Genomic DNA, 55401 nt, shown 5'->3' with positions numbered 1-55401 from the left:
GGCACCGTTCGTCGCCGTCTGCGGCCACCAGATCGGCGTCGACCAGTACACCGGCGGCAAGTGGACGAGCGTCCGCGACGGCCTCAACGACAAGCCGGTCAACCTGCTCGCCCCGGTGAGCTGACCCCGCCTACCCCGGGCTCCCGGCCGGCCCCGCCCCCGCCGGCCGGCGCCCCGCCGACTCCGTCGGATGGCTCAGTGCGGACTGATGAAGATCCTCGGCTTGGGCCGGTTGTCCCAGTCCGCTGCACGGATCGCCTTCAGTGCCGCGCGCCGTCGCTGCGTGTCCGCCGAGCATCCGGTGCGCGCGGCGCTGCGGGACCTGCTGCGTCGGCGGGCCACGGTGACGTCGACCGACGCGGCTCGCGAACTGGGCGGCAGCACCGGCCTTTACTCCTTCCACCCGCGCCAGCTCGCGACGTGGCCTGATCGAGCCCGCGCCAACGGAGCACGGCCGGCGGCGGCCCTGGCGGCTGGCCACCACGACCGCCGAGTCGACCAACGGGGACGACCTCGGCGAGCTGGCCGGCGGACTGGAGGACGAGGCCTACCAGCGTTGGCTGTCTCGTCGCGCGCAGGCGCCCAGCCGGTGGCGCAGGGACGAGGCGTTCAGCCAGGTCGTCCACCTCACGCCGGAGGAGCTGACCGCGATGCCCGCGGNCATCAGCGATCTGATCGCCGCCTACCGCGACCGTGAGATTCAACCGGGATCACGACCAGCGGGCACCGCGCCCGTCGCGGTTATCGCGCGACTGTCCCCCTGCTCGAGGGCTTCTCACCGCATCGCTGATCAACCGGTTCCCGCCGCCGCCTCNCCGCCCGGCTGCCGCGCCGCCCGGCTGCCGCGCCGCGACCTCACCGACATCACCGTTAGCGGACTGTCCTCGCGGGGCGGAGTGGGAGCCGGTTCCGCGGAATCTGCATGACCGTGTCACGTGCTCGCGGCGGCGGCGGCAGCGATCGCGGAGCGTGGCGGCGACGGGTCGGTGTTCGGGGTGGATGCGTGGGAGNGCGACCACCGTGGTCCCTGTGGCCGGTTTGGCGTCCGCTATGTCCATAGCAAATATGTCCATAGCAAAGAACCACGGGACGCCGGCCCCCCGCACACCCCCGCTCTCACCCCCCTCGACCGTCACCGTCAGTAATTAGGCGGCTGGGGCTCTGCCCGGGCTCCGGCGAACAGCCGCGCGGGCGGGGGGACCGGGACGCGGTTCCGCGGAACACCACGGCCGATGCCTGCGGTCCGATGATCGATGACGGACCCTGGCACGGTGATCACGATGACGACGGTTCCGCCCGTCGACAAGGCCAGCTCATGCTGGGATACGTCCCGGTGGCGGGGCCGCGGGCCTGGGGTCGGGGTGGCGAGACCACGGCCGGCCGGGATGTGCGGGTGGGGTGCGCCGTGTCAGCGCTGGACGCCGACGGACTGCCACACCCGGAGCAGGACTTCCTCATCGGGGGCGTCGAGCGACCACTGCCACGGCTTGGCGAAGACGAAGACCTGGGCCTCGTGATGGGTCGGGTCGCTGCCGTCGAGCATCGTGATGGTCACACTCTTGTCGCCGGTGAGGACGAAGAAGACCTCGCGGTACTGCCCGAGGTGGACGTCGAGGACGACGGCGTCGGGGCCGTAGCGGTGGACGTCGACCGTCCGGGTGCGCGGCGCTGCGGGACCCGGGGCGGGATCGGCGGGGGGTGGCGCCCCGTCCTGCCTCATGCCCGCGCCTGCCTCATGCCCGCGCCATCAGAGGAAACGGCGGTTCGCCGTGTCCGCGGGAACGGTGATGCCGAGTTCCTCCAGCAGTGGACGGGTGTCGGCGATGTACTGCTGGCGGAGCTGGGCGTTGTTGAGCTTGCGCAGGCCCCAGCGGACGTAGGCGTCGCTGAACTCCGAGTCCGACCGGCCGAACATGTCCAGNGCGGCCGGCCACCAGATCTTTATCTTCTCGTTGGCCTCCGCCAGCCCGGCCGGATCGGCGCACACGCGACGCAGGTTCGACATGCCGAACGTCGCGTGGAACACCTCGTCCTTGTGCAGGCGTTCCGCCACGTTCAACAGGGGCTCGTAGGGCACGTCCTCCCACGTCTCCCCGATGTAGCAGCCCACCCGGTCGCCCAGGGCGTTGAAGTACGCCATGTCGCAGAACGTGTCGATGGGCAGGTGGAACAGGTACTGCTTGATCGGCTGCTCGATCCTGCCGACGCCCAGGCCCGCCAGGATCCGCGCCGTGATGACGCCGTGCTCGACCTCCTGCTGCATGAGCTTCGCGAAGGTCGTCTTCAGTCGCTCCTCGGGAGCGAGCGTCATGCAGCGTTCCCACAGGTGGTTCAGCAGCTCGGTGTAGTACCGGTTCGTCGAGTTCTCCAGGTGGTGCACGAGCATGCGCACCAGCAGGTCGGAGAACTCGCTCGGGATGTCGGTGTCGTTCTCCCGGTACACCCGACGCTCGCCCACCATCGCATCTGCCATGACCTCATCGTAGGAAGGTCCACCATTATTGTCAACTCATGAGTCGAATGAAATCGGCATTGCTTGTCGGAGGGATAAATCGGATACGGAGGTCTTCGGGTAGGCGGCCAAGGGGCCTGGCCGGTCGGGCAGCCGGGCCGGTCGGGCAGCCGGGCCGGTCGGGCAGCCGGGTCGGGCTGGCGGGCGGGTCGGGCTGGCGGGCGGGAGCAGGCTGGTCGTTCAGGGGGCGGTGGGGTCGTCGAGTCGCAGCGCGCGGCCGACGACCTCCTTCATGATCTCGCTGCTGCCGCCGAAGATCCGGGTGATGCGCACGTCGCGGTACATCCGGGCGATCGGGTACTCCTCCATCCAGCCGTAGCCGCCGTGGAGCTGGACCCCGGCGTCGACCGCGTCGAACTCCAGCTCCGTGGCGAGCAGCTTGGCCGCGGCGGCGTCCTGCGGGGTGAGCGTGCCGGCGATCCTGGCCTGGACGCAGCCGTCCACGAGGGCCTGGACGGCGAGCGTGCGGGCATGCAGGGCCGCCAGGACGAACCGGGTGTTCTGGAAGCTGCCGATCGTGGTGCCGAACGCCGTGCGGCTGCGGACGTACTGCCTGGTCAGCTCCTGGGCCCGGCGGGCGCTGGCGACGCTGCCGACGGCGATGGACAGCCGCTCGGCCGCCAGGTTGCGCATCAGGTAGTGCAGCCCGCGGTGCTCCTCGCCGAGCAGGTTGGCCGCCGGCACCCGGGCGTCGTTGAAGAACAGCTCGGCGGTGTCCTGCGCGCGCAGGCCGACCTTGTCGAGCTTGCGTCCCCGCTCGAAGCCGGGGGTGGCGCGCTCCACCGCGAGCAGGCTGAGCGAGCCCCGCCCGGCCCCCGGGTCGGTCTTGACCGCCACGACCACGAGGTCGGCGAGCAGGCCGTTGCTGATGAAGGTCTTGGCGCCGTTGACGACGAAGTGGTCGCCATCGCGGATGGCGGTCGTGCGGATGCCGCGCAGGTCGCTGCCGGCGCCGGGCTCGCTCATCGCGATGGCGGTGACGGTCTCGCCGGAGCAGTAGCCGGGCAGCCAGCGCGCCTTCTGCGCGTCGGTGGTCAGGCCCACCAGGTAGGGGGCGAGCAGCTCGTTGTGCAGCGACAGTCCGAGTCCGGTGATGCCGCCGAACGCCAGCTCCTCGGTGACGATCACGTCGAAGCGGGGGTCGCTCAGCCCGGCGCCGCCGTACTGCTCGGGCACCGTGAGCCCGAGCAGGCCCATCTCACCGGCCCGACGCCAGGCGGAGCGGTCGACGACGCCGGCCCGCTCCCACTCCTCGTGATGCGGCTGGCATTCCTTGGTGACGAAGGTCCGCACGAGCTCGCGGAACTCCTCGTGTTCGGCCTCGAAAAGCGTGCGTTGCATGACGGCGACTCCTGGCTGTGCTCGGCGGGGCCTGGTTGCTTGTCGCGGGCCTGGTTGCTCGTCCCGGGAGTGGTTGCCTGTGGCGGGCTGGTGGTTCCTTGCGGAGGGCTGGTCAGCCGGCGGCTGCGCCGCCCGCGGCGGCGAAGGCGGGTGCGGCGTCCGGACGGGAGCGCAGGGCACCCCAGGCGGCGGCCATGGCGGCGGCCTCGGCGGGGGAGGCGCCGTGCACCAGCACCTCGTCGGCGCCGGCCGCGCGGTAGGCCGCCGCCCGCCGCGCGCACGCGGCACTGGACCCGATCGCCGCGCCGGTGTCGAACCATTCCGCGGGGATCAGCTCGGCGGAGTCGACCAGCCGGTCGCGGGTGACGGCGGTGTCCGCGATGCCGCGTCCGGTCAGGGTGGGATGGGCGCGCAGCCGGTCGAGCACCGCCGGATCCCAACCGTTGCGTTCGACCAGCAGCTCCCCGAGGCCGCGGACCTGGAAGTAGCTGACCGCCCGCGCCCGCACCGCGAGGTCAGCCCGGTCGGGCGGCAGGTCGGGCGCGGCGACGAAGGTGGTGATGACCCGGACCGACGCGGGGTCGCGTCCGGCCCGCTCCGCGGCGCCGCGCACCGCCGCCACCGAGGCGGCCACCGCGTCGACCGTGAGGAACGGGTGCAGGATGACCCCGTCGAACGCCCGCCCGGCGAGGTCGAGCCCGCGTGGGCCGATGGTGCCGAGGACGACCGGCGGCGCGCCGTCCGGGGGCAGGTCGGAGAAGCGCATCCCGCGGAACGACCCCGCCGTGCCCTCCTCCCGGATCGCCTCGCCTGTCCACAGCCGCCGCAGCACGCCCACCAGGTGCTCCAGCCCGCGCAGCGTCGGCGGCGGGACGCCGAGCGACGGCGCCAGCGCCCCCAGCCCTCGGCCGAGCCCGAGGACGAACCGGCCGCCGCTCAGCGTGTGCGCGGTCGCCGCCAGCGCGGCGATGGTGAGGGGATGCCGGGTGCCCTGATGGATCACTGCGGTCCCGACGCGGCAGCGGTCGGTCGTCGCGGCGAGCGCCCCGCAGACCACCCCGGCCTCCTTGAGGTCGAGCCGCTCGCTGACGTAGACCGCGCCGAAGCCGGCCCGCTCGGCGTCGCGCGCCTCCCGCAGGGCCCGGGCGGGATCGCTCGCCCGCCCCGGTAACACGTAGACGCTGAGGTCGTCGTGCACGCTGAGGTCGTCGTGCACGCTGAGGTCGTCGTGCACGCCGTTGTTGTGGTCTGCGGATGTCATGAGGGGATTCCCCCGCCTTCGGTCGCATCGGTCGATGGGGAGGCGGACTGAGGGGCCGACAGCTCACCGGGGGCCTGTGGCTCGTGGGGGGCCTGAAGCTCGTCGGGAAACAGGGCGTCGGTGTGACCGACGTAGCCCAGCGCGAGGAACAGGTACATCTGGGCCGTCTCCAGCGCCCGCTCGATCGCCGGCGACAGGGCTGCCTCCCGCTCCCGGGCCAGGTCGGCGTGTACCGCGAGCAGGNGGGCGCGCTGCCGCTCGACGTCGGCGCCCAGGCCCGACCCCAACCCCGACCCCAACCCCGACCCCAACCCCGGCCCCGGCCCCGTGCCTGGTCCCGGTGGCGGGAGTGGGTCGAGATCCGTGCGAGTCCGCGTTCCCTGTGCCACGCCGCCCTGTGCCACGCCGGCCATAGTTCAGCGCCCTTCCCGGGTGGTGGCGGCTCGTGCGCCCGGCTCGCGGGCGTCGAAGATCCGTCTGGTCTTCAGCTCGTAGCGCGGCAGCGTCCCGGCGTGGACGACCTCGGTCTCCAGCCGGACCCCGAGGTGGTCGCGCAGGTGGGCCGACAGCCGCGTGGCCAGGTCGGCCAGCGCGCCGACCCCCGTCGCGGCCTCGGCCCNGACCAGCATCCGGTCCATGCCGTCGCGGCGGGACAGGTGCAGCTCGTAGTGGTGCGTCAGCCCCGGGACCTCGCTGATCAGGTTCTCCACCGCGGTCGGGTACACGTTGACCCCGCGGATTGTGATCATGAAGTCGGACCGGCCGAGCACGACCCCGGGGAAGTGCTTCCACGTCCACCCGCAGCCGTGGTCGGGACGGGCGTCGATGCGGACGAGGTCGTGCGTCCGGTACTTGATGAACGGCTGCACAAGATGGGTGTAGCTGGTGATGACGTGCTCGCCGACCTCACCGGCGTCGGTGACCGGCTCGCCCGAGGCGGGGTCCACCGAGTACGAGTGGCAGACGTCCTCGATCGCGTGTACCCCGCCGGCCCACACGTCGCACGACTGGCCGATGAACAGCGCCTCCCCGATGCCGTAGGCGTCGTGGATCCGCTCGGCGCCCCAGGCCTCGGCGAGCCGTTCACGGATGCGCGGCACCGACAGCCCCGCCTCGCCGCCGCCGGCCAGGATGCGCACCCCGGCGCGGCGCAGGTCCAGCCCCGCCCGCTCGGCGATCTCGGCCAGGTGTAGCAGGTAGGTGGGGGTGCCGCAGACGATGGCGGGGCGGCGTTCGAGGATGTGGCGGACCCGCTGCTCCCCGGTGGCACCGCCGCCGGAGACGATGGTCAGGCCGAGGTTGCGCGCCCCCCAGTAGTACGTCCACAGTCCGACCCACATGCCGAAGTCGAAGCAGAAGTAGATCGAGTCGCGCGGCCGGGCGCCCTGGCTCCACAGGCCGTAGCAGAGCTGGGTGCCCNCCTTGTGCATCTCGAACTGGCTGAACGCCTCGTGCAGGAACCGGCCGGTGGTGCCCGTCGTGTGGAAGTACTGCTGCCAGTGCTCCGGGCCGAGCGCCAGACCGCCGAACCCCGACTCCGAACTCTCCTGGTCGCGGACGTAGTCGGGCTTGTCGGTGAACGGCAGCCGGTGATGGTAGTCGTCCCAGGTGCGGATGTCGGCGGGCTTCACCCCCGCCGCGTCGTAGATCCGCCGGTGCAGCGGGGAGTGGTCGTAGGCCCAGCCGACCAGGTGGCGGATCCGGGCGAGGTGCAGCGCGTCGAGCCGTTCCCGATCGGCGGTCTGCGTCGCCCGGTTCCAGAACCGCTGGTCGACGGCCTGGCCTAACGCCCCTGCCATTGCGCGGTCCGCTTCTCGATGAACGCGGCGGCGCCCTCGCGGTGGTCCTCGGTGGTCTTGAGCACGCTCTGGCCGAGCCGTTCCAGCCGGCGGCCGGTCTCACCGTCGACGTCCGCACAGGTGTTGAGCACGAGCTTGGCCATGCCGAGGGCGAGCGGCGCCATCGCGGCGAGCCGGTCGGCCATGGCCNGGGCGGCGTCAAGCGCCGTGCCGGCCGGGACGACCTCGGTGACCAGGCCGAGCTGCAACGCGGCGGCGGGACGCAGGGTGCCGCCGAGCATGACCAGCTCCTTGGCCCGGCCCCGGCCCACGTAGGTGACGAGCCGCGAACAGCCCCCGGACCCGGGGATGAGGCCGACCTTCGCCTCCGGCATGACGAACCGGGCGTTGTCGCCGGCCACCCGGAAGTCGCAGGACAGTGCCAGCTCGAACCCACCGCCCGCGGCCACCCCGTCGACGGCGGCGATCACCGGGATCTCCATCGCCTCGATCGTGTCGAAGACGTCGTGGATGCGCCGGGCGTGCGCGCGGAACCCGCGGGTGCCGAGCGCCGTGAGGTCGCCCATGCCGCCGACGTCCTCGCCGGCGGAGAACGCGCGCCCACCCGCGCCGGTGATGATCAGGACGCGCACCCCCGGATCGAGCGCGGTGTCCTCGACGGCGTCGCGCAGCTCCTGGCGCATCGCCGCGTTCCAGGAGTTCATCCGGTCCGGCCGGTTCAGCGTGAGCACCCGCACGCCGCGGGGCTCGTCGTCCAGGATGATGTACTCGTGCCCCATCAGCGCGTCCCCGCGGCCTCGGGCGCCGTCGCCGGCTGCCCTGTCTCTGGGTTCACCGTCTCTGGGTTCACCGTCTCTGGGTTCACCGTCTCCAGGCGGACCGTCGCCGCCACCGTGCCGTCGGCCTTGCGCACCTCGACGCCGTCGGCGGTGGGCACCACCGTCAGCTCGTCGCCGGGGAAGACCGGCGCGGACAGCCGGGCTTTCGCGGACCGCAGGGCCTGGGGGCCGAGCTGCTCGACCACGGCGTCCAGCGCCAGCGTCACGGTGAGCGGGCCGTGCGCGATCACCGACGGCAGGCCGGAGGCGCGGGCGAACTCGTCGTCGACGTGGACGGGATTGAAGTCGCCCACCGCGCCGGCGTAGCGGGCGATCTGCACGCGGGTCACGGGGCCGCGCGTGCGCTCGCCGAGGGTCACGTTCTCGCCGAGGGTCACGTTCTCGCCGGGGGGCACATTCTCGCCGGGGGTGAGAGTCGCGCTGTCATCCTGGGTCACTTGCTGCTCCCACGCTCGATGAAGGTGACGGTCTGGCGCTGCACGAGGTCGCCGGCCGCGTCGGTGAACTCGGCGGCGAGCAGGCCGAACTGGTTGGCGCCCTTGCGGAAGACGTCCTCCACGGTGACCCGCACGTGCACCCGCTCGCCGGGGGCGAAGGGCCGGCGCCAGTCGTAGTCGATGCCGGCGAGCAGCGCGCGGGACAGGTCGAGGTCGAGGCCGTCGACCGCGGTCGACTCGCCGCCGACCGCCGCGCCGAAGTAGGGCACGAGGGTGGCCGTCGCCGTCCCCGCGGGGCTGCCGACGGCCCGGGCCAGTGCGGCGAGCACATCGGGGGAGACCGTGAGGTCGTCCTCCACCAGGGTTCTGCCCTTGGCGCTTTCGTCCATCTCGACCTCCGTCGGGACTGTCCGCGGCCCGTGGGCGCGGCGAGGGTACGTGGCTGGTCCGCGGGCCGCGGGCCGCGGTGGTCAGGGGGAGCCGCCCGCCGGTGAGGCGGTTCGCGGGGGATTTTTGAGCCGTGGCGCGGGTCACGTCGGGACTGAGCCGACCGTCCCCCATCGCGGGGCTCGCAGTCAAGAGTTTATTTGACCGACGCGATGGTTGACTAAAATGCCGTGGTGATCCTACGGTCGGGTCGGCACCGCGCTCGGAAGNGGTTCCGGCACAGGAGGGATCGGCGATGAGCGAGGGCTCGGCGATGAGCATCGTGCGGGAGTCGGGCCGGCGGTCGTCGGGCGGTGCCGTGGCGGCGGACGCGCCCGCCGGGCGAAGCCCGTTCGACNTGACTGGCCACGTCAGCGTGGTGACCGGCGGCAACGGCGGGATCGGCCTGGGCATCGCGGGCGGGCTCGCCGCGGCCGGCGCCCACGTCTGCGTCTGGGGGACCAACGCGGCCAAGAACGCCGCCGCCGTCGAGCGCATCGGCGCGGCGGGCGGGCTGGCCACCGGCCATCGCTGCGACGTCGGCGACGAGGACCAGGTGGTCGCGACGATGGCCGAGGTCGCCGCGACCTTCGGCCGGCTCGACTCCTGCTTCGTCAACGCCGGTGTCGCGTCCCAGTTCCACCCGCTGCTGGAGACGTCGCTCGCCGAGTTCCGCGAGGTGACACGGGTCGACCTCGACGGGGCGTTCGTGACCCTGCGGGAGGCGGCCCGGGCGATGGTGCGCTTCGGCAACGGGGGGAGCCTCGTCGCCACGTCCAGCCTCGCGGTCCTGCAGGGGCAGGCCCGCGCCTACTCCTACGGCGCCAGCAAGGCCGGGCTGACCGCGATGATCCGGGCGGCCGCGGTGGAGCTGGCACGCCACGACATCCGGGCGAACGCCATCCTGCCCGGCTGGACGGACTCGCCCATGACCCACCAGGGGCTGCACGACGAACGGTTCACCGAGCGGGTGCTGCCGCGCATGCCCGTGCGCCGCTGGGGCCGCCCGGAGGACTTCGCCGGCATCGCCGTCTACCTGGCCTCGCCCGCGTCCGTCTTCCACACCGGCGACAGCATCCTGCTCGACGGCGGCTACGCCGCCTTCTGACCGCGACCCCGCGAACCGACCGCGACCCCGCGAACCGACCGCGACCCTGCAGGCCGACCGCGATTCCGCAAGCCGACCGCGGCCCGAACCGACCGCCTACCCACGAACTGACCCGACCTGCGAAGGAGATCGAGGCGTGACTCCTCTGACGCCTGAAGGGGTCAGCTTCTCAGGAAGCTGTCGCTACCTGAAGGGCAAGCCCTGCCCTGAGGATGTTGACCGCCGCGTTCTCGCCGGCGTGCGCGGAGTGGCCGCACTGCACGCACAGGAACGTGGCCTGCGTCGGCCGGTTCTCCTTCGCGACGTGCCCACACTCGGCACATCGCTGGGAGGTGTGACGGGCNTTCACCTCGACAACCGTCCGTCCGGCGCTTTCAGCCTTGGCGCGCAGCACGTCGAGGAACACCCCCCACCCGGCGTCGTGGATCGACTTGTTCAGTCCGGACTTGGCGGCCTGCCCGTTGGGCAGGAACTGGCCCGGCCGGTCAGGGTCGGGCTTGGGCTGCGCCCGGCGGNCCATGCCCTTGATGTTCAGCTTCTCGACGGCGATCAGGTCGTGATCGCGGACGAGTTCGAGCGCGGTCTTATGCGCGAGGTCGGCCCGCTGCCGGGCGACCGCCCGGTGCTGGCGGGCAACACGGGCCACGGCCTTGCGGCGCCGCCTCGAGCCGCGTTTCTTCCGGGACAGGTCTCGCTGCGCGGCGGCGAGTCGGTCAGCGGACCGCTGGAGGAAGCGCGGGTTGCCGAAATGCCGGCCGTCGGCCGTGGTCGCCAGCGACGCGACACCCATGTCGATGCCGACGACAGCACCGGTCGGTTCGAGCGGGACGGCGGGCACGTCGTCGCAGGACAGCGCGAGGTACCAGCGGTTACCCTCGCGTGTGACGGACAGGGTCTTGACCGTGCCGAGTACGGGCCGGTGCTGGTGGACCTTGACGTGTCCGATGCCCTGGAGGCGGATGAACGTCTGGCTCGGGTGCTCGGGCTGCNAGTCCCAGCGGCAGCCGTCGCCGTCGACGGGCCATGTGACCGTGTCGAAGTGTCCGGCGCCTTGGAAACGCGGGTAGCCGGGCGTCTCGCCCGCCTTGACTCGGCGGAAGAACGCGGCGAACGCGAGGTTCAGCCGGCGCAGCGTGGCCTGCTGCGAGGAGAACGACCATCGGNCATGGTCCGTGTCGTACGCCCGAATGTCCTTCAACTGGGCCGACTGGTCGCCGTAGCGGACTGTTGTTCGGGACGGGTGCCGGTAGGCGTCGCGCCGTTCTTGGAGCGCGGCGTTGTACAGCGCACGGTGGTCGCCGAGCATCGCGTTCAACGAGGCGACCTGCCGCCCGCTCGGGCGCAGCAGGAACTTGTACGTCCGTCTCACCGGGCCACGCCCTTGCGCCACGGCCGCTCGTCCTGCGTGTCGATGTACCGCCGCACCGTCTCGGCCGACACCGCGCCGACGGTGGCGACGAAGTACGACCGGGACCAGAGCGTCGGCAGCCGGGAGCGTAGGTGCGCAAACTCGTCGCGTAGCGCGTGGGACGTGAAGCCCTTGAGCTGGTTGGCGATGTACGACGGGGAGTGCTTCGGATGAGCTTTCACGAACAGGTGTACATGGTCGGGCTCGATCTCCAGCGCGACAACCGTCCAGTCATGCTCGGCGCACTTCTCGCGCAGCAGGATGTCAAGCCGGTCGCGGACCGGGCCGGTCAGGACGGGCCGGCGGTATTTGGGGCACCAGACGACGTGGTAGCCGAGGTCGTAGACCCCGCCCGCGCCTGTCGTCACCTGCCGCCCCATACAACTGGTTATACCAGCGCGACCGGTATAACCATCGCGGTCCGTACCGGATTCCCCTGTCGCCTGAAGGCGACAGTCCCCTCTGGAGGTAACTGATGGACATCTCAGGCAGCATCGCTCTGGTGACCGGCGGCGCGTCCGGACTCGGCCTCGCCACGGCGCGGCGCCTGCTGGCGGCCGGGGCGAGGGTCGTGCTGCTCGACCTGCCCAGCTCGGCCGGGGACGCCGTGGCCAAGGAGCTCGGTGACGACGCCCGGTTCGTCGCGGCGGACGTCACCCAGCCCGAGGAGGTCGGTGCCGCCCTCGACGCCGCCGTCGCCCTCGGCCCGCTGCGGGTCGTGGTCAACTGCGCCGGCACCGGCAACGCGATCCGGGTGCTGGGGCGGGGCGGCGTGTTCCCGCTCGAGGCCTTCGCGAAGGTGATCCACGTCAACCTCATCGGGACGTTCAACGTCATCCGGCTCGCCGCCGAGCGGATCGCCACGGTCGAGCCGGTCGACGGCGACCGCGGCGTCATCGTCAACACCGCCTCCGTCGCCGCGTTCGAGGGGCAGATCGGGCAGGCCGCCTACTCGGCGTCCAAGGGTGGCGTCGCCGCCATGACGCTGCCCATCGCTCGGGACCTCGCCGACCGGGCGATCCGGGTGGTCACCATCGCGCCGGGCCTGTTCGAGACACCGATGCTCGGCGGGCTGTCCGAGCAGGCCCGGGAGTCGCTGGGGCGGCAGGTTCCGCATCCGAGCCGGCTGGGCAACCCGGACGAGTACGCGGCCCTGGTCGAGCACATCGTGGCCAACCCGATGCTCAACGGCGAGGTGATCCGCCTCGACGGCGCGATCCGCATGGCGCCCCGCTGACCAGGCCAGGCGGCTAGGATTCGCCCTGACGGGCAGGTGAACGGGCGTTCGGTCAGCTCGCCGGCGATCCGTCTTCCACGGGGAATTCGGGCGCCGGCCGGGAGGGTGCGGCGCTCCGGTGGGCAGGGCGCCCGGCCGTCGTCGTTGTCGACGAGGTGAAGCCGCGAGCGCTCGCCCTGGGCCAGAGGAGAGTTTTCATGCGCGCTTCGGTCTTCCGGGCCGGCAGGCCGCACGTCGGCCGGCNGCTCGCCACGACGGGTGCCTGCTGATGGCGGCCGCGGTGGAGGGTCGGCTCGTGGACGGCCGGCCCGTCATCGAGCAGCGCGGGCTGTACTACGACGAGCTGGCCGAGGGGGTCGTGTACCGGCACCGCCCGGGCCGCACGGTGGGCGAGGCCGACAACACCCTCTTCACGACCCTGACGATGAACATGCAGGCCCTGCACCTCGACGAGGCCTGGAGCGCGACGCAGCCGTTCGGGCAGCGGCTGGTCAACAGCCTGTTCACGTTGTCGACCCTGGTGGGGTTGTCGGTGGCACAACTGACGCNGGGCACGACGGTGGCGAACCTCGGCTTCGGCGCGGTGCGCTTCCCCGCGCCGGTGTTCGTGGGGGACACCCTCTACGCGGAGACGGTCGTGCGCAGCCGGCGCCTGTCGAGCAGCCGGCCGGACACGGGCGTCGTCGAGTTCGAGCACACCGCGCGCAACCAGGAGGGCGTCGTGGTCGCCACGGCGACCCGCTCGGCGCTGATGCTCCTGCGCCCGGCGGCAACGGACTCGGGCGCGGCCGAGCGGGACGGGGTGCGCTCGGATGTCGGCTGAGGCCACGGGCACGGCTGGGCTCGCGGGCACGGCTGGGCTCGCGGACACGGCTGGGCTCGCGGGCACGACCCTGCTGTTCTGTCCCGCCGACCGCCCGGACCGCTTCGCCCGGGCGGCGGACGCCGCGGACCTCGTCATCCTCGACCTGGAGGACGGCGTGGCACCCCCGGCGCGGCCCGCGGCCCGGGAGGCGCTGGTGGCGGCCCTGCCCGGCCTCGACCCGGCCCGCACCGTCGTGCGGGTCAGCCCNGTCGGCACCCCGGACTTCGCCGCGGACCTCGCGGCGCTGGACGGAACGGGCGTGCGCCTGGTCATGCTGGCGAAGGCGGAGTCGGCGGCGCAGGTCGAGCAGCTCGCCGGCTTCACGGTCATCGCGCTGTGCGAGACGGCCCGCGGGGTGCTCGCGGCGCCAGAGCTGGCCGCGGCGGCGAACGTCGTCGGCCTGATGTGGGGCGCGGAGGACCTCGTCGCCGGGCTGGGCGGCCGGTCGAGCCGGTTCGACGACGGGCGCTACCGCGACGTCGCCCGGTACGCCCGCGCGGCCGTCCTGCTCGCCGCCGGCGCCCACGGCCGCCAGGCGATCGACGCCGTCTACCTGGACATCGCCGACCTGGACGGGATGGCCGCCGAGGCGCGGGACGCCGCGGCCAGCGGCTTTGGTCTCAAGGCCTGCATCCACCCGACGCAGGTCCCGGTGGTCCGGGCGGCGTTCGCGCCGTCGGCGGACGAGGTGGCCTGGGCGCGCCGCGTACTGGCGGCGGCGCATGAGGCGGGCGTCGGCGTGTTCGCCTTCGAGGGCCGGATGGTCGACGCGCCGGTCCTGCGCCATGCCGAGCACCTGCTGCGCGCCGCAGAGAGCGTCCCGGGGCGGTAGACGGGCAGGTCCGCTGCCGCCTGCCGCCGTCGAAAGCCGTTCACTTTTCGTCGTCCTCTGACTACAGAATCGTGCCGAGGGCTGTGCACGGTTTTCGGGCGAAAAACCGTACCGAAACCTCGGCACGATCTGGCCGCCATCTGGCCGGGAATCGGGAATCGGGAATCGGNATGCGGACGTCGGACTGGTGGGCGGGACGACAGGCGGCGGTGACGACAAGGGGTGTGCGCGGCCCGGTGGCCATCAACCTCCAGCAACTCCGCGGCCGGCAGCAGGATCTGGCTGCTGGAGAGGGACTGGGGCGATGATCAGGCGCCGCCCGCGCCTCCGCCCGGGCCGAGGAAGTCCGCGGCCAGGGCGCCCCAGCTCGCGAGCTGCGCGCCGGTCTCGGCGACCTGGAGCTGGGCTCCGTCGATGAGGGCGGCGAGCCGCTCGGCGGTGGAGACGGGATGCCCCGGGTCGCCGGCCCAGGGCAGGATCAGGACGGGAATGTCGATGGTGGCCAGGGCCTGCTCGGAGGGAAGGTCGGAGTCGGCGGCGCCGCGCAGAACCGACGGGAAGAGCTTCTCGCTGACGTCGGGTGCCGGTGGGTAGTTGGGCAGGTCGGCGAAGACCGGCGGTACGGGCGCGCTGGCGGCGAGCTCGGCGAACAGTGCCGGGCCGCGCGTCTCCACGAGGTCGGCGCCCCGCCGGTAGAGGTCGGCCTGGGCCGCCCGTGTCGCCCATGCGGTCGGCGGTGCGGTCAGCACGAGCCGGTCGAAGCGGCCCGGCGCGGCCACGGCGGCGTGCAGCAGCGTGCCGGTGCCCATCGACGAACCGATCCCGGCCACCGGCGACGGCCCGGCAAGCTGGTCGAGCAGCGCGAGCAGGTCCTCGGCGAGCTGCGGCCAGGTGTACTGCGCCGGAACCGGGTCGCCGGTGGACTGCCCGTGGCCCCGGGCGTCGTAGCGCACCAGGCGCCGGCCCGCGGCGACGACGGGTGACCAGTCGAACAGGCCCGACGCCGCCTCCGACGCGCGGCTCTGGGTGACGCCGTGGGCGTAGACGGCGAGGGGACCCGTGCCGGCGTCGGTGTAGGCGAGCTCGGCGCCCCGGACGTGCGCGCGGCTCTCCGTCGGGTCGGAGGGGGCGCTCGGCCCCGCGGTGCTGGTTCCGCTCATGTCACCATCCTGCCGCGCGTCGGGGCGAGACGCGCGTCCGGGCGGCAGCGGACCGTCACCGGCAGGTCAGGGGCGGGCGCCTCCGATGACGGCGAGCTGGCCGACGATGTGCTCGGCGATCGCCAGCGACGACGTGGCGGCCGGGGACGGGGCGTTGCGCACCACGGTGACCCGCCCGCTGGTGCGGATCACGAAGTCGTCGACGAGCTCGCCCGTGCGGCGCACGGCCTGCGCCCGCACTCCGGCCGGCGCCCGGGTGAGGTCGCCGGCCCGCACCTCCGGAAGGTAGCGGCGCACCGCGGCGGCGAAGCGGCGCCGGGACAGCGAGCCGACCATCTCCGCCAGGCCGTTGCGCCAGTGCTCGTGGGCCAGCCGGCGCATCCCCGGCCAGGTCAGCACCTGGGCGAGGTCGCGCGGGTTGACGTCGCGCCAGCGGTAACCCTCCAGGGCGAGGGCGAGGACGGCGTTCGGGCCGACGTGGACGCCGCCGGTCAGGTCGCGGGTCAGGTGCACCCCGAGGAACGGGTAACGCGGGTCCGGCACCGGGTAGACCAGGCCGCGCACCCGGTCGCGCAGCCCCGCCCGCAGGTGGTAGTACTCGCCGCGGAACGGGATGATCCGCACGTCGCCGGGGTCGTCGACCATCGCCGCCAGCGCATCGCTGGACAGCCCGCCGCAGGCGACGAGCCGGTCGACGCGCAGGGTCTGCCCGCCGGCGGTGACGGCGACCCGGTCGCCTTCGTCGCGGATGGCGGTGACCGGGCTGGACAACAGCACCCGGNCGCCCCGCGCGGCGAGGTCCGCCGCCAGTGCCTCGCACACCGCCCGGTAGTCGATGACCGCGGTGTGCGGGGAGTGCAGCGCGGCGATCCCGCTGATGTGCGGCTCGATCTCGGCCATCCCGGCGCGGTCGAGCCGCACCAGGTCGGGTACCCGGTTGCGCCGGGCGCGGTCCTCGATGACCGCGAGCTGTTCGAGCTCGGCGTCGTTCGTGGCGACGACGAGCTTGCCGAGCTCCTGGAAGTCGATGCCGTGCTGCTGGCTGAACTCCCGCAGCAGGGCGCCGCCGCGGGTGCACAGCGTCGCCTTGAGGGAGCCGGGCTGGTAGTACAGCCCGGCGTGGATGACGCCGCTGTTGTGCCCGGTCTGGTGGGCCGCGAGCCGCGGTTCCTTCTCGACGACGACGACCTCGGCGCCGGGGTGGCGCAGCGCGAGCTCGCGGGCCACGGCCAGCCCGATGATGCCGCCCCCCACGACCCCGAACGTCGTCCGCCTGACCGTCCCCGGCCCGCCCGACGCCGTGACGCCTGCCGCCGTGACGCCCGACGCCGGCCTGCCCGACGCCGGCCTGCCCGCGGCCGTGCTCGGCGCCGTGGCGCCGCGATCCTCCGACACGCTCATCCGGCGAGCCACCCTCCATCGACGTTGATCAGTTGCCCGGTGATGTACGCCGATGCCTCGGCGAGCAGGAACACGACGGCGCCGGCGAGGTCCGCGGGCTCACCGAGGCGGCCCATGGGGATGNGTCCGGCGACCCAGGCGGCGCGCTCGGCGTCGGCGAACAGGTCCTCGGTCAGCGCGGTGCGGATGTAGCCGGGGGCGACGCAGTTGACCCGGGCGCCGCTCGCCGCCCACTCCACCGCGAGCGCGCGCACGACGCCGAGGACGCCGGCCTTGCTGGCGGCGTAGGCGGCGACGTCGCGCAGCCCGATCGAGCTCGCCAACGACCCGATGAACACATGACTGCCGGACTCGCCCCGGGCCGCCTGCGCCCGGTGCACCGCGGTGCTCAGGAAGAACGGCGCGCTCAGGTTGACCGTCAGGATGCGCTGCCAGGCGTCGGCGGGAAAGTCCGCCGCCGGCGCCCGGTGCTGGATCCCGGCGGCGTGCACGACGCCGTGCAGCGGCCCGGCCAGCCGTTGCGCGCCGGCGACGAGGTCGTCGGCGGTGTCGGGCGCGGCGAGGTCCCAGGGCAGCACGTGGACGCGGCCCGGGTCGGCCAGCGCCGCCGTCTCGGCGAGCTCGCCCGCCGTGCGGGCCACCGCGACGACCGTGGCACCGGCCCCCGCCACGCCCAGCGCCATGGCCCGCCCCAGGCCCCGTCCGGCGCCGGTGACCAGCACCGTTCGCCCCGCCAGCGCCCCCGTCACCGGGGCGGGCGTCACCGGCGACGGCGTCACCGGCGACGGCGTCACCGGCGACGGCGATGCCGGCGACGGCGATGCCGGCGATGCCGGCGCGCCGGCCATCGCCGCGGGGACGGCCGGAGTACCGCGACCGCCCTGCGGACCGGGATCGTGGGGGACGGCGGTCATCCGCGGAACCGGATGGCGGTGGTCTTGGCCCGGCGGTAGAAGTGCAGCGCCTCGAGGCCCTGCTCCTTGAACGGCGAGCCGGACTCGCGGAAGCCGCCGAAGGGATGGTGCACGTCCCAGCCGGAGGTGGGCAGGTTCACCGCGACCTGGCCGGCGTCGGCCCGGTCGAGGAACAGGTGGGCGGCGCTCAGGTCCCGGGTGAACAGCGCCGCCGACAGCCCGTAGACCGAGTCGTTGACGGCGTCGACCGCCTCGTCGAAGCCGTCGACGGTGCGCACCGCGAGGACGGGGCCGAAGACCTCGTCGCGCCAGATCGACATCGCCGGGGTCACGTCGCCGAGGATCGTGGGTTCGACGAAGCAGCCGTGGCTCAGCCCGGTGTCCGCCGGGGTGCCGCCGCCGGCGAGCAGCGTCGCGCCCTCGGCGCGGGCCTGGCGGACGTGGTCGAGCACCGAGTCGCGCTGCGCGGTGTTCACCACCGGGCCCATGGTGGTGTCCGCCTCGAGGCCTGGTCCCAGCCGCAGCGCGGCGACGCGGCGGCCCAGCGCGGCGAGCAGATCGTCGCGGACCGCGCCGTCGACGACGAGCCGGCTCGTCGCGGTGCAGCGCTGCCCGGCCTGGGCGAAGGCGGCGGCGGCGATCGTGTCGGCGGCGAGGTCGAGGTCGGCGTCGGCCAGCACCGCGGTGGCGTTCTTCCCGCCCATCTCGGTCTGGACCCGCAGGTTGCGCCCGGCGACGGTGCGCATGATGGCCAGCCCGACCTCGTTGCTGCCGGTGAAGGTGACGGCGGCGAGGCGGCGGTCGGCGAGCAGCGGCCCGGAGATGTCGCGGCCGCGGCCGGTCACCACGGACAGCGCGTTCGCGGGCAGGCCCGCGTCGAGCAGCGCGTGGGCGAGGTGCAGGCTCACCAGCGGGGTGTCGGTGGCGGGCTTGAGTACCACCGCGTTGCCGGCGCTGAGCGCCGGGGCCAGCTTGCGGGCCGGGGTCAGCAGCGGGTCGTTCCACGGGGTGATGGCCAGCACGATCCCGACGGGTTCATACCGCACGGCGGTGCTGGTGTCCGGCCGGCCGTCGGGCAGCTCGTAGCCGTGGGGCGCACGGGCCAGGCTGCCGTAGTACTCGAAGAAGTCGGCGGCCTTGGCGACCTCGCCGGTGGCCTCGGCGAGGGTCTTGCCCATCTCCAGGACGAGGTCGTGGGCGATGTCGGCNGCCCGGTCGCGCAGCAGCCCGGCGGCGCGCAGCAGCACCGTGCCGCGCTCGAGGGCCCCGGCGGCGCGCCAGGCGCGGGCGCCGGCCTCGGCCGCGTCGTACGTCCGCGCGATGTCGGCGCCATCCAGGGCGGGCACCCGGGCGACGATGTGGCGCAGGTCCGCGGGGTCGAGCACGGGGATCCAGGCGCCGTGCGCGCCAGCGTCCCAGGCGCCGGCGACGAGGACGGGACGATCGTTGGTCGTGGTCACGCGGCCACTCCATCCGAGGTGGGGTTCGGGTCGGGGTCCGGGGTGAGGTCGAGCTCCCATGCGTCGGCGACGCTGCCGCGGTGCATCGTGGTGAGCAGGCGGTGCACCGGCGCCGTCGCCATCGGGACCGGGTTCGTGGGGCGTGGGAAGTCGCGGACGGTCTCCGCGGCCATCTGCGCCAGCAGGTCGGCCCGGATGCCGACGGCGTCGAGCGAGCGGGGTAGGCCGAGTCGCTGCGCGAGGGCGTCGACCCGTTCCGCCGCCGCCCGCAGCCGCGTGCTCCCGCCGGCGGTGACGGTCCGCGCGATGTGCGCGGCGAGGGCCTCGGGCACATCNCGGTCGTAGGCCAGGCAGTAGGGCAGGGCCAGCGCGCAGCTCGTCCCGTGCGGCATCGGGGCGTGCCGGGCGATGACGTAGGCCAGGCTGTGCCCGAGCACGACGCCCGCGTTGAGCGCCAGCCCGGCCAGGTGCGAGGCGTAGAGCACGCGACCCCGGGCGGCCCGGTCGCCGTCGAGCGCGGCGGACTCGAGGCTGGCGGTGAGGATCCGCACCGCCTCGGTGGCCACCGCCAGGGTCAGCGCGGTGCGGGTGGTCGACAGCATCGACTCCACGCCGTGGGCGATCGCGTCCATGCCGGTGGAGGNGACCACCGCCGCGGGGAGGTCGGCCACCAGGTCGGCGTCGAGAACGGCGACGAGCGGGACGAACTGGGCGCAGCTCACGATCCGTTTCGCACCGTCGATCGTGATCATCGAGATGCGGGTCGCCTCCGAGCCGGTGCCGGTGGTCGTCGGCACGAGCAGCAGCGGCGCGACCGGCACCGGCGGCTCGACGACGCCGACCCAGTCGGCGATCCCGCCCGTGTTCGTCGCGAGCAGGGCGACGGACTTGGCGAGGTCGAGCGCGCTGCCGCCGCCGACGCCGACGACGGCCGTGACCGCCTGGGCGCGGGCGATGTCGGCGGCGCGGGCGACGACGGTGTCGGTGGGCTCGCCGGCGACGTCGTCGAACACCGTCACCCCGAAGCCGGCGTCCGCCAGGCCGCCGACCACGGTGCCGAGCAGCCCTGCCTCGGACACGACCCGGTCGGCGACGACGAGCACCCGCCCCGGGGCCACCCCCCAGGAGCGCAGGGCCGCCCCCGCCGTGGCGGCGGACCCCGCCCCGGTCAGCACCTGCCGGGGGGCGAGGAAGGCCGGTGCGCCGGTGCCGGCGAGATCTAGCAGCACGTTGTCCTCCGATGATCGTCAGGTGGCGTCACAGGGCGGCCACGACCTCGGCGCCGAAGCGCCGGACGCTGTCCATGGCCGCGGCGAACCCGCCGCCGGGCAGCACGACGCCGGCCCAGGTCACCCCGACGTCGCGCAGGCGGGCCAGCTCGTCGAGGCGTTGCGCCGGCGACCACCCGTTTGCGAGCACGCCGGCCGGCGTGGGGGCGAGGATGTCGATCTCGGCCAGCGTGCGTCCGTGGGTGTGCAGGCGGCGTTCGAGCTCGCGGATGCGGGCGGCGAGTTCCGCGGTGGAGGTGATCGACGCCGTGCGCGCGCTGCGGGCGAGCTGCGGGGAGCCGACGAGCGCGGCCCAGCCCTGGCCGAACCGGGCCACCCGGTCGAGCGCGAGCCCGCTGTTGCCGCCGAGCCACAGCGGGGGGTGCGGACGCTGCACCGGCCGGGGCAGCATGGCCTGCCCGGTGGCGTGGAAGTGCCGGCCGGCGTGCTCGACGACGTCCTGCGTCCACGCCTTGCGCATGACCTCCACCGCCTCGTCGAACAGCTCGTTGCGCTCGTCGGCGTCCACGCCGAGGGCGGCGAACTCGGAGCGCAGGTAGCCGGTGCCCAGTGCGAAGATCGCCCGCCCGCCGGAGAGCACGTCGACGGTGGTCATCGACCGGGCCTGCAGCAGGGGATTGCGGTACGGGACGACCGTCAGGTGCGTCATCAGCCGGATCCGTCGGGTGACGGCCGCGCAGAAGGTGAGCGCCGCGAACGGGTCGAACGTCTCGTGCCCGCCCGCCGCCAGCCACTTCGCGCTGGGCGCCGGGTGGTCGGTGAACGCCAGCGCGCCGAAGCCGACCTCCTCCAGCGTCCGCGCGAACGTCGCCACGTTGTCCGGGTCCAGCCACCCGGCGTCCGGGTCGCTGCGGACGTTGTACTCGGCCATGAAGCGCATCAGGGCCGGCCCGCGGGCGTGGTCTCTGTGGTCTCGGTGGGCTCGCTGGTCTCGGTGGGCTCGGTGGGCTCGCCCATGTCGAAGTCGTACTGGAGTGGGATGATCCGCTCGTAGGGCAGCAGCGCGAGCGTCTCGTGGGCGCCACCGTGGGCGGGGAAGCGGCCGGTGAGGCGCTGGCGGTCGCGGACCGCGGTGAGCCCGGCGAGGACCTCGGCCGCGGGCTGCGCGCACAGCAGGACGTGCAGCACCAGGTCCTGCTCGCCGGTCTCCACCGGTTCGAGCTGCAGGGTTCCCAGCAGGCCGGGCAGCTCATACAGGTCGTCGCGCTGGGTGNGCTCCCACCAGTCCAGTGCCGCCGGGCGGCCGCCAGGGCCGGCCCGGCCGATGCTGACGACGACGCCCTGGTGGGCCAGGTGCGGGACCGCGTCGGCCGCGACGTCGATCGACGGGCGGGTGTGCGCCGCGGTCAGCCGCCACCAGCTCGTGAAGACCGGGCGGCCGTGCCTCCAGAAGCGCCCCGCCCGGGTGATCGCGCGGTCGGTGTCGCGCCAGCCGGNGAACGCCTGCTCGGACATGAAGTCGAGCGGGCCGCCGAACAGGTACATGGTCGCGTAGGGCGGGTGGCCGTGGGTGAGCTCGCCCGCCAGCGCCCCGGGCGTGGCCCGGGTGGCGGGGGTCGCCACGTAACGCCGGCCGGCGACGACGTCGGCCTTGGCCACGTGCTCGGGCAGGTGATCCAGGTCGTACCAGCGGTTGTACTCCTGGGTGTACCGCGCCGGGATGTCCAGCAGCGCGAGTGCGAGACCCGTGATCTTCACATCGTCCCTCTGACCCGGCATCCGCCGGCTCGCTCAATATCCCTACATCAGCTTACGGAGCTCATTCATCTAACTTTATTGCTGGGATGCTGTCCACCGATGCCGCGGCGGGGACGCCGTAGGGGGAGGGATGCCCGGGCGCGGACCGGCGCCTCGCCGTGTGGCCCGCTGGTCCCGGCGCCGCCCGGTCTGGCTCGGTGCGGCCTGGCTTGGCCTGTCCCGGCACGGGAGGCCTGCGGGCCGGGGGACTTGGCGGGTCGGGCGCGGCTCCCGGCCGGGCCGGGTGGGACCCGGTGCCTGGGTGGGACCCGGTGCCTGGGTGGGACCCGGTGTCTGGTGGGACCTGATGTCTGGTGGGACCTGGTGTCTGGCGTGGCCAGACTCGGGCATCGATGACGGAGAGTCGGCTCGAGCGTGTAATTCTGTGATTCTTCTAACCGTTTGATCGCGCCGACCTTCCGGGGTGGCGCGGCCGCAGGCCCTAGAATGAGCCGGGGGGAATCGCGCGTCGACCGGCGCGGCTCGGGCGGGCGGCGCGGGAGTGTCGCGAGCCGCTCGGGTCCCCGGACCGGCCCCGGGGTGGCCGGCCCCCCGGGGCCGGGAGCCGGAGGGCGGCGACGCGGGCCGGTGCGGATGGGTTCCGCTGCGGTTGGTGCTGACGTTAAAGATGTAGAATCCACAATTCCGCTAGACGATTTTGGCCCAGGTCGGCTCCCGGACGCCGCGGCTGCGCCCCGCTCGTGGGCAGGCGCCGGGGGAGCCGCAGAGACGAGGGATGACGGCTGTGACGACCGCCGGTATACGCGTACCCAAGGCGGCTGAGCTCGTGGCTGCGACGATTCGCCGCCAGATCATCACCGGCGAGCTCCTCGAGGACCACCTCCTGCCCTCGGAGTCGGCCCTCATGGAACAGTTCCACGTCAGCCGTCCGACGCTGCGCGAGGCGTTTCGCATCCTGGAGTCGGAATCGCTGATCACCGTGCGGCGCGGCGTGCACGGCGGGGCCCGGGTGCAGATCCCCAACGGCGACGTCGCCGCCCGCTACGTCGGCTACGTGCTGGAGTACCGCGGGACCACGATGGCGGACGTCTACCGGGCCCGGGCGGAGGTGGAGGCCCCGCTGGCGCGGCTGGTCGCGGCCTCGGCGACGCCGGAGAACATCGCCCGGCTCGAGGAGTGCCTCGCCAGGGCCGAGGCGCACCTGGACGAGCCGTCGGCGTTCATCGTGCACGACGAGGAGTTCCACCGGCTGATGGCGGAGCTCGCCGACAACCAGACCCTCGCCGTGATGCTCGACATGATGTACCACATCGTCGGCACCGCCCGCCGGCGCTACGCGCTGAACGTGGACCAGGGGCAGACCCGCAAGGAGACCGTGGAGGTGCACCGCAGCCACGTGCGCCTGGTCGACCTGATCAAGAGGGGGCGGCCGGACCTCGTCCACCGGCTGTGGCAGCGGCACCTCGACGAGGCCACCCGCCACTACCTGGAAGGCCCGCTGGCCACCACCGTCGTGGAGATGATGAGCTGAGCCGCGCCCCCTCGGCGGTGGGCCCGGTCCGCGGCGGGCGGACCGGGCCGACGCCGAGGGTCAGGCGGTACCCGGGGCCGGGGAGCCGGGGTCGGGTTCCACGGTGCCGAGGTAGGCGGCCTCGAGCTGCTGCGGGTCCCGGGCGAGCGCGGCCGCGTCCCCGCTGAGCGTGACGTCACCGTGGACCAGCACGATCGCCCGGTCGGCGACCTCCAGCGCCAGGTGCACGTGCTGCTCGACGAGCACGACGACGGCGCCGGTGTCGTCGGCGATGCGCCGCACGACCGGCAGCAGCTCCTCGACGATCACCGGGGCCAGGCCCATGCTCATCTCGTCGACGAGCAGGATCCGCGGGTTCTGCACCAGGGCGCGGGCCACGGCGAGCATCTGCTGCTCCCCGCCGGACAGGGCGCCGGCGTTGACCGACAGGCGCCGCTTCAGGGCCGGGAACACCTCCAGCGCCTCGCCGACGGTCGGGCCGCCCCGGCGGCGGGCGATCGTGAGGTTCTCCCGGACCGACAGCCCGGTGAACAGCGCCCGGTCGTCGGAGACCAGCACCATCCCCGCCCGGCTGGTCGCGGCCGGGCGGGCGTTCGGCAGCGGCTGCCCGTCGACGAACACCTCCCCGCCCAGGCGCGGCAGCAGACCGGCGAGGGTCGTCATCAGCGTCGTCTTGCCGGCCCCGTTGGGACCGAGGACGGCGAGCACCGAGCCCCGGTCGAGGTCGAGGTCGAGGCCGCGGACCACCGGCACCCGGCCGTGGCCGCAGACTAGGCCGCGGGTGCGCAGCACCGCGGTTCCGCCGGCCGCGTCCGGGTCGGGCCCGGCCGGGTCGGGGCCGAGGGAATCCAGGGTCGTCGTCATGCCGGCACGTCCTCCGCGTGGGTGCTGCCCAGGTAGGCCGCCGCGACGCGGCGGTCGGAGCGGATCTCGGCAGGTGATCCCGACGCGATGACCGAACCGAAGTTGATCACCTCGATGCGGTCGCACAGGCCGAGGACCAGGCTCATGTCGTGGTCGATGAGCAGGATGGTGACGCCGCTGTCGCGGATGTCGCGCAGCCGTTCGCCGAGCCACTGGCTCTCGGTCGTGTCCAGGCCGCCGGCGGGCTCGTCGAGCAGCAGGACCCGCGGGTTGCCGGCCAGGGCCCGCGCGATGGAGATGAGCTGGCGCTGGCCCTGGGACAGCTCGCCGGCGGGCCGGTCGCGCACTCCCGCGAGCCCCAGCAGCGCCAGGGTGTCCTCGACGTCGCGGTGCGCGCCGCCGCCCCGCCCGCGTAGGGCGGTGGTGCCGACGCTGACGTTCTCCGCGACGGAGAGGTCCTCGTACAGCTCGATGGCCTGGAAGGTGCGCCCGAGGCCGGCGCGGACGCGCTCGTGGGGGGCCAGGCGCTCGACGGGCGTGCCGGCGAGCTCCACCGAGCCGGAGCAGGAGACGAAGCCGCTGATCGCGTCCATCAGTGTGGTCTTGCCGGCGCCGTTCGGGCCGATCAGCCCGACGATCGCCCCCTCGGGCGCGGCGAACGAGACATCGTCGACGGCGACCACGCCGCCGTAACGGACGGTCAGCCCGCGCACGGTCAGCACGTCGGGCCCGAGCACCGGGGCCGGACGCACCGGGGCCGGGCGCGTCTGCGCGGGCACCGGGGCGGCCTGCGCGCCCAGCGCCGGCTCGCCGAGACCGCGCCGCCGGTGGCGGTCGGCGTAGGAGTGCATCGGCCCGACGATGCCCTCCGGATTTCCGACCACGGTGAGGACGACACCGACGCCGCTGAGCACGTCGTACCACAGGCCGGTGGAGAGGATCTTGTCGATGATCAGGTAGGACAGCCCCTCGACGGCGAGGAAGCCCGCCAGCACGCCGCCGGACACCGACGTGATGNCCGCGATGTACACGGTGGTGAACAGGGCCAGCCCGGAGAACGCGCTGACCGGGTCGAAGGTGATGTTGCCCTGCTGGTAGCCCACCAGACAGCCGCCGATGCCCGCGATGAACGAGGCGATCGCGAACGCGACGATCTTGATGCGGGTGACGTTGATGCCGGCCGCGGCCGCCGAGCGCTCGTTGGCCCGCACGGCGAGCATCTGCGAGCCCAGCCGGCTGGTGCGCAGCCGGGCCACGGCGAGCGCGGTCAGCGCGAGCACGACCAGGCACAGCAGGCCGAAGCGCACCCGGGGATACGACGGTCCCGAGCCGATGCCCAGGTCCCAGCCGAACAGCGACGGGCTGGGGACGTCGACGCCGCTGCTGGGCACGATGTCGCTGTTGCGGAACCAGATCGCCTCCAGCGCGTAGGCGAGCGCGAACGTCACCACCGCGACCGTCAGCCCCCGCACCCGCAGCGCCGGCAGGCCGATGACCACGCCGAGCACCATCGCGAACAGGGCCGCGACGAGCGGTGCCACCGGGAACGGCAGGTGCCAGTCGTCGGTCAGCGGGCCGACGAGGAAGCCGGCGGCGCCGGCGAGCGGGAGCTGGGTGAGCGAGACCTGGCCGGCGTAGCCGGTGACCACGACCATCGACAGCGCGATCACCCCGAACACCAGGCTGGTGATGAGCGCGGTCAGCCACTGCCCGGAGAGCACGAACAGCCCGATGACGGCGATGGCACCGAAGACCACCAGGTTCAGGCGGATGTGCGCCGGTCGGGGGGCGCGGCCCAGCNAGCTCAGGATGACCGCTCCGCGTTCCGGCAGCGCGCGGGCGCGGGCGACCAGCACGATCAGGATCAGCACGAGCGGGATCAGCTCGGGTAGCCCGGAGGAGGGCAGCCAGTGATGCAGGCTCTCCAGGTGCTGCGTCTCGGACTGCAGCATGCCGATGGCCAGCCCGCCGACGACCGCCGGGACCAGGTACTGGAACCGGCCGAGGATGGCCGCGGCGAGCGCCGGCACGATGAACAGCGTGTAGGCCACGGGAACCAGTGGCACGATCGGGGCGATGAGGATGCCGGCGAGCCCGGCGACCAGGGCGCCGATGATCCAGTTCAGGGCGGCGATGCGGTCGGGCGAGAGGCCGCTGAGGTAGGCGCCCTTCTCGGTCTCGGCCGCGGCACGTGTCGCCAGGCCGAACCGGGTGAACCGGTACAGCGCGCCCAGCGCCAGCGCCACGGCCAGGATGGTCAGCGCGAAGTAGACGCGGTCGGACGCGACCCGGAAGGAGCCGTGCGTCCAGAGCCTGGACGGGTAGATCGGCTCGACGGACAGCGGGGTCGTGCCGAGCCGGGCGGCGGTGAGACCGGTGAAGACCACCGACACGCCGATCGACGCGACGGCCCGCGCGACCGGTGGGGCGGTCCGCAGCGGCCGGAACACGACCAGGTACAGCAGGAGCCCGAGCACGCCGGTGATCGCCAGGGAGAGGGCCATCGCCGCGGCCAGCCCGAGCTGCGAACCCAGGTCGACGGTCTTCGGCAGCCCGGGGATGAGGATCATGAACTTGCCCTGGCGCAGCAGGGCGTAGGTGTAGGCCGCGCGTAGAGGGCGAGCCCGCTGGTCGCGAAGTTGACGACCCCCGAGCTGCGGTAGGTCACCACCAGCGCGAGGGCGAGGGCGGCGAACACCGAGCCGTTCCCGATGCCCAGGCACAGGAAGACCAGATGCTGAACCATGTCCGTCCTTTCGACGCGCACCCCGGGTCGGCCGGGGCGCACCGGCTCCGGGCAGCGGGCTGCGGGAGTCGGCGCGGGCAGGCGGGGGCGATCGGGAAACCGCAGGAGCCGGGACTGGTCGACGCCGCCCGCGGATAGCTATGACTGAGTTAGAGGAATTTACCGCATCTTGTGGGATGAGTCACGAAGATCCTTTGCGGGGTCGACCGAGGTTCACGCGCCTGACCAGCGGGTACGCTGACGCGGCCACTCGTCCATCGAAAGAGGAATCAATTCATCTAACTGAAGCGTAGGATCATGTCATCTCATGATCGAGACCCTGGTCGGGATGACGTTCCTGCGGGTGGAGGCGAGCTTGCCCGGGAGTGGCGACTGTCCGTGCTCGCGATGCTCCGGCGGGCAAGGGTCGGTGCGCGGGGTAAGGGTCGGGGTGAGCGCTCGGNCCGCGGGGTCGGGTGGGTGCGCGCTTGTCTTCGGTCGGCGAACTAATTAGGCTAATTATCCAACGGAAATCGGGGCCACCGGGGCTGTAGCGCGGCCGGCGCAGCGGCGCGACCGCCGGCTCCCGTCCCGGCGCGGGCGACGAGCCGCGGCGAAGCGGCCTGGCCACGGCGACGGACGCCGGGGCGCGTCGCGAGCCGGGGAAGAGGAGACATGACAGGCATCATGGAAGGCATCCAGGTCGTCGAGCTGGCGGCGTGGACCTTCGTACCCGCCGCCGGCGCCGTGCTCGCGGACTGGGGTGCCGACGTGATCAAGATCGANCATCCCGAGACGGGCGACCCGCAGCGCGGCCTGATCGCCTCCGGGATGCTCGCCGGCCTCGACGGGGTCAACCATCTCATCGAGCAGTGCAACCGCGGCAAGCGCAGCATCGGGCTCAACGTCGCGACCCCGGACGGGCTCGACCTGCTCTACAAGCTGGTGGAGGGCNCCGACGTCTTTCTCACCAACCTGCTGCCGGACTCCTGTGAGCGCCTCGGCGTCGGGGTCGAGAAGATCAGGGAGGTCAACCCGGACATCATCTACGCCCGCGGCCACGGGCAGGGCGCGCACGGCCCCGACGCCAACCTGGGCGGCTACGACGTCGCCTCCTACTGGGCCCGCGGCGGGATCGCCTACGCGCTGGCGTCGCCGGACTCCTACCCGCCGTTCATGCGCCCCGCGTTCGGCGACTACACCTCCGGGTTCAACCTGGCCGCCGGGGTGGTCGGCGCGCTGTTCCACCGCGAGCGCACCGGCACCGCCAGCACCGTCGACGTCTCCCTGCTCGCCTCGGCCATGTGGGGCATGTCCCTCGATGTCGTCGGCTCCAAGATCCTGGGCCAGCCGACGATGCAGCGCTTCGACATCTCTGAGATGCCGAACCCGCTGACGAACGTCTACCGGACCGGCGACGACCGCTTCCTGTGGTTCTCCCTGTTGCAGGCCGACCGGCACTGGCCGGAGTTCTGCACGGCGCTCGAGCGCCCGGACCTGCTCGCCGACCCCCGCTACGTCGACGCGAAGTCCCGCTTCGACAACCGCCGGGAGTGCATCGCGACGATCCGGGAGGCGTTCGCGGCCCACCCGCTGGCCCACTGGGAGGAGCGGTTCAGCAAGATCGAGGGCGTCTGGTCGGTGGTGAAGTCCCCGCTGGAGCTGCACGACGACCCGCAGGTACAGGCCAACGGCTACGTCACCGAGGTGACCAACGCCGCCGGGATCAGCTACGCCCTGGCCTCGACCCCGGTGCAGTACGACGACCGGGTGCCGGNGCTGAGCCCCGCGCCAGAACACGGCGAGCACACCGAGGAGATCCNGCTCGAACTCGGCCTCGACTGGGAGCAGATCATCACCCTGAAGGAGAAGTCGGCCATCCTCTGACCGCGGCAGTCCGGAGACTCACCGGCAGTCCGGAGACTCACCGGCAGTCCGGATTCCCCGGCAGTCTGGATTCCCGGAGTTAGGAGAACAGCGTGCCCACGCAGATCGGTGACCGGCTCCGGTTCGGGCCGACGATCCTGCCCCCCGTGACCGAGGTCGAACGGCAGTCGACGGTGGTGGTCTCCTTCGTCACCACGCCGGCGGCGGCCGCCCACCTCCTGCCGCCCTGCTTCGAGCCGGCCGAACGCCCGGTGCTCAGCGTCACCTACCAGCAGCTCGACAACGTCGACTACATGCGGGGGCGGGGCTACAACCTCGTCAACGTGGCGGTGACGGCGGTGCTGGAGACCGCCGGCGGCCCACTGACCCGGTCGTGCCCGGTGGTCATCTGGGAGAACAACACGATGCCGATCATCGCGGGGCGGGAGCTGCACGGCAACCCGAAGATCTATGGCGACGTCTCCGGCCTCACCCGCGACGGTGACACGGCCGCGTGGGACTGCCGCGAGTACGGCTCGCTGCTGCTGCGCGGCGAGATCGGCGAGCTGCGCCCGCTGCCGGCCGACCGGCTCGCCCGGGTCAACCGGGCGTCGGTGGACTCGGAGATCTTCGGCTGGAAGTCGATCCCCGGCCGCGATGCCCCGGACGCCGACTACCCGACGCTCATCCACGGCTCGACGTCGTTCGAGCAGGGCTGGAGCGGGGTGGGGCGGGTCGAGTTCGCCACGCCCACCGACGACCAGGCCCCCTACTCCGCGGTGGTGCTGCGGGCGCTGGCCGCGGTCCCACAGGTGGAACCGCGCCCGGCCTTCGTCGGCGTCGGCTCCGCGAAGCTGTTCCGCAACCGGACCGAGCGGCTGGCCTGACCAGAGCGGCTGGCCTGACCAGAGCGGCTGGCCTGACCAGAGCGGCTGGCCTGACCAGAGCGGCTGGCCTGAGCGGCCGGCTGGCCGCCCTCGACGCACCGCGGCCCCCGTCTCCCACTCCGGGTCTTCCAGGAGGGGAGACGGGGGCCGTCGGCGTGCGGGCCGTCAGGAACGCGGGAAGCGGTACAGGGTGCGCGCGTTGTCCTCGACGATCTTCGCGACCTCGTCGTCGGGGATGTCCTTCATGAGGTCGGCGGCGATCTTACGGCTGTTGGGCCAGGTCGAGTCGGAGTGCGGGTAGTCGATCTCGAGCATGATCCGGTCGATGCCGATCTCGTGCCGGTTGCGCAGGCCGCTCTTGTCCTCGATGAAGCAGCCCCAGAANTGCTTGCGGAACAGGTCGGACGGCCGGGTGTCGAAGTCGATGTCCTTCTGGTACCAGCGGTGCTTCTCCCAGGTCTGGTCGGTGCGCTCCAGGATGTAGGGCAGCCAGCCGATGCCGCCCTCGGACAGCGCGAACTGCAGCTTGGGGTGGCGCTGCAGGACACCGGAGAACAGCAGGTCGATGGTGGTCCACATCAGGTTGGTGGCGAACGAGGCGATCGCGACGGCGAACGGCGCGTCCGGCGCGGTCAACCCGCCGGGGACGGGCTTGGCCGCCGCGAAGGAGAACCCGGGCACGAAGGAACCGGACCCGAAGTGCAGCGAGACCGAGACGTCGGTCGCCTCGCAGACGTCCCACAGCGGTTCCCAGTGGTTGCTGTGGAAGGAGGGCAGGCCCAGCGGGACGGGGCTGTCCGGGAAGGACACCGTGCGCGCGCCCTTGGCCGCCGTCCGCTCGACCTCGGCNACGCAGGCCGCGACGTCCCACACCGGCAGCAGCGCGAGCGGGATGTAGCGGTCGGGGGCGGCGGCGCACCACTCGTCGACCATGAAGTCGTTCCAGGCCTGAATGCAGGCGAGCGCCAGCTCCTTGTCCTGCGCCCGGTGGAACACCCCGCCGGCGAAGCCGGGGAACGACGGGAAGCACAGGGCGGCATGGACGCCGTCGACGTCCATGTCCTTCAGCCGCGCCACCGGGTCGTAGCAGCCGGGGATCATCTCCTCGAAGCGCATGGGGTCCACCCCCCAGTCCCGCGGCTCGCGCCCGGCGACGGCGTTGAGGCCGATCGTGGGGAACACGACGCCGTCGTAGACCCAGACGTGCTTGCCGCCCTGTTCCTCGATCCGCGGTGTGCGACCGTCGAACTTCGAGGGGAGTCGATCAAGCCAGACCCGGGGGTGTTCCACGAGGTGGTCGTCGACGGACACGATCTGGTGACTGTCCCGCAGCGGCATGGCTTCTCCTCCTATACGGCTGTAACCGACGTTACATCAGTTCGTNCACTCGGTGTCAGATTTCCGGCGTCGGGCCGCTGACCTGCGGGTTTGGTGCGGACGCCCCGCAGCCGCCGCGCTCCTCCGCCGCGCCCCGTGACTGGGTCGTCGCCCCACGATCAAGTATCGCCTTGTGGCCGGATCGTTGCGGCCTGCGCCGGTGGGGGTCGAGTTCGACGGCAGGCGGGGCCGGCGCGCCCATCTCCCTCTTGCTGATTTACCTCAGTCGTATCCTTAAGCTATATTCCGCTGGCGCGCCGGACCTGTGTGCTGCCCGGTGCGCGGGACCATCCGCGCAGCACGCACAGGTGGGGAGGACGTTCGGATGCGACCGCGCACTCGATGGCGACAGCGGGGCGTTTGTGCGCTCGGGATGTCGGCGGCACTGATGGTCAGCGCGGCAGCGTGCGGCTCGAGCGGCGGTTCGAGCGGCGGGTCCAGCCCGGGCTCGACCGACTCGGCCGCCGCGCAGTCGTTGGGGCCGTCGAAGCCCGCCACCGGCGACGAGTTAAAAATCGGCTTCATCACCGACGGCTCGGGCACGACGCTGGACAACTCGACCGAGGTGGCCGCGGCGCAGGCCGCGACCTCCTACGTCAACGACTACCAGGGCGGGGTCGCCGGCCACCGGCTGTCGCTGACGGTCTGCAACACCAAGCAGACGCCCGCGGGCGCCACCGACTGCGCCAACCAGATGACCGCCGCCAAGGTCCCGGTCGTGCTGATGAACAACTCCGGCAACGTCACCCCGGTCTTCAAGGTGCTCAGCGCGGCCAAGGTCCCGCTGGTGCTCGACATCAACGGTGACGAGTCCACGCTGGGCGCCAAGTCCGGCGCCTACATCCTGGTCAGCCCGCTGACCGCGGCGCTGGCCGGGCCCGCCCAGGTCGCGAAGGACGCCGGGGCGAAGAAGGCTGCGATCTTCGTGCTCGACGTACCGGGCGCGACCGGCCCGGTGAACTCGCTGGACAAGATCTTCTACGCCAAGGCGAACGTCGGCCTGACGATCCAGCCGATCCCGCCGGGCACCGCGGACGCGACGCCGCAGGTGCAGACCGTGCTCGCCGGCAAGCCGGAGCAGGTGAACCTCGTCGGCGACCCGACGTTCTGCACCGGCGTGCTCAAGGCGCTCAAGACGCTGGGCTACTCGGGCAGCATCGTCCTGCAGTCGCAGTGCGTCAGTCCGGGGGCGGCCGCCGGCATCCCCGGCGGCTACGACGGGATGAAGGTCGTCAGCGGTCAGACGACGAACGTCGCCGACCCGGAGTACAAGCTGTACCTGGCGGCGATGAAGAAGTACCAGCCCGACACCGACCCGACCGCCAAGAGCCTCACCGCCGGCGGCTGGGTGGTCACGCTCGGCTTCAGTCGGGCGATGGCCGGGCTGACCGCGCCGGTCACCTCCGCCGGGGTCGAGAAGGCGCTCGCGACGATGCCGAAGACCAAACTGCCCCTCGGTGGCACCGCGACGTTCCAGTGCGACGGCAAGCAGGTCTCCATCACCCCCGCGGTCTGCTCCACCGGCGGGCTCGTGCAGACCCTCGACGAGAAGGGCAAGCCGACGTCGGAGCAGCCGCTCGACGTCTCCAGCGTCCTGCCGTAGCGGGCCGGCTGACCCGCGTCGAGCGCAAGACGCCGAGGCCGGTCGGGGTGTGACGATGAGCCCCGACCGGCGCGGCAGGTGGCCGAGGGAACGCGGGGCGACCGGGGAACCGAGGGTCCAGCAACAGACTGCGGGGCGGCCGGGGGACGGCGGGGCGATCGAGGGACTGGAGGGATCGAGGGACATGGATTTCGCGTTCACCGAGGACGATCGCGCGTTCGGCCGGCGGTTCGCCGAGCTGCTCGACGAGAAGCTGCCCGCGGACTGGCAGGGCTTCTTCGCCGAGGACCGCGAGGCGCTGGCCTTCACCCGGGAGTTCTGCCGCGACCTCGGCCGCGCGGGCCTGCTCACGGTGAGCTGGCCGCAGGAGTACGGCGGCCAGGAGGCCGGGCTCTGGAAGCAGACGCTGCTGCGCGAGCTGATGACCGCCAGCGGCGAGCCACGCGGACCGCAGTACATGAACCTCAACTACATCGGCCCGCTGATCATGAAGTTCGGCACCGCGGAGCAGAAGGCCCGCTTCCTGCCGCCGATGGCCCGCGGGGAGGTCATCTGGACCCAGGGGTTCTCCGAGCCGGACGCCGGCTCCGACCTCGCCGCGCTGCGCACCCGCGCCGTCGACCATGGCGACCACTTCGTCGTCACCGGGCAGAAGATCTGGTCCAGCTACGCCGACTCGCCGGCGGACTGGAACCTGCTGCTCGTGCGCACGAATCCGGACGCCGGCCGGCGCCGGGGGATGTCGGTCCTGCTCGTCGACATGACCTCGCCGGGGATCACGGTGCGCCCCATCGAGAGCATGGGCGGCTGGCACGAGATCAACGAGGTCTTCTACGACGAGGTCCGAGTGCCGCGCGACTGCCTGCTCGGCCCGCTCGACGAGGGCTGGGGGGTGATCGGCTCGGGGCTGACGCTCGAACGCATCGGCATCCCCCGCTACGCCCGCGCCCAGCGCGTCGTCGAGCGGCTGTGCGACCACGTCCGCGAGACCGGCCGCGCCGCCGAACCCGACGTCCGCCAGAAGCTCGCGGACCTGCGGGTGCGCTGCGAGGCGGCAAAGCTGCTCGCCTACCGGGCGATCTCGCTGGTCGCCGCCGGGGCCAACCCGGCCGCCGAGGCCTCGACCGCCCGCATCCACGCCACGCTGCTCGAGCAGGCCGTCGGGCACGTGGGCCTGGAGATCCTCGGCGCGAGCGGGCGGCTCGGTTCCCCCGCCGAACAGCACGCCCCGCTGCACGGGCTGGTCAAGCAGCAGTGGGTGCACAACATCCCGGCGACGATCGGCGCCGGAACCCTGGAGATCCAGAAGAACATCGTCGCCCAGACCGCCCTCGGTCTGCCGCGGTCGCGCTAGTCGCAGAAGGAGGTGGCGGTATGGATCTGACGTTGACCGCCGAGCAGCGCCTGCTCGCGGACACGGTACGGGACCTGGTCGAGCGCGAGTGCCCGCCGGAGGTCGTCCGCGAGATCGAGAAGTCGGAGCGCGGCTACGGCGACGGCCACTGGAAGACGCTGGCCGGCCTTGGCCTGACCGGTCTGCTGCTGCCCGAGGAGCACGGCGGCGCCGGGCAGGGAGTGCTGGACCTGGCGGTGGTCGCCGAGCAGCTCGGCTGGGCCGCGATGCCCACCCCGCTGCTGACCTCGGCCGTGTTCGCTGCCGGCCTCATCGACCTCGCCGGCAGCGCGGCGCAGCGGGCCCGCTGGCTGCCGGCGATCGGCGCCGGCACGGCCATCGCCACCGTGGCCGTGCTGGAGCCGGGCGCCCGCGACGAGTGGGGCGCACCGGACGCCGCCCTGACCCCGCACGGCGCCGGCCACCGGCTGACCGCCACGAAGATCCTCGTTCCGTATGCGCACGTCGCGGACGTCCTNGTCGTCGTCGTGGAGGTCGCCGGCTCCGCTCCAGGCGCCGACGCGCCCACCCCAGAGGCGGATGCGCCCACCCCAGGCGCGGATGCCGCTGCTGGCGCCGGTCCGGGCGGCGGGCGCGGCCTCGTGCTCGTCGACCCGGCCGCACCCGGGGTGACCCTGCGCCGCCAGCACGACGGCGGCGGCGAGCCGGTGTTCGAGGTCGTCCTGCGCGACGTCGAGGTGAGCGCCGCGGACCTGCTCGGCACGCCGGCGGCGGCCGGCCCCGCGCTGGACACGGCGCTGGACCGGATGACCGTGGCGAGCACGGCCTACGCGATCGGCGGGGCGCAGCGCGCCCTGGACCTCAGCGTCGAGCATGCCCGTAGCCGCCGCCAGTTCGGCCAGCCGATCGGCGCGTTCCAGTCGGTGGCGCACCGCTGCGTCGACATGCTCACCGACGTGGAGGCCGCCCGCTACCTGTGCTACCAGGCCGCCTGGAAGCTCGACGCCGTCCGGACGGCCGACGCCGCTGGGGAGCCCGCTGCCGGGGAGGCCGAAGGCGCCGGAGAGCCCGGCACACCGGACGCGGCGGATTTCGAGGTCGCGGCGGCGAAGTCGTTCGCCAACGACGCGATCCGCCGGGTGTTCGTCCACGCCCACCAGGTGCACGGTGCCATCGGCTTCTCCATGGAACACGACCTGCAGCTGCACTCCCGGCGCGGCAAGACCTTCGAGCTGAGCTACGGCGGGTCGACGTGGCACCGGGAACGCGTCGCCCGCGCCCTGCACCTTTGACTGCCGCACCTGTGATCGTCGCGTCCGTGATCGTCCCCGGCCGCCACCGGCTCGGGGCCAGGCAGGCAGAACCATCGAGAGAGGGGTCACCATGTCGTCGATGAAGGTGGGAGTCCTACAGGACTTCCTGATGCCGCCGGCGTCGCAGCAGGTCATGCTCGACGCGCTGCGGCTGGCGTTCGACGAGTCCTATGCCGACGGCGAGATCGACCGCCCCGTCGAGCTGGTGTTGCGGGCCGTCGACGGCCTGCCCCGCGGGACGAGCTTCGACGTGCTCAACGCCTGGAAGGAGCTCGAGGCCGAGGGGGTCCTGGTGATCTTCGGGCCGTGGGCGTCGGACAACGTGCTGGCGATCCGGGGCTACGTCGAGGAGGTCGGCCACATCCCCACCCTGTCGATGAGCGGCACCGACCGCTGGTACGGCGAGTGGTGCTTCTGCATCAACAACGGCTCGTTACCGGAGGAGCCGTACCTGCTGTCGAACTACCTCGGGGTGCGCGGCGTCGAGTCCGTCGCCGTCGTCTACGACAAGTGCGTGCCGGGGGAGGAGTACACCCGGTTCTTCCGCGACGCCTGCGCCTTCGACGGGGTGAAGATCGCCATCGAGGAACCGATCAACATGCTCGACACCGACCTGAGCCCGGCGCTGGCCCGGCTGCAGGCGTCGGGCGCCGACGCGATCGCCTACCTCGGCTGGGGGCTGACCGCGACCCACCTCAACACCGCCCTGGACGGCACCGGCTGGGATCCGGTGAAGGTGATGAGCTCGGGATTCATGGCGGCGCCGTTCCTGCCCGGCGGACTGAAGAGCATCGCCGGCTGGGTCGGNGTCGACCAGTACGACGAGGACAACGTCGTCGGCCAGGACTTCCTCGACCGGTTCGAGGCGCGGTTCGGCTACCGACCGGCGAACTTCTTCTCCGTGCTGTGCTACGACTTCGGCGTCGTCATCGCCCGCGGCCTGTCGAAGGCCACGCCGCTGTCGCCGGACGGCGTGAAGGAGGGCCTGGAGAAGGTGAAGATGGTCCCCGCGGCCACCGGCGGCCCCGGCGGCGTGTTCAGCTTTGGCCCACACGCCCGGCGCGCCTGGTTGACGCCGCACTTCATCGTCCTGCGCGAACCGGACCCCACCGCCCAGGTCGCCGACCTCACCAGCGGACCGGGCAGCATCCTGCGCCACCGCTACACCGCCCGCTCCCGCAGCGAGCGGCTCGGCACAGCGCCCACCCAGTGACGGAGCGCATCTAGTGACGGAGCACCTCAGTGAGGGAGCGCACCCAGTGACGGAGCGCACCCGGTGACCGGGCGGNGAAGCGGGGCGTCGGTCGGATGAGCGAGCACTTCCGGCGCGAGCTCGACGACGGCGTCCTGACGATCACCTTCACCCGCGACGACAAGCTCAACGCCGTTAGCGCCCCGATGCTGGCGGCGCTGCGCGGCGCCGTCGCCGACCTCGGCGACGACGACGCCGTCCGGGTGCTGGTGATCACCGCCGAGGGGCGGCACTTCACCGCCGGCATGGACATCACCACGATCGACACCGGGATGGGCTTCGAGCCCGACGGCAGCGTCAACGGCCGGTCGGTGCGGCGCACCTACCGGGCGCTGCACCTGCTCATGGACGAGATCGAGGCGATCGAGAAGCCGGTGATCCTCGCCGCGCAGGGACCCTGCCGCGGCTTCGGCCTCGAACTCGCCGTGTCGTGCGACTTCCGCTTCGCCGCGCCGCGGACCACCTTCGCCCTGCCGGAGGTGCCCAACCTGGGGGTGCTGCCCGGCTCCGGTGGCATCAGCCGGCTGACCCGGCTCGTCGGCCCGCACTGGGCGCGGTGGATGGCGATGGCCGCCCGCCCGGTCGACGCCGAGCGGGCGCTGACGATCGGCCTCGTCCACGACGTGTTCGCGGACGAGCAGTTCGCGGCGGGCGTGCGGGAGTTCGCCCGCTCGCTGGTCGCGCTGTCCCCGCAGGCCCTCGGCCTGGCCAAGCTCGCCATCGACGCGGCCGCCAGCGTCGATCGCACGACCGCCCGCGACTTCGACCGGGTCGCCAACACCCTGCTGCTGACCTCCCAGGAGCACCTGGCCAAGGTGCGTGCCTTCCAGCAGCGGGCCGCCGCCCCGCGCGAGTAGCCCGCCGCACCCGATCGCCCACCGAACCTGATCGAGGGGAACGAGGAGATGGATCTCGGTTTACGCGGGAAGGTGGCGGTCGTCACCGGCGCATCGAAGGGGATGGGCCGGTGGACGGCGGTGGAGTTCGCCCGCGAGGGCGCGGACGTGGTCGTCGTCGCCCGCGGGGCCGAGGCGCTGGCGAGCGTCGCCGGGCAGATCGAGGCGCTCGGCGTGCGCGCGCTGGCGGTGCCGGCTGATCTCGCGACCGCGGCCGGCACCGAGGAGCTGTTCGACCGGGTGCGCGGCGTCTTCGGCGGCTGCGACATCCTGGTCAACACCCTGGGCAGCGACGAGTACGACTACCTGCCCCTGGCGGAGACCTCCGACGAGCTGTTCCGGGCGCATCTGGAGATTGGGCTGATGGCCGGGGTGCGGACCTGCCGGGCGGCGATCCCGCTGATGCGGGCCCGCGGCGGCGGCGCGATCGTCAACCTGGCCGCCATGTCGATCCGCAAGCAGTACCCGACGATGGTCGCCTACACGGCGGCGAAGGCGGCGCTGGCGAGCGTGTCGAAGAACCTCGCCCGCGCCCTCGGGTCCGACGGCATCCGGGTGAACACCGTCTGCCCCGGGGCGATCCTGACCGAGGGCGTCCGGGAGAAGATCGAGCAGTTCGGGCCGGGCCGGTGGGTCGCGCCCGACGCCCTGGCCGCCTCGGTGGGGGCGCCGAGCACAACGGAGGCACCGACCACCGAGGAGGCCTTCCTCGCGATCTCCCGGGACATGGGCGGCGCCGGCCGCGGCCTGGTACCCGACCTCGGCCGCCCCGGCCGCCCCGAGGAGATCGCCGCCGCGATCGTCTTCCTGTGCAGCGCACGCGCCGGCTACATCACCGGTGCCCTGCTCAACGTCGACGGCGGCTCCGACTTCTAGTGCAACGTTCCTCAAAGGAGGTACACAAAGCGGCGGCGGAGTGTGCGGGTCGGTGGGGCGGGGCGTCCCCAGATCCAGGGCTTGGCGTGGGTGTTGAGTTGGGTGGTGGCCAGGTTGACGGCGTGNGTGATCTCGTCGGGGTCGGCGAAGGTCTGGCCGGCGAACGCGGCCCGGCGTAGGAGTCGCCACCAGCCTTCCTGCAGGTTGAGCCAGCAGGCCTTCTTCGGGATGTACACCTGCTGGATGCGCGGGTGGTGGGCCAGCCATTGGCGGACTTTCCAGCTGGTGTGGGTGGTCAGGTTGTCGGTGACGACCCGGATCGGGCCGCGGGGATTTGCTCGGGCCAGCTGGGTCAGCAGCTCGATCCAGCCGTCGCTGTTGCGCGCCGGGGCGCAGTAGGTGACCTCGGCGCCGTCGTGGATGCGTAGGCCGCCGAAGACCCAGGTCTTCTGCTCGCCGCGGGAGTACTCCAGGGGTGCCTTGATGCGGTGGCCGTCGGGTGACCAGCCCGGTGCCGGCGGGAAGGTGCGGGGGATCACCGGACCGAGTTCGTCGGCGCAGATGACCGTGGTGCCCGCGGGCGGCTGGGTGTAGAGGCCGACGACCACCGCCCTTTTGGGGCGAACTCGGGGTCGGGGCTTTCCACCCAGGAGCGGGTGTGTCGCCAGCGCACCTTCTCGTCCAGCAGGATGCGCCGGACCTGGCTGCGCTGGATCTGGATGCCCCTGGCCCGGGCGGTCTCGGTGAGGGTGTCGAGGGTCCATTGGGGTGGGCCGGTCTCGTCGGCGGCGCTCAACTCGCCGGCGCCGTCGCGGACGGGCCGGCCCGGCGGGGTGGTGCGGGCCAGCTCGATGATCTGGGAGCGTTCGGTCTCGGTGATCCGCCGTGGGCGTCCGGGGATCGGCTGGTCGGCCAGCCCGTCCAGGCCGTCGGTGTTGAACCGGTGCAGCCACAGGCGCACCGTCTTGGGGTGGCAGCCCACCGCGGCGGCGATCTGGGGGACGTGGTTGCCCGACCAGCTGGCCATGATGATCCGGGCACGCAGGATCCAGTCGGCCGGAGCGTGCCGGGCCCCAGCCAGCTGGCAGATCTTCTGCTCCTCGGCCGGATCACCCGGGAGCCGCGCGGACAGGAAAGTCGGCATGACGTGCTCCTCACCAAAACACGGTGATACCCCGACCCACCCGATCTACCCCGGCCTTGAGGAACGTTGCACTAGCCCGGTGTGTCGAGGCCGAGAAGGCGTCCCCGTCCCCAGCGCACCGAGATATTCGGGCTGGGACGTCTGCGGCGGCGTCGACGTAGTTCAGCCCGGATGCTGGTGGTCTCAGGCCCGGGGNTCTCTCTCGTTGAGCGCGTCGAACTTGCGCACCTCATTGNGCATGTGCGGGCTCCACTTGGCGAAGAGCGCCATGACCTCCGGTGTGGCCAGGTGCCGATCGAGCGCCTCCTGGGACGTCCATTGCTCGAGCACCGTGACGGTTCCGGTCGCCGCGTCCTCCACGCAGAACGAGATCAGCACGTTTCCCGGGTTCGCTGCGGCGACCGGGTACGTCGCCTGTGCCTCGGTGATGAACGTCTCGACGTCACCGACCGGGACGAAGACCCGGCCGGCAATGATGATGGCCGTCTGGTCAGACAGTTCCGTGCTTGCGGTGGTGGCGGCCTTGTCCTGGAGCGAATTCATTGTTCCTTCTCGTCCTTCGTGTCTCGATGCAGAGCCGGACCGTTCCGCCCCTGCGTCCGCTTGCTCCGGTCAGGCGGTGTACTGGTACGCCGGGTAGGTGAGATAGCCCGCGTCGCCGCCCTGGTAGTACGTGGCCATGTCGGCGGGTGCGACCGGCAGGCCGGTGCGCAGCCGTTCCACCAGGTCGGGGTTGGCGATGAAGGCACGGCCAAAGCTGATCAGATCCGCGCCCAGGCCGAGCCAGTGGTCGGCGGCGGTCCGGTCGACCTGCTTCGGGCCCATCGGCAACACCGGATTCATGATCAGGCTGCCCGGCCACGCGCGGCGCAGCCCGACCAGCACCTTCTCCTCGGCAGTCGCCTCCAGGTGCACGTAGGCGAGGTCGAAGCGGACGAGTTCGGCGAGCAGAGCCGCGTACAGCTCCGGCACCTCGGTCTCCTCGACGCCCCAGAAGGTGCCGCCGGGCGAGAGCCTGATCGCGGTGCGGGCCGCGCCCACGGCGTCCACCGTGGCGGCGACCGCCTCGACGGCGAAACGGATGCGGTGGGCGATCGGGCCGCCATACGAGTCGGTGCGCAGGTTGGCGTTGGACGACAGGAACTGCGAGATCAGGTAGCCGTTCGCGCCGTGCAGTTCGACGCCGTCGAATCCGGCGTCGATGGCGCGCCGGGCGGCCTCGGCGTACGAGCGGGCCTGCTCGGGCACCTCGGAGGCGTCCAGGACGCGGGGGACCGGCGCGGCCTGCGGCCCGGTCGGGGTGAACACGTCGCCCACGGCGGCGACAGCGGACGGCCCGACCGGCTGGAGACCGGTGGTGTCGGGGTGCGAGACCCGGCCGCCGTGCATGATCTGAGCGAAGATGCGCCCGCCGTTGGCGTGCACGGCGTCGGTGACGGGCCGCCAGGCGGCCACCTGCTCGTCGGTGTACAGGCCCGGGGTGCCCGGGTTGGACTGCCCGACCAGGCTGGGCTGCACCCCCTCGCTGACGATCAACCCGGCGGTGGCCCGCTGGGCGTAGTAGACCGCCATGGACGGGGTCGCGAGGCTCCCCGCCGCGGCCCGGACCCGGGTCATCGGGGCCATCACGACACGGTTGGGTAGCTCCAGACCGCCGAGGCGGTAGCGGTCGAACAGCGTGATCATGCCGGAACTCCTTCATACCTGGTCAAAGGCCTCGGAACGGCGAGCCCGACAGGTACGCTAAAACCTGACATCAATGTGAGAGGCAAGTCGTAGGGGCGGGATCACAGCCGGGAGGGTGAGATGCGGATCGGCGAACTCGCGGCGCTGGCCGGAGTCAGTGTCCGTTCGCTGCGCTACTACGAGGAGCAGGGACTGCTCACCAGCACCCGCAGCGCCGGCGGGCAGCGGCACTACACGCAGGACGATGTCGAGCGGGTCGCCTTCATCCAGCGCCTGTATACGGCCGGNCTGTCCAGCCGCACCGTCACCGAACTGCTGCCGTGCCTCGACTCGCCCAGCGACGAGAATTCCGACGCCGCGATGGAGCGCATGGCCAAGGAGCGCGACCGGCTCTCCACCCACATCGAGGACCTGCTGCGCACCCGCGACGCGCTCGACGTCCTGATGGTCGCGGCCCAAGCCCACCGCGACGCCCGCCAGACCGCCGCATGACGGCGTCCCGGTCCTAGCTTCGGCTTCTCTGGTCGCTGACGACGCTGTCCTGGTCCAGAAGGCGTCGATCATCGCCGGTATGCGGATACTCCTCGACCACGCTGGCCTCNCCGGAACCGTCGGCCGCGCTCGGCATCGCGGCNATCCTCGAAGACCGTGACCGCTTCACCGGCTGACGCGTGGTCACCATCATGTGCGGCAGCAACGTCGACGTGGACGCCTATCACCGCTGGGTCGGTGCGGCTCCCATCTACAGGTCTTGACAATTGCTCGTGCACGCGTCGGTGGGCCCTTTCCCTATATCGGTCACCCGGGCGAACATAAGTTCGACATTGGGGGTTGGCCGATCCCGAGCTCGACGGCGCGGCTCTGGACTGCTCGGCGTTGCTGGTCCGTCTCGCCGCGGTCCGTCTCGGTCTGGTGCGGGAGATGCATGGCCGAGGCAGCGCGCTGCGGGAAGGCGCGACGAGTACCGCCGCCCTGATCGCCGGCACGATCAGCCGAACAGTTCCTGCTTACTTCTGCTGCCACGTTCGACCCCGCGGAACTCGCCCGGCTCGGCCGTCATATACGTGAACGCCTCACCGACATCGATACCCGCCCCGGCGGCGACAACCCCGACCCTGAAGGCAACGGCGCTGGCAACAACGACGGCGCTGGCACCGTCACGATCCCCTGGCCCACCCTGACCGGCCGCGGCGGGCCGGTCGCGTCTACCAGTTGGGGTCATACCCGTTCGTCACCTCGGTCGGGAGCCATCCTCAGGGCGGGTGTTGAGTCAAGGGCGCGAGGGCGTGGCCGGTGCGGCGCCCCGGCGGCGGGCGAGGTCGGCGCGGACCTCGTCGGCGCGGGCGACCGTCGACAGCAGGCGCAGCAGGTTGGCGACGATCCAGGTGTGCGACTCGGCGCTCGCCCCGGCCGCGGCGTCCTCGACGAGGACACTGCGGTAGCCGCGGTCGGTCGCGCCGAGGGCGCCGCCGAGCAGCGCCATGTTCGTCGACACGCCGGTCAGGACGACCGTGTCGACGCGCAGGTTGCGCAGGGTGGAGTCGAGGTCGGTGCCATACCACATCGCCAGGCCCGAGCGGCGCATGCTGACGTAGTCGCCGGGCAGGGGCGCGACCTGGGGCATCGGCTCGGCCTGCGGGGTGCCGGCGAGCACCCGCTGTTCGCGGCGCACCTTCGCCGAGACGGGGTTGGTGTCGCTGAACGCGCCGAAGTCCGGCCGGTGCGCCACGTGGATGTGCACCACCGGCAGCCCGAACGCGCGGAAGTCCGCGGCGAGCGCGGCGATGCGCGGGAGTATGCCGCGGTCGGCGGACTGTTCGGCGAGCCCGGCGAAGATCGCCAGTTCGGGGTCGAGGGTGCCGCGCAGGCACTCGCTGACGACCAGCGCGGCGCGCTCACCGCGGTCGAGTCCGTGGACCATCGCGCAGATCCGTTCGCGTCGCTCAGCGGCCGGCGCGCTGGGAGTCCCGGCCGCCCTGACCGGCGTCGGCGGGAACGGGGGCGGGGGCGCGCAGGCGGGCGCGCAGGTCCGCCTTGCGGACCTTGCCGGCCGCGGTGCGGGGCAGCTCGGTGACGATCTCGAGGCGTTCGGGGGTCTTGTGCTTGGCCACGCCGACGGCGACGAAGTGCTCGACGAGGTCGCCGAGGGAGAGCTCGCGGCCGGGTTCGACGATGACGAACGCGCAGACCCGCTCGCCGTAGAGCGGGTCGGGCATCNCCGTCACCGCCGCCTCGACGATCGCCGGATGGCGCAGCAGGACGCCCTCGACCTCGGTGGAGGAGATGTTCTCCCCGCCGCGGATGATGATGTCCTTCTTCCGGTCGACGATGGTGAGGTGGCCGCCGTCGTCGAGGGTGCCGATGTCGCCGGTGCGAAACCAGCCGCCGTCGAGGAACGCCTCGGCGTTGAGCGCGGCGTCGGTGTAGCCGACGAACAGCTCCGGGCCGAGGGTCACGACCTCGCCGGGGGTGCCGGGCGGCAGGTCCCGGCCGTCGTCGTCGACGATCCGGAGGCGGTTGGCGCCGAAGGCGACGCCGTCGGTGTAGGCGCGCACCTCGACCGGGTCCGACACGGCGGACACCGTCACCGTCGGATGCTCGGTGGAGCCGTAGGAGCGAAACGCCCGCCAGCCGGCCGCCTCGGCGGCCAGGACGAGTTCCGGCGGCACGCCCGCGCCGCCGAGGTGGATCTCGTCGAGCGACGGCATCGGCACGCCGGTGTCGCGGACGTCGGCGAGCAGGCTACTGAGGAAGAACGGGGTGGCCCCGAGCCAGCTCACCCCGCGCTCGCGGATCACCCGCGCGACGCGTTCGGTGTTCCACGAGTCGACGAGGATGCTCGTGNGGCCCGACAGGAACGCCCGGCCGAGCAGCAGGACCCCGCCCATGTGCCCGGCGGGGAACGGCGAGAGGTGCACCGCGTCCGGGGCGCCGGCGTCGGCGTCGGCCAGCGCCCGCATCTCGGCGAGCAGGGTGTTGTGGGTGTGCTGCACGCCCTTGGGGGCGCTGGTGGTGCCCGAGGTGTAGATGACCATGCAGACGTCGTCGGCGTGCAGCGCGGGCGGTGCCGGCGGGTCGGCGTCGAGCGCCTCCAGTGCCGCCAGGGTGACCCCGCCCGGCGCCATCCGCTCGCCGATGGTGATCACGTGTTCCAGGTCGGGGCAGTCGCCGACCGCGGAGAACCGTTCGAGGTAGTCGATGGAGCGCCAGCGGTCGGGCATGACCAGCGCCCGCGCGCCCGACTGCCGCAGGATGTAGCCGACCTCGACCGGCCCGTAGATGTGCACGACGGGCACCATGACCAGCCCCAGCGAGATCGCCGCGTGGTAGACGATCGCGCCCTCCAGCCAGTTGGGGACCTGGCAGGCGATCACGTCGCCGCGTCGCAGCCCGAGTCGGGCGAACGCGCCGGCGAGGCGGGCGCCGCGGCGGTGGATCTCGATCAGCGGGGCCGACGCCGGATGCGTCTCCGAGTCGAAGATCATCATCGACTGGGGGTGCCGCGCGGCGCCGTCTCGTAACGCGTCGACCAGGGTCTGGGTGGTGTGCAGCCCGGCGGCGTACCAGTGGTCGTTCGCCGGCGCGCGGCGCAGGAGACCGGTCATGGCAGCACTGTAGCCGCCATTACCTGCACAAGCTATATCCTTCAGATGATTAGATTCTCTTTACCGTCTGCCCTGTGATGCTGCCAGACGATCCCCGCGGAGGTCACGAGATGCAGCGTTCCGTCTTCACCCCCGACCACGAGGAGTACCGCCGGCTGGCCCGCACCTTCGTCGAGAAGGAGTGCCTGCCGCACAACGACCGGTGGGAGGCCGAGGGCATCGTCGACCGGGCCGCCTGGCTGCGGGCCGGCGAGGTGGGCCTGCTCGGCCCGGCCGTGCCCGAGNAGTACGGCGGCGCGGGCATCGACGACCCCCGCTACGGCGCCGTCGTCGCCGAGGAGTTCGCCACCGCCGGCATCGGCGGCTTCGCCATCCAACTGCACAACGACCTGATCGGTCCGTACCTGCTGGAGCTGACGACCGACGAACAGAAGGCGCGCTGGCTGCCCGGCTACGTCCGCGGCGAGTTGATCACGGCGATCGCGATGACCGAGCCCGTTGCCGGCAGCGACCTGCGGGGCATGCGCACCACGGCGGTGCGCGACGGCGACCACTACGTCATCAACGGGTCCAAGACGTTCATCAGCAACGGCATCCTCGCCGACCTGGTGGTGCTGTGCGCGAAGACGACCCGCGCGGACGGCGACCAGGGGATCAGCCTCATCGTCGTCGAGCGCGACACTCCCGGCTTCGAGCGTGGCCGCCGCCTGGACANGGTCGGCGCCCGCTCGCAGGACACCGCCGAACTGTTCTTCACCGACGCCCGCGTCCCGGTCGCCAACCTGCTCGGCGAGGAGAACGAGGGCCTGCACTACCTCATGCGCAACCTGGCGAAGGAACGCCTGTCGATCGCGATCTCCTCGGTGCAGAACGTCTTTCGCGCGCTGGAGCTCACGACCGCCTACGTGCGCGAGCGCAAGGCGTTCGGCAAGCCGATCGGCAGCTTCCAGAACACCCGCTTCGTCCTCGCCGACCTGCAGGCCCGCGCGCTGATGGCCCGGTCCTTCGTCGACGCCTGCCTGGCCGCCCTGGTCGCCGGCGAGCTGACCGGGGTCGAGGCGGCGGCGGCGAAGCTGTGCGCCACCGAGCTGGAGGACGCCGCGGTGGATGCCGGGGTGCAGCTGCACGGCGGCTACGGCTGGATGAACGAGTACCCGATCGCCCGGATGTACCGCGACAGCCGGATCAGCCGCATCCTCGGTGGCTCCAACGAGATCATGAAGGAGATCATCGGCCGCTCGCTGCAGCTGGGCTGAGCGGCCGATGACCTGAGCCAGACGGCCAAGTGGTCAGACGGCGGTGGTGAGACGGTGGCCAGACGGCGGTGGTGAGACGGGCGTTGGTCAGTTGTGGCGCAGCTCGTTGAAGGGGCGGTCGAGGTCGTGGGCGGGTTCCCGGGGCAGCCCGAGGACCCGCTCGCTGATCCCGTTGCGCTGCATCTCGTTGGTGCCGCCGGCGATGGCCAGGATCCGGCCGTTGAGGTAGTTCAGCGCCGTCGTCGACGCCTCGGTGTCCTGCGGATGCCAGACGACGCCGGCGGCGGCGGCGATCTCCAGGCCGATCGACGCCCGGACCGGGTTGAGCGTGCCGGCGGCGAGCTTGCTGTACGAGCCCAGGTTCGGGTTGGCCGCCCCCGACTCGGTCAGGGCGGCGACGTAGGCGTCGAGCTGCTCCTTGACGAGGTCGATGACGTGGGCGCGGGCGATGAGCTGGCGGGTCACCGGGTCGCCCTGACGGCCCACCCGGCGGGCCAGGGCGACGAGGTCGGGGGCGAGCTCGCGGGCACCGGAGTGGCGGGGCGTCTCGTCGGGGTCGCCGCCGAGCCGCTCGAAGACCATCATCGTGCGGGCGACCGTCCAGCCGTCCCCGACGGCACCGATCCGGTTGGCGTCGGAGACGACCACGTCGTCGAAGAACTCCTCGCAGAACTCCGAGCTGCCGTTGATCTCCCGGATCGGCCGGATCGTCACGCCGTCGCTGGTCAGCGGCACGCCGAACCAGGTCAGCCCCCGGTGCTTCGGGACGGTCGGGTCGGTCCGGGCCAGGCACAGGCCGTAGTCGGCGTAGTAGGCGCCGCTGGTCCACACCTTCGACCCGTTGAGCACCCAGTCGCCGGTGTCGGTGCGGGTCGCCCGGGTCGACACGCCGGCGAGGTCGGAACCCGCGCCCGGCTCGGAGAACAGCTGCACCCAGATCTCCTCGCCGGAGAGCATCCGCGGGATGTGGGTGCGGCGGAACTCGTCCGTGCCGTGGGCGAGGATCGTCGGCCCGCAGACCCGGGTGGTCGTGAGGCCGGCGATGCCCAGGTCCGCCACGACGTAGCCGCGGCTCTCCTGCGCGAAGATCTCCTCGTGGGCGGGGGTGAGGCCCTGCCCGCCGAACTGCGCGGGCCAGGTGATGCCGGCATAGCCGCCCTCGTAGACGCGGCGCTGCAGGTCCCGTTGCTGGGCGACCCGCTCGGGGGAGAGGTTGGCGGCGTCGCCGCCGCGCAGGCGGGCCGGGGCGTCGTCGTCCCGGCGATCCAGGTTCGCCGCGAGCCAGGCCCGCACCTCGCGCCGGTAGTCCTCGAGGGCGGGCGCCGTCCCCTCGCCCGCTGTCCCCTCGCCCGTTGTCGCCTTGCCCGCCAGCCGCCCGCCGGCTGCCTGCCCATCCGCTGTCTGTCCGCTCATCGCCCTTCCTCCGCTCGCCGGGGTGTGCTCATCGGTCGTCGCCCGCTCTCACAGGCCGTGCAGCCGGCAGATGCGCTCGCGGTGCCAGGCGGGGTCGCCGAACACGACCCGGTCGGTCGCCAGCCGGCGCAGGTAGAGGTGCAGGTCGTGCTCCCACGTGTAGCCGATGCCGCCATGCAGTTGCAGGCAGCCCTGGGAGACGTCGATCGCGGCGTCACCGACGAACGCCTTGGCCGCGCTGGCCAGCTCCGCGGCGTCGGGCGCCTGCTCCTGCACGGCCGTGAGCGCTCCGCCGGCGATGGCACGGCTGCACTCCACCGCGAGGCTGAGGTCGGCGAGCTGGTGTTTCACCGCCTGGAACGAGCCGATCACCCGGCCGAACGCCGCGCGGTTGCGGGCATGCTCCAGCGTCATCGCGAACAGCTCGCCGATCGCGCCCACCATCTCGGCGACCGTCAGCACCGTGGCGACCTGCAGCAGCCGCTCGCCGAGATCGTCGTCGCCGCCGATCTGCCCGACCACCGCGGAGGCGGGCGCGGCGACGTCGCGCAGGACCAGCTCGGCGTACCGGTGGGTCAGGTCGAGCCCGGCCAGCGGCTCGACGGTGAGCCCGGGGGCGTCGGCGGGCAGCCAGAACAGCGCCGGGCGGCCGTCCACCGCGGCGCTGACGAGGAACCAGTCGGCCAGGTGGGCGTCCTGGACGAGGCCCTTGGTGCCGGACAGGACGAAGCCGGTGTCGCCGCGGCGGACCTTGACGCCGGCCGACGCCTCCCAGCCACCCACCGGGTCGCCGAGCGCCCAGGCCGCGAGGGCCTTGCCGCCGGCGAGGTCGTCAAGCAGGGCGCGCTGCTCGCCGGTGCCGCCGAGCGTGAGCGCCAGCGCCGCCACGTTCGACCCGACGACCCCTCCGGGCTGCAGGTAGCGGCCCCGCTGCTCGGCGATGAGGCCGGCGTCGAGGACCGGCCGACCGGATGGGCTGCCGCCGCCGTGCTCCTCGGGCACGAACAGCGCCAGCCAGCCCAGCTCGCCGATCTCGGTGAAGTAGCCGCCGTCGAGCTCCTCCTCCCGCTGCGCCACCCGGCGCACCGTCGAGACGGGGCAGGTCGACCTGATGAAGCGCTCGGCCGTCTCGGCGAACAGTCTCTGATCCGCTGTCACACCCGGAAGCACGGGCGGTCTCCTCTCGATCCTGGGGCGCCGGTGGCATGCCCTCGACCAGCAAACGCCGTTCGTCCAGCACGTGCTGCCCGGTCAGTGACGCAGCCGACCGCTCGTGCGGCTGNCGCGATAGCGACTATTAAGGTAGCTTACTCAAATCATCTATCTGATCCAACTTAAGGAGTGGACGTGAAGGTCGACGTTGGTCTGTGGNCCGATCTTGACGACATCGCCAGCCGATCACGCGAACTCGAGTCCCTGGGCTACGACGCGCTGTACGTCCCGGAGACCGCGCACGACCCGTTCCTGCCCGTGGTCCTGGCGGCGCAGGNGACCGAACGCGTCATGATCCGCACCGGCGTCGCCGTGGCCTTCCCGCGCAGCCCCATGCACCTGGCGATGGTCGCCAACGACCTGCACACCATCAGCGGGGGTCGGTTCGTCCTCGGGCTCGGATCGCAGGTCAAGCCNCACATCGAGAAGCGCTTCAGTGCCGTGTGGTCCGAGCCGGCCAAGCGCATGCGGGAGATCGTTCTCGCCATCCAGGCGATCTGGCGGTGCTGGAACGACGGCGAGCGCCTCGACTTCCAGGGCGAGTTCTACCAGCACACCCTGATGACGCCGTTCTTCAACCCCGGGCCCAACCCGTACGGGACGCCGCGTATCCAGCTCGCCGCCCTCGGGCCGCGCATGACCGAGGTCGCTGGCGAGGTCTCCGACGGGATCCTGCTGCACGGCCTGTCCTCCGAGCGGTTCGTGCGCGAGGTGACCCTGCCGGCGCTGGAGCGGGGCCTGGCGCGGGCCGGGCGCAAGCGCTCGGACGTCGAGCTGACCTTCCCGACCCTCATCGCCACCGGGGACACCGAGGAGGAGCTGGCCGAGTCGGAGAAGAAGCTGCGCCANCACTTCGCCTTCTACGCCTCCACCCCCGCCTACAGCGCGGTCCTGGAGCTGCACGGCTGGGGCGGCCTGCAGCGCGACCTCTACGAGCTGACCCGCGACGGCCGGTGGCAGGACCTCGGCTCGCTCGTCACCGAGGAGGTGCTGGAGGTCTTCACGGCGCGGGGCACCCCGGAGGACATCCCGAAGCAGATCCGGGCCCGCGTCGGCGACATCGCCGACCGGGTGAGTTTCTACTCGCCCGCCCCCATCACCCCCGAGGTCATCTCCCGCATCCTCGCCGGCCTGAAGGGCTAGCGACGGTCCTGCGTGGCGGCGGGTCACGGCGCGCCGGCCGGAGTACGGGAGCGGCGCGGCGCGGCCCGGTCGCCGTCGCCTGAGCCTGATCGGGCGGTGGGGGCTGGACGGGGATGTTAGTTGTGGCTAACTTCGTCTGGGTTAGCGGACGCTAACGTGCGGGTGGCTCCGGTGTGGTGCCGCCCACTGCTGTGGGAGGCGGGTGCGCGGGTGGACAAGGTGGTCGCGAGTGCGGCCCTGGCGGTGGCCGACATCCCGGACGGGGCGTCGCTGGCGGTCGGGGGGTTCGGGCTGTGCGGCATCCCGAGTGTCCTGATCGACGCCCTGCTGGCGGCCGGGGTCGGCGGGCTGAAGACCGTGAGCAACAACTGCGGGGTCGACGACTGGGGGCTCGGCCTGCTGCTGCGGGCGGGCCGGATCCGGCGCACGACAGGGTCGTACGTGGGGGAGAACAAGGAGTTCGAGCGCCAGTTCCTGGCCGGCGAGCTGGAGGTCGAACTGGTGCCGCAGGGCACGCTCGCCGAGCGGCTGCGGGCGGGCGGGGCGGGCATCCCGGCGTTCTACACCCCGGCCGGGGTGGGCACGCAGGTCGCCGAGGGCGGCGTCCCGTTGCGCCACGACGCCTCCGGTCGCGTGGCGCTCGCGTCCCCGCCCAAGGAGACNCGGGTGTTCGACGGCACCGAGTACGTCCTGGAACGGGGAATCGTCTGCGACTTCGGGTTGGTGCACGCCTGGCGCGGCGACCGGCACGGCAACCTGGTCTACCGGGCGAGTGCGGCGAACTTCAACCCGCTGTGCGCGGCGGCGGGCCGGGTGACCATCGCCGAGGTCGAGGAGCTGGTGGAACCCGGCGAGCTCGACCCGGACCAGGTGCACACCCCGGGGATCCTGGTCCAGCGGGTGGTGCACGCGCCGGATCCGGAGAAGCGGATCGAACGCAGGACGGTGACGGCATGACGTTGACACGGGACGGGCTCGCCGCGCGGGTGGCGCGGGAGCTGGTCGACGGCCAGTACGTCAATCTCGGGATCGGGCTGCCGACCCTGGTGCCGGGTCACCTGCCGGCCGACGTGACGGTGGTGTTGCACAGCGAGAACGGCATCCTGGGAGTCGGCCCCTACCCGGCTCCGGACCGGGTCGACGCGGACCTGGTCAACGCGGGCAAGGAGACGGTGACCGTGCTGCCGGGGGCGTCGTATTTCGACTCGGCGACGTCGTTCGGGATGATCCGTGGCGGCCATGTCGACGTCGCGGTGCTCGGCGCGATGCAGGTCTCCGCGCAGGGTGACCTCGCGAACTGGATGATCCCCGGCCGGATGGTGAAGGGGATGGGCGGCGCGATGGACCTCGTGCACGGCGCGCGGCGGGTCATCGTGATGATGGAGCACGTCGCCCGCGACGGGACCCACAAGCTGGTGCGGGAGTGTTCCCTGCCGCTGACGGGCCGGGCTTGCGTGCACCGGGTCATCACCGACCTCGCGGTCCTCGACGTCGAACCCGGCCACGGCCTCGTGCTGCGCGAGCTCGCCCCGGGCGTCACCGTCGAGGAGGTCCGCGCCGCCACCGGCCCCGACCTCACCGTCCACCTCGACTGACCCGTCTGCCTCGACTGACCCGTCTGCCGCCCGGGCCGGCGGCCTCGGTGGCGACCTCAGCGCATGATTCCGGTGTGGCCGAGGGAGTAGCGCCCGGGCTGGGGCCAGACGGTCAGCCCGTGCGGCTCCCGGCCGACGGGGATCTTCGTCAGCAGTCGGCCCGTGGTGGGATCGGCCCCTGCCGCGGCGCCGGTGTCGAACACGTAGACGACGTTGCTGCGACGTCCCGACAGCCACAGGCGGGTGCCATCGGCGCTGACATTGCCCATGTCCGGGGTTCCGCCGCCGGGAATCGGCCAGTTGGCCACGACGGACCGGGTGGCGAAGGAGATGACCGAGACCGAACCCTGGGTGCCGGAGTGCGGGAACGGGACCATGTCGGAGCTCATGTGGCCGCCCCGGTTGGCGACGTACAGGAAGCGGCCGTCGCGGCTGGGGTACAGGCCGTGGGTCTCCGGCCCGGTCTGGACGAAGCCGATCCGGGTGAAGCTGTCTCCGTCGATGATGTGGACGCCGTCGGCGTTCATGTCGGCGACGTACCAGACCTTCCCGGCCGGTTCNATCTTGATGTCCTGCGGGGCGGCGGTACGCCCGAGATCCAGGTAGCCGAGCACCCGCTCGTGGACGAGGTCGATCTTGACGAGCCGGCCGGCGAACTCGCACGTGGCGATCGCGTAGGTGCCGTCGGGGGCGAAGTCGACGTGGTTGACCCCCTCGCACGCGGTGCCCACATCCAGGCCGTTGCGCAGGGCGAAGGTGTGCGGATCACGGAAGTCGATGCGGTGCAGCGCCTCCGCGATGACCATCGCACTGCGCCCGTCGGGGGTGAAGTACAGATTGTAGGGGTCGGCGACGGGCACCGCCGGGCCCGCGAGCCGGCCCGTCCGCGGATCGATCGGTGACAGACTGTTACCAGCGTTGTTGTTCACCCAGAGTGTCCGCAAGTCCCAGGACGGAACCACGTGCTGCGGCTCGCGGCCGGTGGCGTAGGAGTCCACCACCTTGAGCGTGCGCTGGTCGANGACGCTGACCGTGCCGTCGTGCAGGTTCGGCACGTAGACGAGCGGCGGATCGGTGCGAACGACGTCGCTCAGCATCCCGGCTCGGGCGTGACTGTAGACGTCCACGGCCGCGCCGCCACCCGGGGTGACCGTCGCGGAGGTCGACGGGACGGACGGGAGGTGGGCGGCGTGCGTCGCCGGGGAGGTCGGTGCCGTGGCTCCNGCGCCCCCATTGCCCAGGTTCGCGACGAGATAGACCGCGAGCAGGACCACGACGATGATCACCGCCCCGCCCAGCGGCAACAGACGCCGTACACCGGGAGGTCGCCCTCGCCTGCGATGATGTGAGGAAGCCCGCGCCGACACGCCGACAGACTAGCGAGGCCCCGGGANGCCGGACCGCCCGGGAGGGTGAGTCCGGTGGAGATGTCGGTTTCCCGCGCTGGGACGGGGATCGGTCGCGACCGGCGCGCTCGGGTCGGCCAGGTCCTCGGCCAGCACCCGCGCGCCCGCCGAGCCGTGGACGTAGAGGGTGTCGCCGCCCCGCCCACCGGATTTCTGCTCGCACCGTGTGTTCTTCATCCGCGTGCTCGTCGCCTGCTCGCGGGCTTGGGCGCGGACGACGGCGACGCGCACACTAGGCCGTAGCTGCGGCGATCGCCATCGCCTGCAGTGTGGTCGCCCGGACCGCGGGATCGAGGGCGCCGGAGCTGTGCGGGGTCGAGTTGATCAGACCGAAGATCGCGTGGGCGCGGACGCGGGCGGCGGGCGCGGTCAGCTCGGGGCGCAGCCGGCGCAGCACGCCGACCCACAGCTCGACGTAGGCGCGTTGCAGTCGCCGGACCTCGTGCTCGTCCGGCGCCGGCAGGCTGTGCAGGTCACGGTCGTGGATGACGATCAGGTCGGGGTTGCCGACGGCGAACTCGACGTGCCGGCGGACGAGGCGGTCGAGGGCGTCGGACGCGCTCGGGTCCGCGCTCAGCACGGTCTGGGCACCCTGGAGCAGATGCTGGCTGATGCCCACGAGCAGCTCCGTGAGCATCGCGTCCTTGCTGGCGAAGTGCCGGTAGATGCCGGGCCCGCGGATGCCGACCGCGGCGCCGATCTGCTCGATGCCGACCCCGCGAAACCCCCGCTCGGCGAACAGCCGGGCCGCCGCCTGCAGCAGGTCGTCCCGGCGCCCGGTGCGAGGCCGCCTGACCGGCGAAGCCGCGACCGGGGCTGCGCCAGGGGGGGCCGCGCCGGTGGGGTCGGGCTCGGCCGCGGCCGGCGCGGGCGCGGGATCCTTCACCGCCGTGTGGGCGGGCGCTGCGGCGGCGTCCGAGGCGGCGTCCGAGGCGGCGTCCGAGGCGGCGTCGGAGAAGGTGGGGGCCAGACCCGCCGGGGGCGTCACCCGGGTGGCACGCGACGGCACGATGTGGTCCTCCTCCGGGCAGAGGCTACCAAGCGCGGCCCACCGGCCGGTGGCCGGAAGTGCGCGGGCGGTGGCGGACGTCCCGGCAGGCCGGACGGTCGACGGGAGTGTTAGCGCGCGCTAACATCTGGACCCATGTTAGCGACTGTTAACGTCGGCGACGGCCCCGCCGCCGCACGCGCACGGGCCGCGGCGGCGGAGGACCTGACCGGGCCGCCGCTGCGCAGCGCCGTCGACGCCGCCTCGCCCGCGGCGCGCGGGTACGCCGAGACCCACGCCGCGCTCGTCGCCGAGCTGCGCGAGCGGCTCGCCGCGGCGGCCCTGGGCGGCCCGGAGCCCGTGCGGCGCCGGCACGTCGAGCGCGGCAAGCTGCTGGCGCGCGAGCGCATCGAGGTGCTGCTCGACCCGGGCAGCCCCTTCCTGGAACTGTCCCCGCTGGCCGCCGACGGGATGTACGACGGCGACGCGCCGGGTGCGGGCATCGTCACGGGCATCGGCCGGATCGCGGGGCGGGAATGCGTCGTCGTCGCGAACGACGCCACCGTGAAGGGCGGGACGTACTACCCGCTGACGGTGAAGAAGCACCTGCGGGCGCAGGAGGTGGNGCTGCATAATCGGCTGCCCTGCGTCTACCTCGTCGACTCCGGTGGGGCGTTCCTGCCGATGCAGGACGATGTGTTTCCGGACCGGGAGCATTTCGGCCGGATCTTCTACAACCAGGCCACGATGTCCAAGGCCGGCATCGCCCAGATCGCGGCGGTGCTCGGCTCGTCGACGGCGGGCGGCGCCTACGTCCCGGNGATGAGCGACGAGACGGTCATCGTCCGCAACCAGGGGACGATCTTCCTGGGTGGCCCGCCGCTGGTCAAGGCCGCCACCGGGGAGGTCGTCGCGGCCGAGGACCTCGGCGGTGGGTTGCTGCACGCGAAGACCTCCGGGGTCGTCGACCACCTGGCCGACGACGACGCCGACGCCCTGCAGACCGTGCGCCGGATCGTCGCGAGCCTGGCCCCGCGGGCGGCGCGGCCCTGGCCGGTCGCGGCGGTGGAGGAGCCCGCGGTCGACCCGGCCGGCCTGTACGCGGCGGTGCCGACGGATTCGCGGACGCCGTATGACGTGCGGGAGGTGATCGCGCGGGTGGTGGACGGGAGTCGGTTCGCGGAGTTCAAGCGGGAGTACGGGTCGACGTTGGTGACCGGGACGGCGCGGTTGCATGGTCATCCGGTGGGGATCGTGGCGAACAACGGGGTGTTGTTCGGCGAGTCGGCGCTCAAGGGGGCGCATTTCATCGAGTTGTGTGATCAGCGGGGGATTCCGTTGGTGTTCCTGCAGAACATCTCGGGGTTCATGGTGGGGCGGGAGTACGAGGCGGGTGGTATTGCGAAGCACGGGGCGAAGATG

Annotated in this window: 43 protein-coding genes and 48 pseudogenes (1 of these 91 only partly in view); 38 read left to right on the top strand and 53 right to left on the bottom strand. The window is 72.5% G+C overall.

What is annotated here, in order from left to right:
- Positions 1-124: pseudogene (locus tag FF86_RS47505) on the top strand (hypothetical protein); its annotated part reaches 450 nt to the left of the window's first position; the annotation flags it as partial.
- Positions 125-195: 71 nt separating this feature from the next.
- Here FF86_RS47505 and FF86_RS34745 read toward each other — a convergent pair.
- The 12 genes and pseudogenes from FF86_RS34745 to FF86_RS13020 form a co-directional block, all read right to left on the bottom strand.
- Entirely contained in the window at positions 196-384 is a 189-nt protein-coding gene (locus tag FF86_RS34745) for a hypothetical protein (RefSeq protein ID WP_044884960.1), read from the bottom strand.
- Between the two features lie 1024 nt (positions 385-1408).
- Positions 1409-1720, bottom strand: coding sequence for a hypothetical protein (locus FF86_RS13060; RefSeq protein ID WP_044884959.1), 312 nt, complete (start codon positions 1718-1720; stop codon positions 1409-1411).
- A 27-nt stretch (positions 1721-1747) separates the two neighbouring features.
- Positions 1748-1921: a hypothetical protein gene (locus FF86_RS47500; protein ID WP_242418708.1), complete on the bottom strand. Its 174-nt coding sequence runs from the start codon at positions 1919-1921 to the stop codon at positions 1748-1750.
- A gap of 1 nt (position 1922) precedes the next feature.
- Positions 1923-2263, bottom strand: a pseudogene (locus tag FF86_RS62285) (phenylacetic acid degradation protein); the annotation flags it as partial.
- Positions 2264-2692: 429 nt separating this feature from the next.
- Positions 2693-3853: an acyl-CoA dehydrogenase family protein gene (locus FF86_RS13050; RefSeq protein WP_044884957.1), complete on the bottom strand. Its 1161-nt coding sequence runs from the start codon at positions 3851-3853 to the stop codon at positions 2693-2695.
- Positions 3854-3965: 112 nt separating this feature from the next.
- Positions 3966-5114: a TIGR03857 family LLM class F420-dependent oxidoreductase gene (locus FF86_RS13045; protein WP_052681049.1), complete on the bottom strand. Its 1149-nt coding sequence runs from the start codon at positions 5112-5114 to the stop codon at positions 3966-3968.
- 416 nt (positions 5115-5530) lie between these two features.
- Positions 5531-5733: pseudogene (locus FF86_RS47490) on the bottom strand (phenylacetate--CoA ligase family protein); the annotation flags it as partial.
- 1 nt (position 5734) lies between these two features.
- The coding region (locus FF86_RS47485; RefSeq protein ID WP_242418707.1) for a hypothetical protein at positions 5735-5863 on the bottom strand (129 nt) is incomplete at its 3' end.
- Positions 5864-6897: 1034 nt separating this feature from the next.
- Positions 6898-7102: pseudogene (locus FF86_RS47480) on the bottom strand (enoyl-CoA hydratase/isomerase family protein); the annotation flags it as partial.
- A 1-nt stretch (position 7103) separates the two neighbouring features.
- Positions 7104-7692, bottom strand: a 589-nt coding sequence (locus FF86_RS47475; protein WP_255355777.1) for an enoyl-CoA hydratase/isomerase family protein, incomplete at its 3' end; no start/stop codon positions are given.
- On the bottom strand, positions 7692-8189 hold the full coding sequence (locus tag FF86_RS13025) for a MaoC/PaaZ C-terminal domain-containing protein (RefSeq protein WP_052681048.1): 498 nt from the start codon (positions 8187-8189) through the stop codon (positions 7692-7694). The genes FF86_RS13025 and FF86_RS47475, both read right to left, overlap by 1 nt.
- Positions 8186-8578: a MaoC family dehydratase N-terminal domain-containing protein gene (locus tag FF86_RS13020; RefSeq protein WP_044884953.1), complete on the bottom strand. Its 393-nt coding sequence runs from the start codon at positions 8576-8578 to the stop codon at positions 8186-8188. Before FF86_RS13020 ends, FF86_RS13025 begins: the two co-directional genes overlap by 4 nt.
- A gap of 396 nt (positions 8579-8974) precedes the next feature.
- Here FF86_RS13020 and FF86_RS13015 point away from each other — a divergent pair.
- Positions 8975-9723, top strand: a 749-nt coding sequence (locus FF86_RS13015; RefSeq protein ID WP_396229858.1) for an SDR family NAD(P)-dependent oxidoreductase, incomplete at its 5' end; no start/stop codon positions are given.
- A 169-nt stretch (positions 9724-9892) separates the two neighbouring features.
- Here the strand turns inward: FF86_RS13015 and FF86_RS47470 are convergent.
- The 6 genes and pseudogenes from FF86_RS47470 to tnpA all read right to left on the bottom strand — a co-directional run.
- Positions 9893-10066 (bottom strand): annotated as a pseudogene (locus FF86_RS47470) (zinc ribbon domain-containing protein); the annotation flags it as partial.
- Between the two features lies 1 nt (position 10067).
- Positions 10068-10238, bottom strand: a pseudogene (locus tag FF86_RS47465) (RNA-guided endonuclease TnpB family protein); the annotation flags it as partial.
- Position 10239: 1 nt separating this feature from the next.
- Positions 10240-10712 (bottom strand): annotated as a pseudogene (locus FF86_RS47460) (RNA-guided endonuclease InsQ/TnpB family protein); the annotation flags it as partial.
- Between the two features lies 1 nt (position 10713).
- Positions 10714-10886: pseudogene (locus FF86_RS47455) on the bottom strand (RNA-guided endonuclease TnpB family protein); the annotation flags it as partial.
- 1 nt (position 10887) lies between these two features.
- Positions 10888-11092: helix-turn-helix domain-containing protein (locus FF86_RS47450; RefSeq protein ID WP_242418683.1), on the bottom strand; the 205-nt coding region annotated here is incomplete at its 3' end.
- Positions 11089-11511: an IS200/IS605 family transposase gene (gene tnpA, locus FF86_RS13005; protein ID WP_044884951.1), complete on the bottom strand. Its 423-nt coding sequence runs from the start codon at positions 11509-11511 to the stop codon at positions 11089-11091. The genes FF86_RS47450 and tnpA, both read right to left, overlap by 4 nt.
- A 95-nt stretch (positions 11512-11606) precedes the next feature.
- On the opposite strand from tnpA, the gene FF86_RS13000 reads away from it, so the two are divergent.
- The 5 genes and pseudogenes from FF86_RS13000 to FF86_RS12990 form a co-directional block, all read left to right on the top strand.
- Positions 11607-12368 carry a 3-hydroxyacyl-CoA dehydrogenase gene (locus tag FF86_RS13000; protein ID WP_044884950.1) on the top strand — a complete coding sequence of 254 codons (762 nt, stop codon included), beginning with the start codon at positions 11607-11609 and terminating at the stop codon, positions 12366-12368.
- 268 nt (positions 12369-12636) lie between these two features.
- Positions 12637-12916 (top strand): annotated as a pseudogene (locus FF86_RS47445) (MaoC/PaaZ C-terminal domain-containing protein); the annotation flags it as partial.
- Between the two features lies 1 nt (position 12917).
- Positions 12918-13191: pseudogene (locus FF86_RS47440) on the top strand (MaoC/PaaZ C-terminal domain-containing protein); the annotation flags it as partial.
- A pseudogene (locus FF86_RS47435) lies at positions 13181-13440 on the top strand (aldolase/citrate lyase family protein); the annotation flags it as partial. The pseudogenes FF86_RS47440 and FF86_RS47435, both read left to right, overlap by 11 nt.
- 1 nt (position 13441) lies before the next feature.
- On the top strand, positions 13442-14065 hold a 624-nt coding region (locus FF86_RS12990), incomplete at its 5' end, for a CoA ester lyase (RefSeq protein WP_242418682.1).
- Between the two features lie 308 nt (positions 14066-14373).
- Here FF86_RS12990 and FF86_RS12985 read toward each other — a convergent pair.
- From FF86_RS12985 to FF86_RS47395, 12 genes and pseudogenes are all read right to left on the bottom strand, one after another.
- Positions 14374-15225, bottom strand: coding sequence for an alpha/beta fold hydrolase (locus tag FF86_RS12985; RefSeq protein WP_044884948.1), 852 nt, complete (start codon positions 15223-15225; stop codon positions 14374-14376).
- Positions 15226-15291: 66 nt separating this feature from the next.
- Positions 15292-16006, bottom strand: a pseudogene (gene lhgO / locus FF86_RS47430) (L-2-hydroxyglutarate oxidase); the annotation flags it as partial.
- Between the two features lies 1 nt (position 16007).
- On the bottom strand, positions 16008-16626 hold a 619-nt coding region (locus FF86_RS47425), incomplete at its 3' end, for an FAD-dependent oxidoreductase (protein WP_242418681.1).
- Positions 16623-16749, bottom strand: a pseudogene (locus FF86_RS47420) (SDR family oxidoreductase); the annotation flags it as partial. The pseudogene FF86_RS47420 and the gene FF86_RS47425, both read right to left, overlap by 4 nt.
- A gap of 1 nt (position 16750) precedes the next feature.
- A partial coding sequence (locus FF86_RS12975) for an SDR family NAD(P)-dependent oxidoreductase (RefSeq protein WP_255355780.1) occupies positions 16751-17474 on the bottom strand: 724 nt, incomplete at its 3' end.
- Positions 17475-17536: 62 nt separating this feature from the next.
- Positions 17537-18748, bottom strand: a pseudogene (locus FF86_RS12970) (aldehyde dehydrogenase family protein); the annotation flags it as partial.
- 1 nt (position 18749) lies between these two features.
- Positions 18750-19060 (bottom strand): aldehyde dehydrogenase family protein (locus FF86_RS47415; RefSeq protein ID WP_242418680.1); only part of this gene is annotated, 311 nt, incomplete at its 3' end.
- Positions 18997-19335, bottom strand: a pseudogene (locus FF86_RS47410) (iron-containing alcohol dehydrogenase); the annotation flags it as partial. The gene FF86_RS47415 and the pseudogene FF86_RS47410, both read right to left, overlap by 64 nt.
- Position 19336: 1 nt before the next feature.
- Positions 19337-19643 (bottom strand): annotated as a pseudogene (locus FF86_RS47405) (iron-containing alcohol dehydrogenase); the annotation flags it as partial.
- A 1-nt stretch (position 19644) separates the two neighbouring features.
- Positions 19645-20229 (bottom strand): iron-containing alcohol dehydrogenase (locus tag FF86_RS47400; protein WP_242418679.1); only part of this gene is annotated, 585 nt, incomplete at its 3' end.
- A 28-nt stretch (positions 20230-20257) separates the two neighbouring features.
- Positions 20258-21160 (bottom strand): LLM class F420-dependent oxidoreductase, encoded by a 903-nt coding sequence (locus FF86_RS12960; protein ID WP_242418678.1) that lies wholly within the window; start codon positions 21158-21160, stop codon positions 20258-20260.
- A 566-nt stretch (positions 21161-21726) separates the two neighbouring features.
- Positions 21727-22008: pseudogene (locus tag FF86_RS47395) on the bottom strand (hypothetical protein); the annotation flags it as partial.
- A gap of 805 nt (positions 22009-22813) precedes the next feature.
- On the opposite strand from FF86_RS47395, the gene FF86_RS12950 reads away from it, so the two are divergent.
- Positions 22814-23518, top strand: coding sequence for a FadR/GntR family transcriptional regulator (locus tag FF86_RS12950; protein ID WP_236706212.1), 705 nt, complete (start codon positions 22814-22816; stop codon positions 23516-23518).
- A 60-nt stretch (positions 23519-23578) separates the two neighbouring features.
- Here FF86_RS12950 and FF86_RS12945 read toward each other — a convergent pair whose 3' ends face one another.
- From FF86_RS12945 to FF86_RS47380, 4 genes and pseudogenes are all read right to left on the bottom strand, one after another.
- On the bottom strand, positions 23579-24382 hold the full coding sequence (locus tag FF86_RS12945; protein ID WP_044884940.1) for an ABC transporter ATP-binding protein: 804 nt from the start codon (positions 24380-24382) through the stop codon (positions 23579-23581).
- Positions 24379-25399: pseudogene (locus FF86_RS47390) on the bottom strand (ABC transporter ATP-binding protein); the annotation flags it as partial. The pseudogene FF86_RS47390 and the gene FF86_RS12945, both read right to left, overlap by 4 nt.
- A 1-nt stretch (position 25400) precedes the next feature.
- A pseudogene (locus FF86_RS47385) lies at positions 25401-26182 on the bottom strand (branched-chain amino acid ABC transporter permease); the annotation flags it as partial.
- A gap of 1 nt (position 26183) precedes the next feature.
- Positions 26184-27128 (bottom strand): annotated as a pseudogene (locus FF86_RS47380) (branched-chain amino acid ABC transporter permease); the annotation flags it as partial.
- 654 nt (positions 27129-27782) lie between these two features.
- Between FF86_RS47380 and FF86_RS47370 the strand changes: the two are divergent.
- From FF86_RS47370 to FF86_RS12930, 5 genes and pseudogenes are all read left to right on the top strand, one after another.
- Positions 27783-27892 (top strand): annotated as a pseudogene (locus tag FF86_RS47370) (CoA transferase); the annotation flags it as partial.
- Between the two features lies 1 nt (position 27893).
- A pseudogene (locus FF86_RS47365) lies at positions 27894-28061 on the top strand (CoA transferase); the annotation flags it as partial.
- 1 nt (position 28062) lies between these two features.
- Positions 28063-28884, top strand: a pseudogene (locus FF86_RS12935) (CoA transferase); the annotation flags it as partial.
- 1 nt (position 28885) lies between these two features.
- A pseudogene (locus tag FF86_RS62280) lies at positions 28886-28929 on the top strand (hypothetical protein); the annotation flags it as partial.
- Between the two features lie 157 nt (positions 28930-29086).
- Positions 29087-29860 carry an acetoacetate decarboxylase family protein gene (locus FF86_RS12930; protein WP_044884937.1) on the top strand — a complete coding sequence of 258 codons (774 nt, stop codon included), beginning with the start codon at positions 29087-29089 and terminating at the stop codon, positions 29858-29860.
- 165 nt (positions 29861-30025) lie between these two features.
- Here FF86_RS12930 and FF86_RS47360 read toward each other — a convergent pair.
- From FF86_RS47360 to FF86_RS66055, 3 pseudogenes are all read right to left on the bottom strand, one after another.
- Positions 30026-30244 (bottom strand): annotated as a pseudogene (locus FF86_RS47360) (amidohydrolase family protein); the annotation flags it as partial.
- 1 nt (position 30245) lies between these two features.
- Positions 30246-30709, bottom strand: a pseudogene (locus FF86_RS47355) (amidohydrolase family protein); the annotation flags it as partial.
- 1 nt (position 30710) lies between these two features.
- Positions 30711-31198: pseudogene (locus FF86_RS66055) on the bottom strand (amidohydrolase); the annotation flags it as partial.
- 412 nt (positions 31199-31610) lie between these two features.
- On the opposite strand from FF86_RS66055, the gene FF86_RS12920 reads away from it, so the two are divergent.
- The 8 genes and pseudogenes from FF86_RS12920 to FF86_RS12895 all read left to right on the top strand — a co-directional run bounded on the left by FF86_RS12920 (position 31611) and on the right by FF86_RS12895 (position 38531).
- Complete coding sequence (locus FF86_RS12920) at positions 31611-32840, top strand: ABC transporter substrate-binding protein (protein WP_242418676.1); 1230 nt, start codon at positions 31611-31613, stop codon at positions 32838-32840.
- Positions 32841-33024: 184 nt separating this feature from the next.
- Positions 33025-34194: an acyl-CoA dehydrogenase family protein gene (locus tag FF86_RS12915; protein ID WP_044884934.1), complete on the top strand. Its 1170-nt coding sequence runs from the start codon at positions 33025-33027 to the stop codon at positions 34192-34194.
- Between the two features lie 20 nt (positions 34195-34214).
- A pseudogene (locus tag FF86_RS47345) lies at positions 34215-34711 on the top strand (acyl-CoA dehydrogenase family protein); the annotation flags it as partial.
- A 1-nt stretch (position 34712) separates the two neighbouring features.
- A partial coding sequence (locus tag FF86_RS47340; RefSeq protein WP_242418675.1) for an acyl-CoA dehydrogenase occupies positions 34713-35486 on the top strand: 774 nt, incomplete at its 5' end.
- Positions 35487-35577: 91 nt separating this feature from the next.
- Positions 35578-36314: pseudogene (locus FF86_RS47335) on the top strand (ABC transporter substrate-binding protein); the annotation flags it as partial.
- A 1-nt stretch (position 36315) separates the two neighbouring features.
- A pseudogene (locus tag FF86_RS47330) lies at positions 36316-36720 on the top strand (ABC transporter substrate-binding protein); the annotation flags it as partial.
- Between the two features lie 95 nt (positions 36721-36815).
- The gene (locus FF86_RS12900; RefSeq protein ID WP_044884931.1) at positions 36816-37616 is read left to right on the top strand and encodes an enoyl-CoA hydratase/isomerase family protein; all 801 of its coding nucleotides are present in this window, start codon (positions 36816-36818) and stop codon (positions 37614-37616) included.
- Positions 37617-37664: 48 nt separating this feature from the next.
- Positions 37665-38531 (top strand): SDR family NAD(P)-dependent oxidoreductase, encoded by an 867-nt coding sequence (locus FF86_RS12895; RefSeq protein ID WP_044884930.1) that lies wholly within the window; start codon positions 37665-37667, stop codon positions 38529-38531.
- 11 nt (positions 38532-38542) lie between these two features.
- Here the strand turns inward: FF86_RS12895 and FF86_RS66050 are convergent.
- From FF86_RS66050 to FF86_RS12875, 5 genes and pseudogenes are all read right to left on the bottom strand, one after another.
- A pseudogene (locus FF86_RS66050) lies at positions 38543-38656 on the bottom strand (IS630 family transposase); the annotation flags it as partial.
- Between the two features lies 1 nt (position 38657).
- A partial coding sequence (locus FF86_RS12890) for an IS630 family transposase (protein ID WP_396229863.1) occupies positions 38658-39094 on the bottom strand: 437 nt, incomplete at its 3' end.
- The gene (locus FF86_RS12885) at positions 39067-39675 is read right to left on the bottom strand and encodes a helix-turn-helix domain-containing protein (RefSeq protein ID WP_044884929.1); all 609 of its coding nucleotides are present in this window, start codon (positions 39673-39675) and stop codon (positions 39067-39069) included. The genes FF86_RS12885 and FF86_RS12890, both read right to left, overlap by 28 nt.
- A gap of 236 nt (positions 39676-39911) precedes the next feature.
- On the bottom strand, positions 39912-40218 hold a 307-nt coding region (locus FF86_RS66045), incomplete at its 3' end, for a putative quinol monooxygenase (protein ID WP_396229856.1).
- Positions 40219-40287: 69 nt separating this feature from the next.
- Positions 40288-41361: an alkene reductase gene (locus FF86_RS12875; protein ID WP_044884927.1), complete on the bottom strand. Its 1074-nt coding sequence runs from the start codon at positions 41359-41361 to the stop codon at positions 40288-40290.
- 120 nt (positions 41362-41481) lie between these two features.
- Here FF86_RS12875 and FF86_RS47325 point away from each other — a divergent pair.
- The 4 pseudogenes from FF86_RS47325 to FF86_RS66035 all read left to right on the top strand — a co-directional run.
- Positions 41482-41648, top strand: a pseudogene (locus FF86_RS47325) (MerR family transcriptional regulator); the annotation flags it as partial.
- A gap of 1 nt (position 41649) precedes the next feature.
- Positions 41650-41853, top strand: a pseudogene (locus FF86_RS47320) (MerR family transcriptional regulator); the annotation flags it as partial.
- A gap of 10 nt (positions 41854-41863) precedes the next feature.
- Positions 41864-41962: pseudogene (locus tag FF86_RS66040) on the top strand (threonine dehydratase); the annotation flags it as partial.
- Between the two features lie 34 nt (positions 41963-41996).
- A pseudogene (locus FF86_RS66035) lies at positions 41997-42116 on the top strand (threonine dehydratase); the annotation flags it as partial.
- 515 nt (positions 42117-42631) lie between these two features.
- Here FF86_RS66035 and FF86_RS12865 read toward each other — a convergent pair.
- The 4 genes and pseudogenes from FF86_RS12865 to FF86_RS47305 form a co-directional block, all read right to left on the bottom strand.
- Positions 42632-43282 (bottom strand): cysteine hydrolase family protein, encoded by a 651-nt coding sequence (locus FF86_RS12865; protein WP_044884924.1) that lies wholly within the window; start codon positions 43280-43282, stop codon positions 42632-42634.
- Positions 43283-43304: 22 nt separating this feature from the next.
- Positions 43305-43578: pseudogene (locus FF86_RS47315) on the bottom strand (cyclohexanecarboxylate-CoA ligase); the annotation flags it as partial.
- Between the two features lies 1 nt (position 43579).
- Positions 43580-44205, bottom strand: a pseudogene (locus tag FF86_RS47310) (AMP-binding protein); the annotation flags it as partial.
- A gap of 1 nt (position 44206) precedes the next feature.
- On the bottom strand, positions 44207-44846 hold a 640-nt coding region (locus FF86_RS47305; protein ID WP_242418701.1), incomplete at its 3' end, for an AMP-binding protein.
- Positions 44847-45076: 230 nt separating this feature from the next.
- Here FF86_RS47305 and FF86_RS47300 point away from each other — a divergent pair.
- From FF86_RS47300 to FF86_RS47290, 3 genes and pseudogenes are all read left to right on the top strand, one after another.
- Positions 45077-45250: pseudogene (locus FF86_RS47300) on the top strand (acyl-CoA dehydrogenase family protein); the annotation flags it as partial.
- A 1-nt stretch (position 45251) separates the two neighbouring features.
- Positions 45252-45680, top strand: a pseudogene (locus FF86_RS47295) (acyl-CoA dehydrogenase family protein); the annotation flags it as partial.
- Between the two features lies 1 nt (position 45681).
- On the top strand, positions 45682-46222 hold a 541-nt coding region (locus FF86_RS47290), incomplete at its 5' end, for an acyl-CoA dehydrogenase family protein (RefSeq protein WP_255355775.1).
- 87 nt (positions 46223-46309) lie between these two features.
- Here FF86_RS47290 and FF86_RS12850 read toward each other — a convergent pair.
- Both FF86_RS12850 and FF86_RS12845 read right to left on the bottom strand, forming a co-directional pair.
- A complete protein-coding gene (locus FF86_RS12850; RefSeq protein ID WP_083507439.1) occupies positions 46310-47635 on the bottom strand; it encodes an acyl-CoA dehydrogenase family protein in 1326 nt (441 codons plus the stop codon).
- A 48-nt stretch (positions 47636-47683) separates the two neighbouring features.
- On the bottom strand, positions 47684-48793 hold the full coding sequence (locus FF86_RS12845) for an acyl-CoA dehydrogenase family protein (protein ID WP_242418670.1): 1110 nt from the start codon (positions 48791-48793) through the stop codon (positions 47684-47686).
- Positions 48794-49021: 228 nt separating this feature from the next.
- On the opposite strand from FF86_RS12845, the pseudogene FF86_RS62275 reads away from it, so the two are divergent.
- The 7 genes and pseudogenes from FF86_RS62275 to FF86_RS12830 form a co-directional block, all read left to right on the top strand.
- Positions 49022-49124 (top strand): annotated as a pseudogene (locus tag FF86_RS62275) (LLM class F420-dependent oxidoreductase); the annotation flags it as partial.
- Position 49125: 1 nt separating this feature from the next.
- A pseudogene (locus FF86_RS47280) lies at positions 49126-49263 on the top strand (LLM class flavin-dependent oxidoreductase); the annotation flags it as partial.
- Between the two features lies 1 nt (position 49264).
- Positions 49265-49695, top strand: a pseudogene (locus FF86_RS47275) (LLM class flavin-dependent oxidoreductase); the annotation flags it as partial.
- 1 nt (position 49696) lies between these two features.
- Positions 49697-49990: pseudogene (locus FF86_RS47270) on the top strand (LLM class F420-dependent oxidoreductase); the annotation flags it as partial.
- Between the two features lie 210 nt (positions 49991-50200).
- Positions 50201-50652, top strand: a pseudogene (locus FF86_RS47265) (CoA transferase subunit A); the annotation flags it as partial.
- A 1-nt stretch (position 50653) separates the two neighbouring features.
- Positions 50654-50947, top strand: a 294-nt coding sequence (locus FF86_RS47260) for a CoA transferase subunit A (protein WP_304438139.1), incomplete at its 5' end; no start/stop codon positions are given.
- Positions 50944-51585, top strand: coding sequence for a CoA transferase subunit B (locus FF86_RS12830; RefSeq protein ID WP_044884921.1), 642 nt, complete (start codon positions 50944-50946; stop codon positions 51583-51585). The genes FF86_RS47260 and FF86_RS12830, both read left to right, overlap by 4 nt.
- 56 nt (positions 51586-51641) lie before the next feature.
- On the opposite strand, the pseudogene FF86_RS66030 reads toward FF86_RS12830, so the two are convergent.
- The 5 genes and pseudogenes from FF86_RS66030 to FF86_RS12815 all read right to left on the bottom strand — a co-directional run.
- Positions 51642-52145, bottom strand: a pseudogene (locus tag FF86_RS66030) (YncE family protein); the annotation flags it as partial.
- A 1-nt stretch (position 52146) separates the two neighbouring features.
- Positions 52147-52606, bottom strand: a pseudogene (locus FF86_RS66025) (YncE family protein); the annotation flags it as partial.
- A 1-nt stretch (position 52607) separates the two neighbouring features.
- On the bottom strand, positions 52608-52682 hold a 75-nt coding region (locus FF86_RS66020), incomplete at its 3' end, for a hypothetical protein (RefSeq protein ID WP_396229862.1).
- Between the two features lie 297 nt (positions 52683-52979).
- The coding region (locus FF86_RS35705; protein ID WP_206778933.1) for a hypothetical protein at positions 52980-53168 on the bottom strand (189 nt) is incomplete at its 3' end.
- A 55-nt stretch (positions 53169-53223) separates the two neighbouring features.
- The gene (locus FF86_RS12815; RefSeq protein ID WP_095212134.1) at positions 53224-54000 is read right to left on the bottom strand and encodes a TetR/AcrR family transcriptional regulator; all 777 of its coding nucleotides are present in this window, start codon (positions 53998-54000) and stop codon (positions 53224-53226) included.
- Positions 54001-54135: 135 nt separating this feature from the next.
- On the opposite strand from FF86_RS12815, the pseudogene FF86_RS47255 reads away from it, so the two are divergent.
- The 3 genes and pseudogenes from FF86_RS47255 to FF86_RS47245 form a co-directional block, all read left to right on the top strand.
- A pseudogene (locus tag FF86_RS47255) lies at positions 54136-54604 on the top strand (carboxyl transferase domain-containing protein); the annotation flags it as partial.
- A 1-nt stretch (position 54605) separates the two neighbouring features.
- Positions 54606-54799 (top strand): annotated as a pseudogene (locus tag FF86_RS47250) (carboxyl transferase domain-containing protein); the annotation flags it as partial.
- Position 54800: 1 nt separating this feature from the next.
- A partial coding sequence (locus FF86_RS47245; RefSeq protein ID WP_304438138.1) for a carboxyl transferase domain-containing protein occupies positions 54801-55401 on the top strand: 601 nt, incomplete at both ends.

The sequence above is a fragment of the Frankia sp. CpI1-P genome, assembly GCF_001421075.1.
Classification (GTDB): Bacteria; Actinomycetota; Actinomycetes; order Frankiales; family Frankiaceae; genus Frankia; species Frankia torreyi.
This window is presented reverse-complemented; position numbering and strand designations above follow the sequence as displayed.

Excerpts from the sequence above, each read along its gene's own strand:
- FF86_RS12830 (WP_044884921.1), top strand. The coding sequence starts at position 50,944 with ATGACGTTGACACGGGACGGGCTCGCCGCGCGGGTGGCGCGGGAGCTG.
- FF86_RS12895 (WP_044884930.1), top strand. The coding sequence starts at position 37,665 with ATGGATCTCGGTTTACGCGGGAAGGTGGCGGTCGTCACCGGCGCATCG.
- FF86_RS12885 (WP_044884929.1), bottom strand. The coding sequence starts at position 39,675 with ATGCCGACTTTCCTGTCCGCGCGGCTCCCGGGTGATCCGGCCGAGGAG.
- FF86_RS12865 (WP_044884924.1), bottom strand. The coding sequence starts at position 43,282 with ATGGTCCACGGACTCGACCGCGGTGAGCGCGCCGCGCTGGTCGTCAGC.
- tnpA (WP_044884951.1), bottom strand. The coding sequence starts at position 11,511 with ATGGGGCGGCAGGTGACGACAGGCGCGGGCGGGGTCTACGACCTCGGC.
- FF86_RS12900 (WP_044884931.1), top strand. The coding sequence starts at position 36,816 with ATGAGCGAGCACTTCCGGCGCGAGCTCGACGACGGCGTCCTGACGATC.
- FF86_RS12985 (WP_044884948.1), bottom strand. The coding sequence starts at position 15,225 with ATGAGCGGAACCAGCACCGCGGGGCCGAGCGCCCCCTCCGACCCGACG.
- FF86_RS13020 (WP_044884953.1), bottom strand. The coding sequence starts at position 8,578 with ATGGACGAAAGCGCCAAGGGCAGAACCCTGGTGGAGGACGACCTCACG.
- FF86_RS13050 (WP_044884957.1), bottom strand. The coding sequence starts at position 3,853 with ATGCAACGCACGCTTTTCGAGGCCGAACACGAGGAGTTCCGCGAGCTC.
- FF86_RS13045 (WP_052681049.1), bottom strand. The coding sequence starts at position 5,114 with ATGACATCCGCAGACCACAACAACGGCGTGCACGACGACCTCAGCGTG.
- FF86_RS13060 (WP_044884959.1), bottom strand. The coding sequence starts at position 1,720 with ATGAGGCAGGACGGGGCGCCACCCCCCGCCGATCCCGCCCCGGGTCCC.
- FF86_RS12850 (WP_083507439.1), bottom strand. The coding sequence starts at position 47,635 with ATGAGCGGACAGACAGCGGATGGGCAGGCAGCCGGCGGGCGGCTGGCG.
- FF86_RS12920 (WP_242418676.1), top strand. The coding sequence starts at position 31,611 with ATGTCGGCGGCACTGATGGTCAGCGCGGCAGCGTGCGGCTCGAGCGGC.
- FF86_RS12915 (WP_044884934.1), top strand. The coding sequence starts at position 33,025 with ATGGATTTCGCGTTCACCGAGGACGATCGCGCGTTCGGCCGGCGGTTC.
- FF86_RS12875 (WP_044884927.1), bottom strand. The coding sequence starts at position 41,361 with ATGATCACGCTGTTCGACCGCTACCGCCTCGGCGGTCTGGAGCTACCC.
- FF86_RS12945 (WP_044884940.1), bottom strand. The coding sequence starts at position 24,382 with ATGACGACGACCCTGGATTCCCTCGGCCCCGACCCGGCCGGGCCCGAC.
- FF86_RS13000 (WP_044884950.1), top strand. The coding sequence starts at position 11,607 with ATGGACATCTCAGGCAGCATCGCTCTGGTGACCGGCGGCGCGTCCGGA.
- FF86_RS12960 (WP_242418678.1), bottom strand. The coding sequence starts at position 21,160 with ATGGCCGAGTACAACGTCCGCAGCGACCCGGACGCCGGGTGGCTGGAC.